The organism is Methanomassiliicoccus sp., assembly GCA_033485155.1.
GTDB lineage: Archaea > Thermoplasmatota > Thermoplasmata > Methanomassiliicoccales > Methanomassiliicoccaceae > UBA6.
This window is the reverse complement of record JAWQJJ010000009.1, coordinates 1-55,322: the sequence shown is the minus strand read 5'-3', so window position 1 is coordinate 55,322 and position 55,322 is coordinate 1. Positions and strand designations below refer to the sequence as shown.

At 57.5% G+C, this 55,322-nt stretch carries 63 protein-coding genes and 4 tRNA genes (1 of these 67 running past the window's edge); 32 read left to right on the top strand and 35 right to left on the bottom strand.

Going from position 1 to position 55,322, the window contains the following annotated elements; translation table 11 throughout:
• From SA339_12315 to trxA, 3 genes are all read left to right on the top strand, one after another.
• Window positions 1-5,743, top strand: partial view of an STT3 domain-containing protein gene (locus SA339_12315; protein ID MDW5563997.1) — the 3' portion only. Its footprint begins 713 nt before the window's first position; only the last 5,743 of its 6,456 coding nucleotides appear in the window; its start codon lies beyond the left edge, outside the window; the stop codon is at window positions 5,741-5,743.
• Complete coding sequence (locus SA339_12310) at window positions 5,740-6,474, top strand: CARDB domain-containing protein (protein ID MDW5563996.1); 735 nt, start codon at window positions 5,740-5,742, stop codon at window positions 6,472-6,474. Before SA339_12315 ends, SA339_12310 begins: the two co-directional genes overlap by 4 nt.
• A 94-nt stretch (window positions 6,475-6,568) precedes the next feature.
• On the top strand, window positions 6,569-6,892 hold the full coding sequence (gene trxA, locus SA339_12305) for a thioredoxin (GenBank protein ID MDW5563995.1): 324 nt from the start codon (window positions 6,569-6,571) through the stop codon (window positions 6,890-6,892).
• Here the strand turns inward: trxA and SA339_12300 are convergent, their stop codons facing one another.
• Genes SA339_12300 through hypB form a run of 3 tightly spaced genes read right to left on the bottom strand, consistent with a single transcriptional unit; the run spans window position 6,893 to window position 9,567 of the window.
• Window positions 6,893-7,516 carry a hypothetical protein gene (locus SA339_12300; GenBank protein ID MDW5563994.1) on the bottom strand — a complete coding sequence of 208 codons (624 nt, stop codon included), beginning with the start codon at window positions 7,514-7,516 and terminating at the stop codon, window positions 6,893-6,895.
• Window positions 7,517-7,538: 22 nt separating this feature from the next.
• A complete protein-coding gene (gene purD, locus SA339_12295) occupies window positions 7,539-8,861 on the bottom strand; it encodes a phosphoribosylamine--glycine ligase (GenBank protein ID MDW5563993.1) in 1,323 nt (440 codons plus the stop codon).
• A gap of 49 nt (window positions 8,862-8,910) precedes the next feature.
• Entirely contained in the window at window positions 8,911-9,567 is a 657-nt protein-coding gene (gene hypB / locus SA339_12290) for a hydrogenase nickel incorporation protein HypB (GenBank protein MDW5563992.1), read from the bottom strand.
• 650 nt (window positions 9,568-10,217) lie between these two features.
• Here hypB and gatD point away from each other — a divergent pair.
• The 3 genes from gatD to SA339_12275 all read left to right on the top strand — a co-directional run bounded on the left by gatD (window position 10,218) and on the right by SA339_12275 (window position 13,890).
• Window positions 10,218-11,513, top strand: coding sequence for a Glu-tRNA(Gln) amidotransferase subunit GatD (gene gatD, locus SA339_12285; protein MDW5563991.1), 1,296 nt, complete (start codon window positions 10,218-10,220; stop codon window positions 11,511-11,513).
• Window positions 11,510-13,375: a Glu-tRNA(Gln) amidotransferase subunit GatE gene (gene gatE, locus SA339_12280; protein ID MDW5563990.1), complete on the top strand. Its 1,866-nt coding sequence runs from the start codon at window positions 11,510-11,512 to the stop codon at window positions 13,373-13,375. Before gatD ends, gatE begins: the two co-directional genes overlap by 4 nt.
• A gap of 137 nt (window positions 13,376-13,512) precedes the next feature.
• On the top strand, window positions 13,513-13,890 hold the full coding sequence (locus SA339_12275) for a hypothetical protein (GenBank protein ID MDW5563989.1): 378 nt from the start codon (window positions 13,513-13,515) through the stop codon (window positions 13,888-13,890).
• Window positions 13,891-13,914: 24 nt separating this feature from the next.
• Here SA339_12275 and SA339_12270 read toward each other — a convergent pair whose 3' ends face one another.
• The gene (locus tag SA339_12270) at window positions 13,915-14,484 is read right to left on the bottom strand and encodes a HemK2/MTQ2 family protein methyltransferase (GenBank protein MDW5563988.1); all 570 of its coding nucleotides are present in this window, start codon (window positions 14,482-14,484) and stop codon (window positions 13,915-13,917) included.
• A gap of 108 nt (window positions 14,485-14,592) precedes the next feature.
• Here SA339_12270 and SA339_12265 point away from each other — a divergent pair, with 108 nt between their 5' ends.
• The 4 genes from SA339_12265 to SA339_12250 are packed head-to-tail and all read left to right on the top strand — an operon-like array spanning window position 14,593 to window position 17,368.
• The gene (locus SA339_12265; GenBank protein MDW5563987.1) at window positions 14,593-15,483 is read left to right on the top strand and encodes a rhomboid family intramembrane serine protease; all 891 of its coding nucleotides are present in this window, start codon (window positions 14,593-14,595) and stop codon (window positions 15,481-15,483) included.
• Window positions 15,477-16,067, top strand: coding sequence for an MBL fold metallo-hydrolase (locus SA339_12260; GenBank protein ID MDW5563986.1), 591 nt, complete (start codon window positions 15,477-15,479; stop codon window positions 16,065-16,067). The genes SA339_12265 and SA339_12260 overlap by 7 nt, the downstream gene beginning before the upstream one ends.
• Before the next feature lie 40 nt (window positions 16,068-16,107).
• Complete coding sequence (locus SA339_12255) at window positions 16,108-16,707, top strand: HVO_0476 family zinc finger protein (protein ID MDW5563985.1); 600 nt, start codon at window positions 16,108-16,110, stop codon at window positions 16,705-16,707.
• Between the two features lie 7 nt (window positions 16,708-16,714).
• Window positions 16,715-17,368: a protein-L-isoaspartate(D-aspartate) O-methyltransferase gene (locus SA339_12250; GenBank protein ID MDW5563984.1), complete on the top strand. Its 654-nt coding sequence runs from the start codon at window positions 16,715-16,717 to the stop codon at window positions 17,366-17,368.
• Here SA339_12250 and SA339_12245 read toward each other — a convergent pair.
• Complete coding sequence (locus tag SA339_12245; GenBank protein ID MDW5563983.1) at window positions 17,353-18,015, bottom strand: HAD-IB family phosphatase; 663 nt, start codon at window positions 18,013-18,015, stop codon at window positions 17,353-17,355. The two genes, SA339_12250 and SA339_12245, sit on opposite strands and share 16 nt — an antisense overlap.
• 52 nt (window positions 18,016-18,067) lie before the next feature.
• On the opposite strand from SA339_12245, the gene SA339_12240 reads away from it, so the two are divergent.
• A complete protein-coding gene (locus tag SA339_12240) occupies window positions 18,068-18,784 on the top strand; it encodes a TraB/GumN family protein (protein ID MDW5563982.1) in 717 nt (238 codons plus the stop codon).
• Window positions 18,785-18,818: 34 nt separating this feature from the next.
• The gene (gene thyX / locus SA339_12235) at window positions 18,819-19,496 is read left to right on the top strand and encodes an FAD-dependent thymidylate synthase (GenBank protein ID MDW5563981.1); all 678 of its coding nucleotides are present in this window, start codon (window positions 18,819-18,821) and stop codon (window positions 19,494-19,496) included.
• A gap of 3 nt (window positions 19,497-19,499) precedes the next feature.
• On the opposite strand, the gene SA339_12230 is transcribed toward thyX, so the two are convergent.
• Window positions 19,500-20,351 carry a hypothetical protein gene (locus SA339_12230; protein ID MDW5563980.1) on the bottom strand — a complete coding sequence of 284 codons (852 nt, stop codon included), beginning with the start codon at window positions 20,349-20,351 and terminating at the stop codon, window positions 19,500-19,502.
• A gap of 132 nt (window positions 20,352-20,483) precedes the next feature.
• Here SA339_12230 and SA339_12225 point away from each other — a divergent pair, with 132 nt between their 5' ends.
• The 4 genes from SA339_12225 (at window position 20,484) to SA339_12210 (ending at window position 23,478) form a co-directional block, all read left to right on the top strand.
• Entirely contained in the window at window positions 20,484-20,675 is a 192-nt protein-coding gene (locus tag SA339_12225; GenBank protein MDW5563979.1) for a 30S ribosomal protein S17e, read from the top strand.
• Between the two features lie 189 nt (window positions 20,676-20,864).
• Window positions 20,865-21,818, top strand: a complete 954-nt coding sequence (locus SA339_12220) for an ABC transporter ATP-binding protein (GenBank protein MDW5563978.1) — start codon at window positions 20,865-20,867, stop codon at window positions 21,816-21,818.
• The gene (locus SA339_12215) at window positions 21,818-22,627 is read left to right on the top strand and encodes an ABC transporter permease (GenBank protein ID MDW5563977.1); all 810 of its coding nucleotides are present in this window, start codon (window positions 21,818-21,820) and stop codon (window positions 22,625-22,627) included. Before SA339_12220 ends, SA339_12215 begins: the two co-directional genes overlap by 1 nt.
• Window positions 22,618-23,478 (top strand): ABC transporter permease, encoded by an 861-nt coding sequence (locus tag SA339_12210; GenBank protein MDW5563976.1) that lies wholly within the window; start codon window positions 22,618-22,620, stop codon window positions 23,476-23,478. The genes SA339_12215 and SA339_12210 overlap by 10 nt, the downstream gene beginning before the upstream one ends.
• Before the next feature lie 29 nt (window positions 23,479-23,507).
• Here SA339_12210 and SA339_12205 read toward each other — a convergent pair whose 3' ends face one another.
• From SA339_12205 to SA339_12180, 6 genes are all read right to left on the bottom strand, one after another.
• Entirely contained in the window at window positions 23,508-23,819 is a 312-nt protein-coding gene (locus tag SA339_12205) for a hypothetical protein (protein MDW5563975.1), read from the bottom strand.
• A 163-nt stretch (window positions 23,820-23,982) separates the two neighbouring features.
• Window positions 23,983-24,561, bottom strand: a complete 579-nt coding sequence (locus SA339_12200; protein MDW5563974.1) for a site-specific integrase — start codon at window positions 24,559-24,561, stop codon at window positions 23,983-23,985.
• Window positions 24,562-24,864: 303 nt separating this feature from the next.
• Window positions 24,865-25,095 (bottom strand): hypothetical protein, encoded by a 231-nt coding sequence (locus SA339_12195; protein MDW5563973.1) that lies wholly within the window; start codon window positions 25,093-25,095, stop codon window positions 24,865-24,867.
• A 2-nt stretch (window positions 25,096-25,097) separates the two neighbouring features.
• Complete coding sequence (locus SA339_12190; protein ID MDW5563972.1) at window positions 25,098-25,277, bottom strand: hypothetical protein; 180 nt, start codon at window positions 25,275-25,277, stop codon at window positions 25,098-25,100.
• Window positions 25,278-25,280: 3 nt separating this feature from the next.
• Complete coding sequence (locus tag SA339_12185; protein ID MDW5563971.1) at window positions 25,281-25,448, bottom strand: hypothetical protein; 168 nt, start codon at window positions 25,446-25,448, stop codon at window positions 25,281-25,283.
• Window positions 25,449-25,748, bottom strand: coding sequence for a hypothetical protein (locus SA339_12180; GenBank protein ID MDW5563970.1), 300 nt, complete (start codon window positions 25,746-25,748; stop codon window positions 25,449-25,451). It abuts the gene before it with no gap.
• A 345-nt stretch (window positions 25,749-26,093) separates the two neighbouring features.
• Here SA339_12180 and SA339_12175 point away from each other — a divergent pair, with 345 nt between their 5' ends.
• On the top strand, window positions 26,094-26,384 hold the full coding sequence (locus tag SA339_12175; protein MDW5563969.1) for a hypothetical protein: 291 nt from the start codon (window positions 26,094-26,096) through the stop codon (window positions 26,382-26,384).
• On the opposite strand, the gene SA339_12170 is transcribed toward SA339_12175, so the two are convergent.
• Complete coding sequence (locus tag SA339_12170; GenBank protein ID MDW5563968.1) at window positions 26,385-26,588, bottom strand: hypothetical protein; 204 nt, start codon at window positions 26,586-26,588, stop codon at window positions 26,385-26,387.
• A 7-nt stretch (window positions 26,589-26,595) separates the two neighbouring features.
• Window positions 26,596-26,865, bottom strand: coding sequence for a hypothetical protein (locus SA339_12165; GenBank protein ID MDW5563967.1), 270 nt, complete (start codon window positions 26,863-26,865; stop codon window positions 26,596-26,598).
• 367 nt (window positions 26,866-27,232) lie between these two features.
• Between SA339_12165 and SA339_12160 the strand changes: the two genes are divergently transcribed.
• Both SA339_12160 and SA339_12155 read left to right on the top strand, forming a co-directional pair.
• Window positions 27,233-28,990 (top strand): DGQHR domain-containing protein, encoded by a 1,758-nt coding sequence (locus SA339_12160; protein ID MDW5563966.1) that lies wholly within the window; start codon window positions 27,233-27,235, stop codon window positions 28,988-28,990.
• Window positions 28,991-29,038: 48 nt separating this feature from the next.
• Window positions 29,039-30,445 carry a site-specific DNA-methyltransferase gene (locus SA339_12155; protein MDW5563965.1) on the top strand — a complete coding sequence of 469 codons (1,407 nt, stop codon included), beginning with the start codon at window positions 29,039-29,041 and terminating at the stop codon, window positions 30,443-30,445.
• A gap of 719 nt (window positions 30,446-31,164) precedes the next feature.
• Here SA339_12155 and SA339_12150 read toward each other — a convergent pair.
• The 10 genes from SA339_12150 to SA339_12105 form a co-directional block, all read right to left on the bottom strand.
• A complete protein-coding gene (locus SA339_12150) occupies window positions 31,165-31,386 on the bottom strand; it encodes a hypothetical protein (GenBank protein MDW5563964.1) in 222 nt (73 codons plus the stop codon).
• Window positions 31,383-31,577: a hypothetical protein gene (locus tag SA339_12145; protein MDW5563963.1), complete on the bottom strand. Its 195-nt coding sequence runs from the start codon at window positions 31,575-31,577 to the stop codon at window positions 31,383-31,385. Before SA339_12145 ends, SA339_12150 begins: the two co-directional genes overlap by 4 nt.
• Before the next feature lie 109 nt (window positions 31,578-31,686).
• Entirely contained in the window at window positions 31,687-32,436 is a 750-nt protein-coding gene (locus SA339_12140) for a recombinase family protein (protein MDW5563962.1), read from the bottom strand.
• Window positions 32,433-32,699: a hypothetical protein gene (locus tag SA339_12135; GenBank protein ID MDW5563961.1), complete on the bottom strand. Its 267-nt coding sequence runs from the start codon at window positions 32,697-32,699 to the stop codon at window positions 32,433-32,435. The genes SA339_12140 and SA339_12135 overlap by 4 nt, the downstream gene beginning before the upstream one ends.
• Window positions 32,700-32,850: 151 nt before the next feature.
• Entirely contained in the window at window positions 32,851-33,756 is a 906-nt protein-coding gene (locus SA339_12130; protein MDW5563960.1) for a hypothetical protein, read from the bottom strand.
• 504 nt (window positions 33,757-34,260) lie between these two features.
• The gene (locus SA339_12125; protein ID MDW5563959.1) at window positions 34,261-34,437 is read right to left on the bottom strand and encodes a hypothetical protein; all 177 of its coding nucleotides are present in this window, start codon (window positions 34,435-34,437) and stop codon (window positions 34,261-34,263) included.
• Window positions 34,434-34,910 (bottom strand): hypothetical protein, encoded by a 477-nt coding sequence (locus SA339_12120; GenBank protein ID MDW5563958.1) that lies wholly within the window; start codon window positions 34,908-34,910, stop codon window positions 34,434-34,436. Before SA339_12120 ends, SA339_12125 begins: the two co-directional genes overlap by 4 nt.
• 112 nt (window positions 34,911-35,022) lie before the next feature.
• Window positions 35,023-35,265, bottom strand: coding sequence for a hypothetical protein (locus tag SA339_12115; GenBank protein ID MDW5563957.1), 243 nt, complete (start codon window positions 35,263-35,265; stop codon window positions 35,023-35,025).
• The gene (locus tag SA339_12110) at window positions 35,262-35,531 is read right to left on the bottom strand and encodes a hypothetical protein (GenBank protein ID MDW5563956.1); all 270 of its coding nucleotides are present in this window, start codon (window positions 35,529-35,531) and stop codon (window positions 35,262-35,264) included. Before SA339_12110 ends, SA339_12115 begins: the two co-directional genes overlap by 4 nt.
• Before the next feature lie 65 nt (window positions 35,532-35,596).
• Complete coding sequence (locus SA339_12105; GenBank protein ID MDW5563955.1) at window positions 35,597-35,845, bottom strand: hypothetical protein; 249 nt, start codon at window positions 35,843-35,845, stop codon at window positions 35,597-35,599.
• Window positions 35,846-36,032: 187 nt separating this feature from the next.
• Here SA339_12105 and SA339_12100 point away from each other — a divergent pair.
• Window positions 36,033-36,106: transfer RNA gene (locus tag SA339_12100), tRNA-Arg, on the top strand.
• A gap of 51 nt (window positions 36,107-36,157) precedes the next feature.
• On the top strand, window positions 36,158-37,117 hold the full coding sequence (locus SA339_12095; protein ID MDW5563954.1) for a prenyltransferase/squalene oxidase repeat-containing protein: 960 nt from the start codon (window positions 36,158-36,160) through the stop codon (window positions 37,115-37,117).
• Here the strand turns inward: SA339_12095 and rqcH are convergent.
• Window positions 37,105-39,054 (bottom strand): ribosome rescue protein RqcH, encoded by a 1,950-nt coding sequence (rqcH, locus tag SA339_12090; protein ID MDW5563953.1) that lies wholly within the window; start codon window positions 39,052-39,054, stop codon window positions 37,105-37,107. The two genes, SA339_12095 and rqcH, sit on opposite strands and share 13 nt — an antisense overlap.
• Window positions 39,055-39,147: 93 nt before the next feature.
• Between rqcH and SA339_12085 the strand changes: the two genes are divergently transcribed.
• From SA339_12085 to SA339_12070, 4 genes are all read left to right on the top strand, one after another.
• Window positions 39,148-39,639, top strand: a complete 492-nt coding sequence (locus SA339_12085; protein ID MDW5563952.1) for a GNAT family N-acetyltransferase — start codon at window positions 39,148-39,150, stop codon at window positions 39,637-39,639.
• 29 nt (window positions 39,640-39,668) lie between these two features.
• On the top strand, window positions 39,669-40,022 hold the full coding sequence (locus SA339_12080) for a hypothetical protein (protein MDW5563951.1): 354 nt from the start codon (window positions 39,669-39,671) through the stop codon (window positions 40,020-40,022).
• A 69-nt stretch (window positions 40,023-40,091) separates the two neighbouring features.
• A tRNA-Thr gene (locus tag SA339_12075) sits at window positions 40,092-40,166 on the top strand.
• A gap of 84 nt (window positions 40,167-40,250) precedes the next feature.
• Window positions 40,251-41,864 (top strand): Ig-like domain-containing protein, encoded by a 1,614-nt coding sequence (locus SA339_12070; protein ID MDW5563950.1) that lies wholly within the window; start codon window positions 40,251-40,253, stop codon window positions 41,862-41,864.
• A 40-nt stretch (window positions 41,865-41,904) separates the two neighbouring features.
• Here the strand turns inward: SA339_12070 and SA339_12065 are convergent, their stop codons facing one another.
• Window positions 41,905-43,110 (bottom strand): DUF1015 domain-containing protein, encoded by a 1,206-nt coding sequence (locus SA339_12065; GenBank protein MDW5563949.1) that lies wholly within the window; start codon window positions 43,108-43,110, stop codon window positions 41,905-41,907.
• 122 nt (window positions 43,111-43,232) lie between these two features.
• Here SA339_12065 and SA339_12060 point away from each other — a divergent pair, with 122 nt between their 5' ends.
• Window positions 43,233-43,862, top strand: coding sequence for a DedA family protein (locus tag SA339_12060; protein MDW5563948.1), 630 nt, complete (start codon window positions 43,233-43,235; stop codon window positions 43,860-43,862).
• Between the two features lie 52 nt (window positions 43,863-43,914).
• On the opposite strand, the gene SA339_12055 is transcribed toward SA339_12060, so the two are convergent.
• Window positions 43,915-44,562 carry a hypothetical protein gene (locus SA339_12055; protein MDW5563947.1) on the bottom strand — a complete coding sequence of 216 codons (648 nt, stop codon included), beginning with the start codon at window positions 44,560-44,562 and terminating at the stop codon, window positions 43,915-43,917.
• A 390-nt stretch (window positions 44,563-44,952) separates the two neighbouring features.
• Between SA339_12055 and SA339_12050 the strand changes: the two genes are divergently transcribed.
• Window positions 44,953-45,186 carry a DUF2164 domain-containing protein gene (locus tag SA339_12050; GenBank protein MDW5563946.1) on the top strand — a complete coding sequence of 78 codons (234 nt, stop codon included), beginning with the start codon at window positions 44,953-44,955 and terminating at the stop codon, window positions 45,184-45,186.
• 122 nt (window positions 45,187-45,308) lie between these two features.
• Here the strand turns inward: SA339_12050 and SA339_12045 are convergent, their stop codons facing one another.
• From SA339_12045 to SA339_12035, 3 genes are read right to left on the bottom strand one after another with little or no spacing between them, the layout of a single operon-like run.
• Entirely contained in the window at window positions 45,309-46,403 is a 1,095-nt protein-coding gene (locus SA339_12045; GenBank protein ID MDW5563945.1) for an iron ABC transporter permease, read from the bottom strand.
• A complete protein-coding gene (locus SA339_12040) occupies window positions 46,388-47,170 on the bottom strand; it encodes a class I SAM-dependent methyltransferase (GenBank protein ID MDW5563944.1) in 783 nt (260 codons plus the stop codon). Before SA339_12040 ends, SA339_12045 begins: the two co-directional genes overlap by 16 nt.
• 39 nt (window positions 47,171-47,209) lie before the next feature.
• The gene (locus SA339_12035) at window positions 47,210-48,643 is read right to left on the bottom strand and encodes a dockerin type I domain-containing protein (GenBank protein MDW5563943.1); all 1,434 of its coding nucleotides are present in this window, start codon (window positions 48,641-48,643) and stop codon (window positions 47,210-47,212) included.
• A 289-nt stretch (window positions 48,644-48,932) separates the two neighbouring features.
• Here SA339_12035 and SA339_12030 point away from each other — a divergent pair, with 289 nt between their 5' ends.
• Complete coding sequence (locus SA339_12030; protein MDW5563942.1) at window positions 48,933-49,694, top strand: ABC transporter ATP-binding protein; 762 nt, start codon at window positions 48,933-48,935, stop codon at window positions 49,692-49,694.
• 111 nt (window positions 49,695-49,805) lie between these two features.
• Window positions 49,806-50,630 (top strand): methyltransferase domain-containing protein, encoded by an 825-nt coding sequence (locus SA339_12025; protein ID MDW5563941.1) that lies wholly within the window; start codon window positions 49,806-49,808, stop codon window positions 50,628-50,630.
• Between the two features lie 228 nt (window positions 50,631-50,858).
• Here the strand turns inward: SA339_12025 and SA339_12020 are convergent, their stop codons facing one another.
• Window positions 50,859-51,110 carry a hypothetical protein gene (locus SA339_12020; GenBank protein ID MDW5563940.1) on the bottom strand — a complete coding sequence of 84 codons (252 nt, stop codon included), beginning with the start codon at window positions 51,108-51,110 and terminating at the stop codon, window positions 50,859-50,861.
• Window positions 51,111-51,248: 138 nt separating this feature from the next.
• Between SA339_12020 and SA339_12015 the strand changes: the two genes are divergently transcribed.
• Window positions 51,249-51,539 (top strand): hypothetical protein, encoded by a 291-nt coding sequence (locus SA339_12015; protein ID MDW5563939.1) that lies wholly within the window; start codon window positions 51,249-51,251, stop codon window positions 51,537-51,539.
• Window positions 51,540-51,871: 332 nt separating this feature from the next.
• On the opposite strand, the gene SA339_12010 is transcribed toward SA339_12015, so the two are convergent.
• A tRNA-Val gene (locus SA339_12010) sits at window positions 51,872-51,944 on the bottom strand.
• Between the two features lie 191 nt (window positions 51,945-52,135).
• On the opposite strand from SA339_12010, the gene SA339_12005 reads away from it, so the two are divergent.
• On the top strand, window positions 52,136-52,726 hold the full coding sequence (locus tag SA339_12005; protein ID MDW5563938.1) for a VIT1/CCC1 transporter family protein: 591 nt from the start codon (window positions 52,136-52,138) through the stop codon (window positions 52,724-52,726).
• On the opposite strand, the gene hypE is transcribed toward SA339_12005, so the two are convergent.
• Both hypE and SA339_11995 read right to left on the bottom strand, forming a co-directional pair.
• Window positions 52,727-53,773, bottom strand: coding sequence for a hydrogenase expression/formation protein HypE (hypE, locus tag SA339_12000; GenBank protein ID MDW5563937.1), 1,047 nt, complete (start codon window positions 53,771-53,773; stop codon window positions 52,727-52,729). It lies immediately after the preceding gene.
• Window positions 53,774-53,903: 130 nt separating this feature from the next.
• A complete protein-coding gene (locus SA339_11995; GenBank protein MDW5563936.1) occupies window positions 53,904-54,233 on the bottom strand; it encodes an HNH endonuclease in 330 nt (109 codons plus the stop codon).
• Window positions 54,234-54,424: 191 nt separating this feature from the next.
• Here SA339_11995 and SA339_11990 point away from each other — a divergent pair.
• Window positions 54,425-54,499: transfer RNA gene (locus SA339_11990), tRNA-Arg, on the top strand.
• 3 nt (window positions 54,500-54,502) lie between these two features.
• On the opposite strand, the gene SA339_11985 is transcribed toward SA339_11990, so the two are convergent.
• The gene (locus SA339_11985) at window positions 54,503-54,751 is read right to left on the bottom strand and encodes a hypothetical protein (protein ID MDW5563935.1); all 249 of its coding nucleotides are present in this window, start codon (window positions 54,749-54,751) and stop codon (window positions 54,503-54,505) included.
• Between the last annotated feature and the right edge of the window lie 571 nt (window positions 54,752-55,322).

The window sequence follows — 55,322 nt, the reverse complement described above, 5'->3', positions numbered from 1 at the left end:
CAAAAGATCGCTGATATATGCGATGTTGGGAGGAGTGTGCTTGGCCGCTATCGCCATGACCTGGACTGGTTATACCTACCTCCTCATCATCGTCCTGGTTTACTTCCTGGTGCAGGTGCTCATAAACCGCTTCCGCAACGTCGACTCCATGGGCGAGTTCTTCATCGTCTTCGCGATGCTGATGACTGCCTTCGTGGTCATGGCTCCTCTCTACTGGCAGATGAACTACTGGAGCCAGTGGTTCGATGTGCCGTTCTATCTGTTCCTCGGGTCGATGATCGTGGGTAGCCTCTTCGTGGTCTCCCGGGACTATCCCTGGACCCTGGTCATCCCGGCCGTCATCGGCCTGATAGCCATTGCCCTGGTGGCGATCTTCTTCGTCGCCCCTAACATCTTCGAGGCCATAGTCACCGGCCAGGGTTACCTGGTCAAGAGCAAGCTGTACTCCACCATATCGGAAGCGCAGGCGCCGACGTTCTCGTACTTGGTCCTGTCTTTCGGCGCGGTCACCTTCTGGCTCGCGATCATAGGTCTGGTGTGGGCAGCGGTCAAGATCCCCAAGAACCCCTCTCCGTACCTGGTGTTCGTGGTCGTATGGATGGGCGTGAGCATTTACATGGCGGCCTCCGCCAGCAGGTTCATGTTCAACGCCTCGCCGGTCTTCGCCATGTCTGCGGGATGGATCCTTGCGCTGATCATCGGCCTGCTCAAGTTCGAGGAGGTCCCCCGGGCCCTCAGCGGGTTCCGGGCCAACCCCTGGACCACGATCAAGAAGGCGATCAAAGTCCGCCACGTCGTCGTGGCGCTGTTCCTCGCCTTCCTGATCATCCTGCCTAACGTCTGGACCTCCCTGGACGCCGGCATACCGTCGGAGACCAAGAAGGACTACGACAAGGAGATCTATAACGCCCTGTCCTGGGCCCTGCACCCCCCCGGTTACGATACCACCAACGGTTCGAACTGGTACCTGGGAGCGTTCACTTATGACCTGCCTCTGCCCACGAGTGCCTACCCGTCGGCATGGTCATGGTTCGCCACCCAGGATAATGATCTGCCGATAGAGGACAGGCCGGCCTACCTGTCATGGTGGGACTACGGTTTCGAGGCGGTCCAGGAGGGTAAGCACCCCACCGTCGCGGACAACTTCCAGGATGGCTACGAGTTCTCTGGTTCATTCCTCATGTCAGAGAACGAGAGCGACGCCGTAGCCTTATTCATAGCCCGGATGCTGGAGGCATCGGACTTCAACGATTCGGTCAAGAGCACCCTCACCGCTCACGGGGTCGATGCGGCGAAGGTCCAGGACATCATGGAGCACCCCGACAACTACATCCAAACAGTCCTCGACAACCCTGAGGTCTACGGTAACTTCACCAGCGACCTCAGTGCGGGTAACGCCAAGTACGCGGCGGCCCGCATCGAGATCAGCAAGATCGGGCTAGACCAGATGGCCAGCCTGTACCATGACCTGAGGGCGGTCACCGGCTATGACATCGGTTACGTCGCCGTGGACTACAGGCTGTTCCCCTTCAACGCCCAGAGCAATAACATCTTCTATGCTCCGGCCAAGCTGAACGACCGCGTCATCGACTCGAAGAGCAACTCTCCGACCGACTACTTCACCATCAAGGCGGTCCTCAGCGACTATTCGGTGAAGGATGTGGCGAACGTGACCTCCAGTGACACGGTCCTGGGATACCAGATCTATTACACCGATCTGTTCTACCAGACCATGCTCTACCGGTCGTTCATGGGCCTGAGTCCCAGCGACGTCGGGGCCACCAGCCAAGGCATCCCCGGCATCTCCGGCTCGATGACCAGCTATGACGCCGAGCCCGGGTACAACCTCACCCATTTCAAGCAGGTGTACCGGACCGCGTACTACAACCCCTACAACTCCGACGAGGTAGCTAACCACTCTAGCGACTGGAAGGCGATCTCGTACGATCAGGCGCTGTACTATCAGGAGCAGATCGACGCCGGCAAGATGAACGGCACGGTGGACAAGTCCGCCTACAGCCTGGAGTCCGGAGTCACCTTCCTGCAGTACTACGACGGCGCGCCCCTTAGCGGTAAGGCCACCTCTAGCGACGGGACCCCGCTTTCGGGCATCCACGTCACCGTGGTGGACGAGTACGGCATACCCCACCAGACGGTGGAGACCGCCGCCGACGGGTCCTACAGCGTCCTGCTGCCGTTCGGCAACTGCAGTGTGGTCTTCTCCGCCGGAGACCTCAACGGGGCAACGCTCATCGGTTCTGAACTGGACCGCATGAACTACACCGTCTCCTACGGCCAGGCCATGCGGCTGGAGAGCTTCAGCGCGGACGGCAACGTCGTCCTGCCCGCCTCGATTGTCTCCGGCAAGGTGTTCTGGGACGTCAACGGGGACGGCCGCTTCGGCACCGGGGACGAGGCGATCTCGGGAGCCCAGGTCATCCTGAAGAACAACGGAACCGGGTTCACCGCGACCGAGACCAGTGATGCCAACGGCTCTTACAGCATCATCGCCATCGCCGGCGAGTCCAACGACATGTACGCCACCTACGACGGCCACACCATCGGGCAGACCTCCCTGACCACGGTCGGGGGCCAGAACGCCAACCGCAACATCGCGGTGGAGCCTGCGACGGTCACCGGCACCCTTAGCTTTGTAAGCGGAGGGGCGGCCCAGGGGGTCGGCGTCAGCATCACCGACAGTGCGACCAATAAGGTCACCAATACCACCACCGGATCGGGAGGCACCTTCAGCTTCGACCGCCTTCTGCCCGGCAACTACACTGTCGACACCACCGACTCCAACATCAGCGCTGGGTCGGTGTCGGTAAGCGTGACCGCCGGAAGCACGAAGAGCGTAAGCCTCAACGTGCAGTCGGCGACCCAGGTGAACGGAACGGTCACCCTCGGGGGCGTGGCCCAGGCCAACGTCGCGGTGGGTTTCATATCCGCCTCCAGGGAGCAGTTCACCACCACCGATTCCTCGGGCAAGTATTCCATAACCTTGCCTCAGGACACCTACACTGTGTATGCGCTGACCAGCGTGAGCGGCACGGACCAGGTGGCGATGGTGCCTCTTACCGCCAACAGCAATACTGCGACCGTGGACCTCGCCCTCTCGGCCGGCTCGGTGATCACCGGAACGGTCAAGAACGGAGGCACTGCGATCGGTTCGGCCGATGTAGTGTATACTCGTCAGTCGGACGGCGCCTTCGTCACCGCGACCACCAACTCGTCGGGCGCCTACCGCCTGGTGCTGCCCACCGGGGACTACTTCGTCTACGCCTCAGGGGCCAGCAAGGCCTTCTGGAACACCGTGTCGGTCACCGGCACGGCGACCCAGGACCTGTCCCTGGCCGATTCCGTGTATGTCTCCGGCAAGACCTGGTACGACACCAACGGCAACGGGGTGATGGATTCCAGCGAAGGCATCTCCGGCGTCGTGCTCAACGTCCGCTCGACTACCACGTCCAGCCAGACCGTGAGCTTTGTGTCCGGGAGCTCGGGCAGCTATAACCTCACCCTGCCCAAGGGCAACAACTACCAGGTGAGCGCCTCGCTGACCGGCTACCAGTCATGGTCGAAGAGCTACGAGCCGCTGAACTCGGCAACCACCGAGAATATCGAGATGGTGGCCGACAGCCGCACCGTCACCGGAACCGTGACTTCCGGCGGCACCGCCCTGAGCGGTGTCACCGTTAAGTTCACGCCCAATGGCGGCGGGGCCGTGGCCGCGACCGCCACCACCGACGGGTCAGGCGGGTTCAGCGTAAGCCTCAGCCCCGGCACTTACTCGATGATCATCGACCAGAACATAACCTCCGGCGACGACTCGAGGAAGTACCAGGCCTCGCAATCCCTGACCGTGGAGGTCGGCAAGAACCCCCAGGCCCAGTCGATCGCGGTCACCGAGCGGGTGAAGGCGACCATCAGCATCAGCATGGGCTCGGCGACCAGCGGGTCGGTGCGCTTCATCGGTCCGCAGAACCTGACCGCTGACGCGGCTTCCACCATCACCGAGTACCTGGTGCCCGGGACCTATACGATATATACCTCGTTGACGGACGGCAGCGCACACTACGCCGACCTGAGGTCCGCGGCCATCGCCGCCGGGTCCCCGATCAGCATATCGCCCCAGTACGCTCCGGCCTTCACCGGGCAGCTGCAATACAGCGGCAGCGACCTGAGCATCCCGGCCAACATCACCGTGAGCTCGGGTGCGGCTAGCATGACCTTGAACGCCAACAGCCAGGGTTCGTTCACCACCTATCTGCCCAATGGCACCTATGCCATAGGTGCAAACTATCACACCAAGACCACGGTGGACGACAAGGCCAGGTATGTGGTGTACACCGCGTCCCAGAATGTGACGGTCGGCGGGACCACCGAGGCCAACATCGGCCTCAATCGGGCGCTGGACAACGCCACCGTCAGCGGAACGCTGACCGGGGCGTCGGGCAGCGTCACCTGGACCCTCGTCGGCTTGTCTGGCACGGCCATAAGCACCAATGCCACCTCGGCCGCGGGTTCCTATTCCTTCACCCTGGCGCCTGGCAGCTACAGCGCCTATGGGGTGTCCGGTTCCAGCGTGTATCTCGGAGTCATCACCGTCAACGCCAACCAGGCCACCACCGCCAACCTGACCTTCGAGACCGGCTACACGGTCACGGGGACCGTCAGGTACAACGGCAACGGGGTCAGCGGGGCGAAGGTGACTTTCTCCGACAACGCGCAGGCCACCGCCACCACCGGTGCGGGAGGCAGCTACAGCATCGTGCTTCCCGCCGGCAGCTACAGCGGCTCGGCCTCCTGGGTCAACCAGGAGGTCGCAGGAGTGAATGTTTCCCACACCGGCAGCTTCGAGATCACCGTGCCCTCGGCCACCTCCCAGAACATCGATCTGGTGCGGCAGCTGACCGGCGCGGTGGAGCTGACCTGGGACTCCAGCCAGAAGAAGACCGTGGACGCCGGGCAGACCGTCACCTACGATGTCACCATAACCAACCGGGGCAATGTGGACGACGTCTACCGGCTGAGCACCAACTCCAGCTGGGGCGTGACCTTCTCGGACAATAACATCTCCCTGCCGTGGGGCGCTGGAAGCTCGAAGACTGTGCAGGTGACCATCACCGTGCCCGAGGACGCCAAGGTGACCCACTCGCCGATCGAGATCACGGCGACGTCCCTCAACCACACCGCGGCGGAGGACAGCGTGAGCCTGGATGTCAACGTCAACCCGACCTACAAGGTGTCAGTGTCCCTGGGTTCGGCCCAGGCGGTGGCCAACACGACCATCACCTATCCGTTCCTCGTCAAGAATGAGGGAAATGCCCAGGACACCTACAACTTCACCATCGCCAACCTTGATCAGCTGGCGGTGCAGGGTTGGACCGCCAAGATATCTGGCGTAGATACCGACTATCGGTCGCTCACCGTCTCCGCTGGCAGCAGCCAGACGGTGACCGTCATCCTGACCCGGTCCTCGGATTCGCCCGACCTCAACGCCTCGGTGCGGGTCAACGTGGCCTCTACCAACGCCACCGCCTCGAGCGAGCAGTCGATCCAGAAGACCTCGCTCGGGGTCGGTGACGGCGATCTCACGGCCAGCGGTGACAACATATCCATGGGTACCCCGCAGGTACCGGCGGGCACCTGGGCCCTGGTGGTCCTGGTGGCTGTGCTTGGTGTCGTGTTCGTGGTCCTCAGGGTCAACAAGGGGGTGTTCGGACGCCGAAGAAAGAGATGATCGCGATCGCAGCGGCCACGGCGCTGCTGCTGGTGTCCTGCCTCGCCGCCTTCCCGGCGGCGGTGGCGGCGGAGACGAACAGCTATAGCGTGAGCTTCGACGGGAGCGTCCAATACCTCGCGCCCAACGAGACCGGGACGGTCCTCGTCCATGTGTCGACCGACCGACCGGCCGGTAACTACACCTGGAACGCCTCGATGAGCGCGGGCTCGGTCACCCCTTCCAAGGGCACTACCGATGCGGAGAGCCTCACCCTTAAGGTGACCGCGGGGACCACCACCGGCGACGCCGTGCTGTCGGTCGGTCTGACCAACGGGACTGTCAGCCAGACGGTGAAGTACACGGTCCACGTGATCAGCCCGGTGGTCATCACCGCCGATGTGAGGAACAACGGCAACGTCACGCTGACCAGCGTCCCGGTGCAGTTCATGGCTGATGGAACGGTGATCAATACGACCACCTTCACCATCCCCGCGAACTCCACCAAGACGCTGACCTACAATTGGACGGCCGGCGGCCTCAGCGACGGTGATCACACCTTGCAGATCGTCCTGGATCCCAATAGCCAGTACGTCAGCTTCCTCGACGGCAGCACCACCTTCTCGTCCACCTTCCACAAGGGCGGGACTCTCTTCGGGATGCTGAACATCCTGCTGGTGATCATCGCTGTGCTCCTGATGGTGGTCATCTTCTTCACCTACATGAACCGGGGGAAGAAGAGGAAGAAGTGAAACCCTTTCCCTATCCTCTTATTTTTTAGCAGCATCCTGTCAACTTTGGGAATATCGTCATATACCCTATGCTCGATAAATCGCCTTGATACACATGGCCGAGAACGTCATCGAGATCGACCAGTCCAATTTTGACTCTACCGTGAAGGCCAACCCCAAGCTAGTGGTGGACTGCTGGGCGGAGTGGTGCGGACCATGCCGGATGATGGGACCGATAATCGACCGGCTGGCCAAAGAGCATGCCGGGAAATACGCGTTCGCCAAGCTCAACGTGGACGAGAGTCCTCAGCTATCGCAGGCTCACCGCATCATGGCGATACCGACGCTGCTGTTCTTCAAGGACGGCCAGGTGGTCGATCAGATAGTCGGCCTGGTCCCGAAGGAAGAGATCGAAGAGGTCATGCGCAAGAAGCTATGATCATAGCTTCCGGGACAGCTCGTCGAGCTTGCTCTGCAGGCGGGACGAGTACACCGCCACGGCGATGTCCCCGCGGGTCTTTTCCACCAGCGAGCGGGCGATGTCCTGCTTCCTCCTGATCGGAATGAGGGCATCGGGGAAGTCGAAGCGCATGATGACCAGGAACATCTCCTCCATCATGTCCAGGAAGATGGTGGCCCGTTCGACGTCCCCCTCCCTGAGCATCTCCAGGGCGAACCGGCGGAGTTCGCCGATGGCGTCAGCCATGCCCAGCATGTAGGCGTTGCCGGTGATGCCCATGTCGTCGGGGTCCGGCAGCTCCTCGTCGCGGACCAGCGCCAGTAGGATCGCGGCCTCCGCCAGCTCCTGCAACGCACCCTCTACCAGCCCGGACTCCCAGATCTCTGGATAGTCCTCGAGCAGCGAGCGGAGGCGATGGGCCTCGTCGATGGCCTCGTGCATCAGGGGCTTCACCTCCTCGCCCTTGTGGATGAGGTGGACGATGCTGCCCGAGAGGCGGTTCACGGCCCGCGAGGACTTGATGGCTACTTCCCGCACCTGGTCCTTCTCCTCCAGTCTGGATTCGATGCGCTCGGCGATCTCTTCCAGGTTCTTCATGGTCATATCAAGGCCTCCGTCCTTACATCTATCTTCGCACCTGCTGCATATGCTCGACCCGCTTGCGGACGACCTCCGGCCGCCCGATGTCGTGGCGGACGAACAGCGCGTCCCCGGTGACGTGGGCGAGCGCTTTCTCGCAGGTCCGCTCCGCCGCCTCGATGGTATCATCGATGCCCACCACGCCGACAGCACGGGAAGTCGTCGTCAGGACCTGGCCGTTCTCCTCGCTGACCATGGCATAGTATGCTTTCGCCCCGATCTTGGCGATGGCCTTTTCGTCCACATTCACCACCTTGCCGGCCGCCGGGTCGGTACCGTAACCCCGGGGGACGACATACTTGCACACCGTAGCCTTCCTCAGGAACGAGACCCTGTTCGCCGGTAGGTGCCCGTCGGCGATGCCGGTGCAGATGTCGGTGAACGAGGAAGCGATGATCGACAGCACGTTCATGGCTTCGGGGTCCCCGAACCTCGCGTTGTACTCGATGACCCGCGGCCCGTCCCGGGTGTTCATGAACTGCCCGTAGAGGATGCCTCGGTACTCGCACCCTTCGGCCCTCATGGCCGCCACCGTGCACCGCATGATGTCCAGTGCGCTCTCCCGCTCCCGGGCGGTGACGAACGGGAGGAGGTGGTCTTCCTGAGAATATGCCCCCATTCCCCCGGTGTTCGGTCCTACATCGCCCTCGTAAGCGCGCTTATGGTCCTGAACCAAGGGCATGGGAATGACATCATGGCCGTCACAGAATACTTGCAGGGTGAACTCCTCGCCCACCAGCTTCTCCTCGAGGACGACCCCTCCTCCGCCGATGCGGTGCTCGAATATCTCTTCGAGGTAGCGGATGGTGTCCTGCTTGCTCAGGAGGTGCTCGCCCATGACCTTGACGCCCTTCCCTCCGGTCAGGCCCACGGGCTTCACGACCATCTCCCGGTCGTTTTCCAGGACGAACTTCCTTGCCGAGGCGAGGTCGTCGAAGACCGCGAAATCGATGTTACCCGGCACCTGGTGCCTGCGCATCAGCGCGCGGGTGAAGGACTTGGAGATCTCCAGGCGGGCGGCGGCTTTGCTCGGCCCCACGCATCTTATCCCCTTTGCCTCCAGTGAGTCCACCAGGCCGACCTCCAACGGAGCCTCGGGGCCGATGACCGCCATCTCAACTCCCTTAGACAGGGCGAAATCCACCACCACGGGGACGTCGGTCTCCTTGACCAGCTTAGATTCCTTGGCCAATCTCGCGATGCCAGGGTTGTGGTTCTTCATCGCGGAATAGATGGTCGAGCCGCTGGCAGCTAGGGCTGAGGCGATGGCGTGCTCTCGGCCGCCCCCGCCTACTACAAGGACCTTCATGGACATGCCTCGCAAGGGTAAGGGACGGAGCTAATAATAACTGGTGGTCTCACACCTGGATGTTCAGGGCGCGGAACAGCTCGTCAATGCCATCTCCGGTCTTGGCGCTGGTGCGGTAGAGCTTGGCTCCTTTCTTCACCTTGGCGTAGTCCCGGTCCATGAGCGACGCGTCGATGTCCATGAACGGCAGGAGGTCGACCTTGTTGAGCACGGCGATGTCCGATTCGACAAAGATGCCCGGTTGTTTCCTTACCATGTCATCACCCTCGGTCACGGAGATGACGACCATACGCTGGTCGGTCCCCAGAGGGAAGTCGGCCGGACAGACCAGGTTGCCGACGTTCTCGATGAACAGGAAGTCCAGGCCGTCGAGGTCCAATTTGTCCAGAGCATGGTCGACGAGGTGAGCATCAAGGTGGCACTCCTTGCCGGTGTTGACGTTGACCGCGGCTATGCCTGCTGTCTGGAAGCGGTCGAAGTCGTCCTGGCCAGTGAGGTCGCCGGCGAGGACCGCGACCTTCATGCCTTTCTCCATCATGCGCATCGCCATCTTCTGGATGAGCAGCGTTTTCCCGGATCCGATGGCGCCCATGACGTCCAGGGAGCGGATCCCGTGGTTCCGGAGCCGGTGATGGTTCTCATGCCCGAGCTTACGGTTCTCGGCCAGCACGTCGGCCTCGATGGAGATGTCGGATACCTTATGCACGAGGCGCGAAGAAAGATAGGAAGTAATAACGATTGCCCCGATGCCCATCGCAGGGGGCGAAGGGCCCGGCGCTACAATGTCTGATAGCCTCAAGGTCACGAAGGCAAAGAGAACGGCCCAGGCCCGACTTTGATATGTGATAATAACGAATGATGAAAAGCTCGATAGACCCCTTCATTTCCACTGAAATCATTGGAGATAGATAAAATACTGGCTACGATATTATTTATAGTATCTTTATTGATAACAATAATATCAAATTAAAAATACTTATTATCAATCATGAAAATAATTGGATAAATAGAGGAGGTCATTCCTTGAAATGATCCCGAGGCACGTCTCAAAATCGCTGCAATATGAATAGTGAGTGGATTTACAAACGTCATCTCGGGCGATTGCTTCATGTCGACCATCGCCTGGGAAGAAACGATCGGGCGGCCAGCCAGCGATCTTTGTTGTGTGATAAACTTACATCAATGGTACAGGCCAGATGCCTGATGCTCGCGTCCGATTTGGTGTCTCCAGGACACATGTAGACGATTCCTCATGATCATGGATCAAGCGTGATTTGCGACCCCGTTCAACACCTATGCTAGCCTGCGCCATCTATTATAAATTAAAAGTTGCATCCTGGCCTCGGTGTCTTTACAATGAGCTATTCATCGCGCGTGCGCGATATTCTGGATAAGGTCGGCGCGGCCGAGGGCGACACGCTCCTGGTGAGGAGCGAGGGCCGCGACAGCACCGGCGTCCTCATGCCCCATCACGAGTTCAGTCATCCCGACGTCGTAGTGCTCAAGCTGAAGAACGGGTACAATGTCGGCGTCATGATCACCCCCGCCGCAGAGATCGCGGTAGCAAGCAAGGCGGAGACGCGCGAGAAGCACCCTAAGGCCGCCGCCAACGGCAAGGGGAGGAAGAAGGTCGCCGTGCTGGGCACCGGCGGAACGATCGCCAGCTACGTCGATTACCGCACCGGTGCCGTGCACCCAGCGCTGTCGGCCGGCGACCTCGTGGCCACCGTGCCGGAGATCGCCGACGTGTGCGACGTGCGGTCCGAGGTGCTCTTCTCCATCTTTTCGGAGAACATGAACATGGAGCACTGGCAGCGCATCGCCGAGGTTGCCGCAGACCGTATCAACGATGGTGTGGAGGGATGCATCATTCCTCATGGCACGGATACCATGGGCTATACCGCCGCGGCCCTGTCGTTCATGCTCGACGGTCTCACGAGGCCGGTGGTACTGGTCGGAGCCCAACGTTCCTCGGACCGCCCGTCGTCGGATGCCTACACCAACTTACTCTCCGCCGCCCGGTTCATCATCAACTCCGATGCCGCCGAGGTTGTGGTGCTCATGCACCAGACCTCCTCGGACACCACTGCCGCGGTGCATCGCGGCACGAAGGTGCGCAAGATGCACACTTCCCGCCGGGACGCCTTCCAGAGCATCAATTCCTCGCCCATCGCCCGAGTGGACTTCGAGGGAGGCATAGAATTCTTGGAGCAATACCGCAGGCGGTTGCAGGGAAAGGTCACCCCGCGCACCGAGATGGAGCGAAACGTCGCCCTGCTGTACTTCTACCCGGGCATGAGCCCGACCACCTTCGAGCACGTCTTGAACGATAGTAGGGGAGTGGTGTTCGCCGGCACCGGCCTCGGGCATGTGTCCTCGGACATGGTCAAGGCAATCGGAAAAGCGGTGACAAACGGGACCGCAGTGGTGATGACCTCGCAATGCTTGAACGGAATGGTGAACCTTAACGTGTACGACAACGGCCGGGACCTCGTGACCGCCGGGGTCATCCCGGGCGGGGACATGCTGCCGGAGACGGCCTACATCAAGCTCATGTGGGCTCTGGGGCAGGAGAGCGACGATGCGAAGATCAGGAAGATGATGACCACGGACCTTCGGGGCGAGCTGACCGCAAGGAGGGAGATGGCATGAGCGAGCACGAGCTGACCTGCGGGCTGGAGATCCACCAGCAGCTGGACACCCGGAAGCTGTTCTGCGACTGCCAGACCCTGCTGGTGGAGGACGAGGGCGGGAGCCTGCTTCGCCGCCTGCGGCCGACCCAGTCGGAGCTCGGCGAGATCGACCGCGCTGCCCTGGCGCAGGCAGAGAAGAAGCTCCGGTTCCGGTACCAGGCGCCACACGGATCCTCGTGCCTGGTGGACGCTGACGAAGAGCCTCCGCATGCCGCCAACGCCGACGCGCTGGACATCGTGCTCACCTTCGCCGCGATGCTCGAGGCGAGACCGGTGGACGAGGTCCACTTCATGCGCAAATTGGTCATTGACGGCTCGAACACGACGGGTTTCCAGCGTACCGCCATGATCGCCATGGACGGCAAGCTGGAGGTCAACGGCCGCATGATCTCGGTACCCACTTTCTGTCTGGAGGAGGACGCCGCGCGCAAGGTCGACACCAAGGCCGGTGAGGTCACCTACCGCCTGGACCGCCTGGGCATCCCGCTCATAGAGGTGGCCACGGGACCGGAGCTGCACACCCCCGAGGAAGTGAAGGAGGCGGCCCAGCGCCTGGGCTCTATGATGCGGGCCACCCGCAAGGTCAAGCGGGGCATCGGTACCATCAGGGAGGACGTCAACATCTCTATCCCTGGAGGCGCCAGGGTCGAGATCAAGGGAGTGCAGGAGCTCCGCCTTCTGCCGCTGTACGTGGAGAAGGAGGTCGAGCGCCAGCGCTCGCTACTGCGTATTCGTGACGTCCTCAGGGAGAGGAACGTTACGAAGAAGGAGCCGGAGATCAGGGACTTTTCCGAGATCTTTGCCTCCTGCCCGTCCAAAGTCATCTCCGGGGCGCTCAAGAAGGGCGGCAAGGTCCTGGGGGCTCCCCTGCCTGGCTTTGCCGGACTGCTCCGCTCGCCGGACACCAAGCTACGCCTGGGGGCGGAGATGGCGCAGTACGCGCGGACCAGGGGCGTCGCCGGGATCTTCCACGCCGACGAGCTGCCGGCCTACGGTATCGACCATGGATACGTGGACAAGCTCCGGCAGGCCATGGCTCTAGGCCCCCAGGACGCCTTCGTGCTGTGCGCCGACGAGCCACGACGGGCGGAGGCCGCCCTCAACGCCGCCATCGGCCGGGCATACAACGCGCTGAACGGCGTGCCGGAGGAGACCCGGGACCCGCTGCCCGACGGGTCTACTGCCTACTCCCGTCCCCTGCCGGGGGCGGAGAGGATGTACCCCGAGACCGACGTACCGCCCATCACCATCGAGGCGGCGCGCATGGGCCGCATCAGGTCCAACCTGCCCGAGCTGACCGACGTGCGCATCGCCCGCATCGCGGCGACCTATGGCATCCATCAGCAGCAGGCCCGTCAGATAGTCCACGACGGTTGGGACGATCTGTTCGAGGAGGTCGCGGCCAACCGAGAGCTGGCCGGCACCGCCGCACGAACGCTCCTCTCGACGCTGCCGGAGTTGGAGCGCCAGGGAGTGGACATGGCCAAGCTTGACGAGGCGGCGCTGCGCGAGGTCTTCACCGCCCTGTCGGCAGGGCGCTTCGCTAAGGAGGCGGTCCCCGATCTCCTCGCCCTGAGGGCCAAGGGGAAGAGCGTCGACCAAGCGGTCGAGGAACTGGGCCTGTCCATGGTCTCCTCGGACGAGGCCGCGGCCATCGTCGCCAAGGTGGTCAAGGAACGGGAGGCCTTCGTCCGGGAGAAAGGAAAGGGAGCGGTGGGCCCCCTCATGGGAGTGGTCATGGCCGAGCTCAAGGGAAAGCTGGACGGAAAGGCCGCCAGCGATCTGCTCAGGAAGGAGATCGACAAGCTCCTCTCCTCATGAGGTCCAAACCTTTTTCCGTCCCTTTCTCGAACCTGTTTTTACCTGGCCGCCGTGGTTGTGCCAAACGTTCATCAATGCCCGGTTTTCCTCTTTTTACATCCGCTTGACGCGGTCAGGCGGACGGAAGGTGATAGCTTATGACAAGGGATGTTGCAACGCCACCGGAATACGCGCCCACGACCGTCCATTCGTCCTGGCCCTACGTACTGGCCATGATCGGAGGGATCCTAGTGCTCGTCGAGGGGGTGATCATCGCCGTCGCCGGGCCGCTTATCATGATCATCGGCGGCACCTTCGGGCTGGGAGCCCTTCTATACGGGATCTTCGTGGCGATCCTCGGGCTGATCATGATGGGGCTGGCGGTGGGTCTAAGCCGAACCCCTAACAGTCACGTGGGCTACGGCGCGGGCATAATCATCATCTCGGTGATCGCCCTGGTGCTCGCTGGCGGAGGTTTCGTCATCGGGTCCATCCTGGGCATCATCGGGGGGGCGTGGGCCATAATGAGGCCTTAGGCGAAAGAGCGCCCTCAACGAAGCTCAGAGGGGCACCAGCTCCTCGACCCATAGCTCCTCGTAGAAATACCGGCGAGAGCCCAGGCGGCGCCGCGTGAACGAGTTAAGGGTCTTATCAAGCGCCGGCCTTTCCATTTCCGAAGACAGCAGGAGAACGATCCTTCCTCCCGGCCTCAGGCGAGGTCTGGCCCCTTCCAGGAAGGGTACGAGGACATCCACCCCCTCTTTCCCCCCGGCCCACGCCCTCTCCAGCAACCCCTCCTCCTCCACCGAAAGGTACGGCGGATTGAACACCATGAGGTCGAACGTCCCCGCCACCTCCGAGAAGAGATCGCTCTCCACCACCTCTCCGGGCAAGTTGTTCCTTCCGAGGTTGGCCCGGGTGCACTCCACCGCCCGGGGGTTCACATCCGCCGCGGTCAGGACAGCGCCCTCGGCGGCAAGATGACAGCTGATGAGCCCGGTGCCGCACCCCATCTCCAGCGCTCTCGTGCCAGGAGCGATCTCGACCTCGCCGAGCAGCAGGAAAGTGTCCTCCATGGGAGGATACACGTCCTCGCACTCCTCGATGTCGATCTCCTTCTGATAGCGCACCTTCGACCGCCGCCCCCTTGACGCCTTCCTTCCGCTTAAATCTGAGCCATGGCCTCGGCGATTTATATCGAAACGGTATTAACTCAATTCAGTATACGCCGTCCCCTGATGGAACCCGCGTCCCTGCTGGTCATCGCCATCATCGCCGTCACCCTCGGCCTTGCACTGCTAAAGCGATTCGAGCTTACTCCCCTGCTGGTGCTGGGCAACCTGGGCATATTCTTCGTAACCCTGTTCGCCAACCAGTGGCTCATCTTTCATGAGCTCGCCTTCCAGCCGGCGGACCTGGAAAACGGGACGGCCCTTTACACCCTGTTCACCAGCATGTTCATCCACTTTAACTTCGCCCATGTCATCGGCAACATGCTGTTCCTGTTCTTCCTCGGCTCTCCCCTGGAGGCGCGCATCGGGAAGCGGAGGTTCGCGTTGGTGTACTTCTCCGCGGGCATCGTCGGCTCGCTCCTCGCGGCCATATACTTCATCGTGCTGGGGACCAACCTTTACGTCCTGATGATGGGGGCCTCGGGGGCGATCTCCGGACTGGTCGGAACGCTCCTGGTGCTGTACCCGCGGGATGAGATCCCCATGTTCGTGGGGCCGCTCTTCCTTCCCAAGGTGCCGGTATGGATAGCGGCGTTCAGCTGGTTCATCATCGACGTGCTGCTCGTGTTCGTCACCTCCTCCGAGGTCTCCTGGCAGGCTCACGTGGGCGGGTTCATGGCTGGACTAGTCGTGGGCCTGCTGCTCGGGCGCCAGGTGGAGGAGGCCAAGAGGAAAGAGGAAGCTCCCCGGGACTACTCCAAGCTGGAGGCCCTGGCTACCACCCCTCAGCTGAGAAGTGCCCTCGATCGAATCAAGGATGAGAGCAACGCCGACGTACGCAAGGTGTGGTTGGAATATTTCGCTGAACATTCCCTCTGCCCCGTTTGCGGAGGAAAGATGAAGTACCGAAAAGACCGCTTTGTGTGCCAATGTGGGAAGGAGGTCGAGATATGGTGATGACAGTGGAGGTGGTGTGCGAAGGCTATCTCCGGCGCGAGAACGGCGTGCTCCTGGAAGCACATTCTACTTCCTCGCTCATCGTGGGGGGGTCCCACAACATCCTGGTGGACACCTCGTCCCTCCACCTCCGCAACCGTCTGATCTCCGGCCTGAGGTCCCTAAATCTGGGCCCGCAAGACATTGACATCCTGATCAGCACTCATCTGCACCACGATCACGTGGGCAATAACGATCTCTTCCCCAACGCCATATGGTTCGCCCGGGCCGAGGAGGATCCGGAGCCCTTCTACCGCAAGGTGAGGACCGACCTCGAGCTCATACCCGGGGTCCGGCTGCTCCACACCCCCGGGCATACCAGAGGGTCGATGAGCGTGGAGGTCGAGACCACCGACGGACGGTACGTGATCGCCGGGGACGCCTTCCCGACAAAGGACAACTTCGACAAGTGGGTCGCGCCCCTCATCAAGTACGATGAGGGGGCCGCGTTGAGGAGCATGAAGCGCATCGCCTACCTCGCCGATCATATCGTTCCGGGGCACGGGGCGCCGTTCGCCGCCGACCTCAACGGCCGGCAGCGATAGTTATATTCTACCGTACGGTACATGGTTCCGGTTGGATAAGATGACCGTACCTAACGCGCTCTACCTGGACTGCCCCTCGTGCGGCGAGCATGCCGTCCACGAGGTCCTGAAGGGAAAGATGAGCAAGAAGCAGGACAGTATGGAAGCGACCGTGAAATGCCAGGAGTGCGGCCACACCTACGCCACAGTGGTCCGCGAACCGGAGGTGATCAAGGTGCCCATCATCGTCTCCGAGCAGGGGAACTCCAAGAAGGAGGAGATCGAGCTGGAGGCCGGCGAGCTGCTGAGCCTAAACGACGAGCTGTATCTCGGGGACACCCACCTCCTAGTCACGGGCATCGAATGCGGCGAGAGGCGGGTGGAGAAGTGCGACACCAAGGACATCTCCACCATCTGGGCCAAGAAATTCGATAAAGTCATCGTGAAGATTTCCATCAACAAGCACACGAGGACAATCCCGACGCAGATGGAGGCGATGCCCGACGAGGAGTTCTACGTCGGGGACATGATGACCGTAGGCAAGGAGAAGGTGGTCATCCACAACATCAAATCGAAGGAGGGGACGGTGCGCCGGGGCGGGGTCCCGGCGCGGGACATCGTGAGGATCTACACCAAGGCGGTGCGGACCACAACATACTGAGGGCAGGATGCGCGAGAACGAGCGGAGGGAGCTGGTCTGGAGGCTGAAGGGCAGCGGTTACGTGACCAGCGAGGCCGTTCTCCAGGCGATGGAGAGGGTCCCCCGCCACGAGTTCCTTCCCCCAGGCATGGCCCCTCACGCCTACGAAGATACTCCTCTGCCCATCGGCCAGGGGCAGACCATCTCCGCCCCCCACATGGTGGGCATGATGCTCGAGGCGCTTGACCTCGGGCCGGGCATGAGGGTGCTGGAGATCGGTACCGGTTCGGGGTACCATGCCGCGCTGGTGGCTGAGCTGGTCGGCCCCGAAGGAAGGGTCTACACCATCGAACGAATCGAGGCTTTGGGGAGGAAGGCCCGGGAGACGTTGGAGCGTCTAGGATACGGGGACCGCATCGAGGTCATCATCGCCGACGGCACCAATGGCCTCGAGGAGCACGCACCGTACGACCGCATCTTCGTGGCCGCGGCCGGGCCCAAGGTGCCCGAGCCGCTGAAAGAGCAGCTGGCGGACCATGGCATCCTCATGGTACCAGTGGGCGGGCGCATGGTCCAGGACCTGGTACTGGTCTCAAGATCGGGCGGTAGGTTCTACGAGCGATCGCTCGGCTCGGTGGTATTCGTGCCCCTGATCGGGGAGCATGGCTACGAGGGCAATTGACCGAGGATGGGCCGGAGGACATCACGCAGGTCCTTGGAGCGCAGCACCACATCGGCGCTCCTTTCCACCGTCTCGTCAATGGGGTTGAAGGCGATGGATAAGCCGGAGGCGGAGAACATCGACACGTCGACGTAGCTGTTCCCAATGGCCACGGTTCGCTCTGCCGGCACACCGTACTTCTCCTGGAACCGTTCGAGGGCGAGGCGCTTATTGGTCAGCTCGACCCTCAGAACCCCCTCCCCGGTCAGCCGGCCGCGGTCGTCGCAGGCCAGGGAGTTGGCGATGTGGTCGTCGAACCCGTTCTCCTCGGCGATGCGGCGGGCGGCCATGTCCAGCCCTCCGCTGACGATGACACATCTCATGCCCCGGGAGCGGAGCGTGGAGACGGTCTCCCTGATCCCGGGGATCACCGGCACCGGGCGGAGTATCTCATCGATGTCTCCCAGGCAAAGATCGGTGCGGACGCTCAGCCACTTGCTGATGTCCCGACGCATGAACTCCCGGTCGTCGATCCTCCCTTCGATGTACGCCACCAGCGACGCTTCGTTGTCGACCTTGAAGTGCTCATGCACCCAGGTCCAGGAGCTGGCGTGGTCGACGAGGACGCCATCCATATCGAAAGCGACCAGCCCGTAAGTGGGTTCCATGGTCAGGAGCAGAATCAAAAGGTTATTAATGCCCTTCGGGCATGGTTTCGGCGTGATCGTGATACTGGGCGTGGGGCACGTCTTTGACATCGCGCCCCAGGTGACAAGGATCATCGAGGAGGAGCGGCCCGACGCGGTGGGTGTGGAGCTGGATCAGGGAAGGTACCAGGCGTTGCTGAACCCCGGCGGACGTTCTGACGCCCGCCTCACCTATCGTATGCTGGCCAGGATGCAGAAGCGGTTGGCCCACCAGTACGGCGGGGAGGTCGGGGCGGAGATGCTGGCAGCTACCAAGGCAGCCCAGGGCATCGGGGCGGACGTGTTGCTCATCGACACCGACGCCACCCAGATGTTCCACCGCCTGGGGACGGAGATGCCCCTGCGGGAGAAGGTAAAACTCGGCCTGTCCGCCATAACCTCCCTGTTCATCCGACAAAGCACCGTCGAGCGAGAGTTGGAAAACCTCCAGGAGAACGGGGACCAGTATATGGAGGAGATGGGCGATCAGTTCCCCACCCTCAAGCGGGTGCTGGTAGACGAGCGCAACGCGATCATGGCCAAGCGCATCGACAACGCCGCCTCCCGCTATCCGACCGTCCTGGCTGTGATCGGTGACGGTCATGTCGAGGGCATCATGCGTCTGCTGGACCGCGACGATGTCAGGGTTTATCGCCTCAGGGACATCCGCAAGGGGGGCAAGCCGAGCACCGGCCGGCAGGTCCAATCCAATACCCAGATAGGCTTCCACTTCGACCTGATGCTCCAATAGCATCCTTTTTACCCCGCCCGGGCATTGTGGTCCCGTGCGCGTCACCCTTCTTTCGTACACCCAGGATGCCGAAAGGCTGTGCGCCGCGGCCGCCCACTCCTGCTACTCGGACAAGGGCGCCAGCGAGCTCATGGAGGAGTGGGACGAGGGCAAGAACAAGAGGTGGCTGGGAAGTCCTCTGGCCAGCGGGCACCACTCGGTCATCGAGCATGCGTCCTATTCCTTCTCCATCGAAGGAGCATCCCGAGCTCTCACCCATCAGCTGGTCCGCCATCGTCTGGCGTCCTTCAGCCAGATGTCGCAGCGATATGTGGACATGAAGGATGCCGACTACGTCGTCCCCGCCTCCATAGCTGCCGATCCTGAGCTGGCGGCCCGCTATCGGGCCCTCATGCAGAGCATATGGGAAGAGTACCGCTTCCTTTCAGAGAAGGTCCCGGTGGAGGACGCCCGGTACGTGCTGCCGAACGCCTGCGCCACCAACATCACCGTGACCATGAACGCAAGGGAGCTGTGGCACTTCTTCGAGCTGCGAACCTGTCGCAGGGCCCAAGATGAGATCCGCCAGATGGCCGACGAGATGCTGCGCCTGGTCCGGGAAGCATCCCCCTTTATATTCAAGGACGCCGGCCCGCCCTGCGTCTCTCGGGGGAAGTGCACGGAGGGCAAGATGTCCTGCGGCCGGCCGCGTACCGAACTTAAGCAAGAGTAGTCGCTATCTGTACCGGCGTCGCTCCAGGGTCTGGGCCGATACCCACAGCACGGCGGGAAGGGCGGCGAGGGCCCCCACCGTCGCCAGCAGCAGGATGACGGAATTGGCCGGCATGTAGGGTGGGGCGGTGCCGGTCATCCACAGTCGGATGGTACCGATCCAGGGTACCTCCCCCACCACCTTGCCGATGACCCAGCTCCAGCGGATTGGTTCCTGGACCAGGCTGCCCTGGTCGACGATCCCGTACCTCTGGTCGTTGATCTCCTTCCAGTTATTATCGCCCATGGTGATGAGTCCGCCATGGGGGTCGTCCTGCATGGACACGTAGAGCGAGTGCAGGTCGATGTGGACGGTCACATTGGCATAGCCGATGTCGAAGAGTTCGATCCACTCGGAGAGGCCGTGCCATTCCCGGTCCCCGGCGGGCACCGACCACATCGAGGCCGGCACCTTGGCCAGCTCGGGGATGTCGAACCCCTCAGCAGTGGAGTTGTAGACAAGCTCGCAGATGGCCCGATGAACGATCGGGATATCATCTTCGGGAGCCTGGTAGATCACCACGTCCCCGTACTCTCCGAAGCTCCTATAGTCGTCCTGCAGCGAGCCAAGGTAGGTTCTCACCTTCCCGTTCACGAGGGAGGAGCTAACCACCACCACATCCCCGGTGTCCACGACCCCGATGGCCGAGCTGTTGTCGCTGTGTTGCATGCTCTTCGACTCCACGGCCATGAACGGGGGCCATGTTCCCAGGAGCAGGGCCAGGGTCCCTACGGAGAGCATGAATGCCAGGAAGGTGCAGCCCACCACCAGCAGGGGACGGCGCAGCCCGTCCCAGAACTCCTTGCGCCAGGTCATCCCTCGACCATTGGGAGCGAGCAAGAGATAAAGACTGACTGTCGGCGTTGCGGATTCGATGGGTCGCTCATGCCAGAAAAAGCGTTATATACGGTCTCGACTTAACCCGCTTGTTACTCACAGGTGACTTTCATGGGAAACATTCGCCCTAACTACATCAAGAGGATCGCCCTCGAGCTCGTCCAGAAGTACCCCACGGTTTTCAACGACGACTTCGAGAACAACAAGTTGCTGGTATCCAAGCTCACCAACGTGGAGAGCATCGTCATGCGCAACCGCATTGCCGGCTACGTGACCACCTACTGGCAGCACATGGAGCAGTAAGCTCCTGGTCCTGAGCCTCCTCGCGACCCTTCGCGGGGAGCGCCTAATCATCGCATGCGACCACATGCGATAGCAGCTCATTTTCTTTGAGCAGTTCGGGAGCGCTGTGCGGCCATCGTGTCGGCCGCACTGTTCCGGCTCCGTCGGCAGCTCGATAGATTTTTCTAGCGACAAGTTCTGGCTGGGCCCATGGCCTACGCCCTGGAGGTCTCCTCGCTGTCCCGCACCTTCGCCGGGAAGCATCCCATCGTCGCCCTCGAGAACGTCGATCTGAGGGTCGAGGAGGGGGAACTCTTCGGCCTGCTGGGGCCCAACGGGGCGGGAAAGACCACCTTGATCAAGATCCTGTCCACGCTCCTGCTGCCCACCAAGGGCACGGCCAAAGTGCTGGGGTACGACGTGGCCAGGGATGCAGCGAGGATCCGCCCCCTCATCAACATGGTATCCGGGGGGGAAACCTCTGGCTACGGCCTTCTCACCGTCCGCGAGAACCTGTGGATGTTCTCCCAGTTCTACGGCGTCCCCGGAAACATCGCCACGCGCAGGATCGACGACCTGCTGAAGGCGTTCGGGCTGGAAGATAAGGCCGATGCCAAGGTGCGCACGGTGTCCACCGGCCAGAGGCAGAGGATGAACATCATCAGAGGGTTCGTCACCGATCCCCGGCTGATCTTCCTGGACGAGCCGACGCTGGGCCTCGATGTCACCACCAGCCGGGCCATCCGGGGATATATCCACCAATGGGTCCGCGCCGGCAACAGGCGCACCCTGCTCCTCACCACCCACTACATGCGGGAGGCCGAGGAACTCTGCGACCGAGTGGCCATCATCGACCGGGGCACCATCCTGGCCTGCGATACTCCGGCCGGGCTCAAGCGGAAGATGAACCACGCCTCCACCTTCGTGCTGGACACTACCCCGTTCGACTCCGCTGCGTTCCCATCGATCCGCGGGGTGAAGGGGGTCAGCGCCGAGGATGTCGAGGGCGGGAAGAGGGTCCGCCTGGTGCTGGAGGACGAGTCAGCGATTTCCGACGTGATCTCGGCGGTGGTCGTTCGGGGCGGTAAGATAGTCTCCCTCAACAAGGTCGAGGCCACCTTGGAGGACGTGTTCATCGAGATGGTGGGGAGAGGATTGGGATAGTGAACATCTCGCTGAACCTGCGGGCGGCGGTGGGACGGGCGTACCCCCGGATCATCGGCGCACTCCGAGAGCCGTCCTGGACCTTCTTCGACGTCCTGCTGCCTCTGCTGGGGATAGCTGCCTATATCTTTTACTACCGCGCGTTGGGGGCGGACCCCTCCTTCGAGGGCTTCGTGGTGCTGGGGGGAGCCATGACTGCCTTCTGGCTCAACGTGCTGTGGGGGATGGCCTCGCAGTTCTACTGGGAGAAGGAGACCGGCAATCTGCAGCTGTTCCTCGTCTCCCCGATGTCCCGCATGGCGCTCCTCGCGGGCATGGCCATGGGGGGCATGTTCTCGGCGGGAGTCAGGGCGCTCTCCACGCTGCTGCTGGGAATCATCATCTTCAACGTCCACATGATGATCGCCGACCCCCTGCTCCTGGTGGCGGTGTTCCTGGTGACCCTCGCGGCCATCTACGGCATGGGGATGATGTTCGCCTCCCTCTTCATGCTGTACGGCCGGGACGCCTGGAATATATCCAACCTGCTGCAGGAGCCGATCTATCTGGTCTCAGGATTCTACTTCCCGGTGCGCTCCCTGGGCCCCTGGGTCAGCGCCATCGCCTCCATCATCCCCATTACCTTGGGCCTCGATGCCATGCGTCAGCTGCTGTTCGGAGCTCAGGCCCAGGGCTTCCTGCCGGTGACCACCGAGCTGATGGTCCTGTGCGTGCTGGCCGTGGTCTTCCTGGTCCTGGCCCGCTACGCCCTTAGGTACATGGAGGAGCTGGGGCGGAAGGAGGGGAGGTTGACCCTGAGATGGCAGTGAGCGATCACCTCCGCACCCTCCGCCACGCCACCTGGCTGGGATGGCAGATGGAGTCCAACTGGACCCGGCCGTGGTTGTTCCTCATCTACTCCATCGCCCGCCCCATTGCCGCCACCCTCATCCTGGTGGTGATGTTCCTGGTGGTCAAGCAGGGGGTGGCCACCGACCCCCTGCTGTTCAGCTACACCTACCTGGGCTCGGCGTTCTTCATGTTCGTGGCCCAGGTGATGATGGGTGCCACGATGGTCATCATGGAAGACCGGGAGCACTACCAGACCCTGAGGCAGCTGTACATCGCTCCCATCTCCCTGCGGGTGTACATCATCGGCCGGGCGATGAGCAAGCTCGTCCTTACCTCGATGTCGGTGGTGATCTCCATCGGCTTCGGGATCGTCGTGCTCGGGCTGCCCCTTGACCTCGCGGCGGTCGACTGGCCCCTCTTTACCGCCGCCATGGTCCTGGGGATCGGATGCATCCTAGCCATAGGCATCGCCCTCGCCGGAATCACTTTCCTCACGGCCAAGCACAGCTCGGGTATCAACGAGGGGATCGGCGGGGCCTTCTACCTGTTCTGCGGCACCCTGTTCCCCATCACCGTCCTGCCGGCATGGGGGCAGGCGATCGGGATGGCCATCCCCCTGACCTACTGGCTTGAGCTCGTGCGCCGCTCGCTGTATCCGGGCGGGGGCATGGAGAGCATCGGCGGGCTGGGGCAGTTCTCCTCCCCTACTCTGCTGCTCTTCCTACTGGTCTCCTCGCTGGCGTTTCTGGCAGCGTCCACCCTCATCTTCCGCTTCGCCGACCGACGGGCCCGTCAGGCCGGCAAGGTGGACATGACCACCAGCTACTGACCCGTGGCGAGCATGGCGCGATGCCCAGGCTATCTGTACGCTTCACGCGCGCACCGGCACCGCTCTGGAGGAAGGCCGCAGCTGAAGCACTTCGGTCCGATCTCCAGCGCCTGCTCCACCTCCGCGGTCGGATGGGCGATGGCCTTCATGCCATTGTATTCATCGGAAAGATCGCTCATCACCGTCTCGAAGCAGGTGGCGCACATGCATGCCGCTCCCTTGACCTTATCCCGGTTGCCCATGCGGACGAACATCACGCCCTTGCCGATGTCACCAGTGCAGCGGGAGCACCGCCGCTTCTTGGAGGCGAGCTCTACCCAGATACGAAAATTTTTGTCCATTTACCCATCTTTCCGGTGGACGTTTCTCACGTTTAAGGACGTTGCGACCTGATTTCAGAACGTGGAATATGCAGCCGACAGGCGCGCCAGGAATAGGCCTCCGATGCAAAAAGAATTACACCGGTCTCTTTCACTGGCTCAGTGTCAAGGGGCATGAATTTGCCTACCCTAGCCGATCTTGCGCGCGTCTTAGCTCGTCGGCGTCGATTCCGATGTACGACCGGAAGGATTGATCGATCGTCTCGTGACGCATGAGTCGCGCTATGGTCTCGATCGGAACCCCGGCGAGGTGTAGTCGATGACCGTAGGTCCTCCGGAGATCGTGAGCGCGGAAATGAATTCCCGATGCCTCCGATAGAGCTTCGATCTTCTCCGAAACGTAATCCTTGCTTACTGGACGAAGACCCAACTTCGTTCGAGTGACTAGGAGTCTGTCGGAATCCCGTACTGCTATAGCGCTCCATCCCTGGCGCATGAGCAAGTAATCCGCAAGGGGCTTCTCGGACATCCTCGATAGTTCCAGATGTCCCGGTTTTCCGTCTCCCCGTCCCTTGCCCAGAATAGTGGACTTCTTTACCCGCGACAGCTCCACGCCATTCGTGAGAGTCAGTCGCCGCATGTCGATAATTCTTAATCCATTGTCCACGCCCAGGGAGAATAGCAATTCGACTATGGTCCCCATCGACCTGGCATATTGTCGGACCGTGGCTACGTCCACCTCGGAAAGAAATACTCCATCCACCTTCGGTCGCACCCGATAAGGAAATTTCCACTCCCTCGCCGCCTGGCATCCTGAATATACCAGCATCGCCCGAAGGACAGAGAATGGAACGGCTTTTGATGCCTCGCCCCCTGGATATTCTTTTTCCAGTTGTCTTAACCGGGCTAGTGTTACGGTCTTGGGAGTCGGATAGTTCATGATCTTCCCGATTCGCTCCAGCCAAAAGGTGTAGTGATGCCTTGACGTCGGCCCTATCGAGGCCGTCGCCATGAACAATCTCATTTCGTTGTGCCAGGGGTCTCGATGCTTGTACGGCATCCACGGTCAGGCCCCCCTTATTGAATTCTCAATGTCGTCGATGGCACTATCCAGATTATCAAGGGCTTTCGAAAGATAATCCAACTCTAGTTCGATCGCCTCCCTATCCACCCTCAACGATTCTTGATCATCGTCGACATTCTCTTTGATCTCATCTCTGATCAGCTCAATGCGATCTTTAAGCTCCGAAAGTTCCTCACTGATTTCGCTCAAAACGGCCCCATGCTCCAACTTCACGGTCAGGCCCCCTTGACAACAATGTTGACCCCAAGTCCAGGCAAGTGATACTTTACCTCGCCTTCTCGAACTTCAACCTCTCCGGACGACCATTCAATGATGTCAGCGTAACGGAGCTTGGGTTTTCCGGTGACGCTCCTGGCCTCTTTTTGGAAGGCTCTTCTAAAATCCGTAAGAGGCATGTTTCACGCCCCCTGGCTTGTCTTCAACGACTTGTCCTCAGCTCGAACATGCCACTTGTTAGCGGTTCCCACTTCCCTTCCGAGGCTTACCTTGCATCCCTGTTCCTTCTGATGGCAAGCCTCTTCGAAAGCCTTGGAGAAGTCGTTGAAGATGAAAGTCCGGACGGCCATTCAAGCCGCCCCCAGGTGCCTGGGCATGATCTTTATGCCCTGAGCGGTCAGGTATTCCTTGAGGCGGTCTAGCGGTGCCTCGTCGCCGTCCCAAGCGGAGAGGCCGAGACGGTAGCCAATCAAGTAACCAAGAATAACGCCGTCCTCCACTTGCTTTGATTCGTTCGCCTCTGAGCGGTTCAATCGAGTTATCGAGTCAAGCCAGGTGTTGACGTCTCCGGCGTCTCTCTTGAATCTACGATCTCGTATTGCGGTCCTAAGCCCTAGCTCCATGCCAATGATGTGGTTTGTGTCTCTCATATTATCGATACTCCTCTGAGTTGACAGTTAGCCTGGCCGGGGGAGTTGGTGGAACTCCGGGGGATTATCGAGGAAAAGAAGCGCTAGGTCCCGGCCAGGGTCAGAGTGATTTTGTTCGTTTCAGCTTCTTTCATCCTCGGTTCAAAGGGTAGCTGGTCCACCACGACGCTACCGAGTCCACCGATATATCCGATTTAACATTCTAAATCGGCAAGGAGACATTGCAGGAGCATGTTATATAGTTTTGCTGATTTATCATTTTAAATCGTAATTCTTACGTTTCATAATTTCATATCGTGAAAATAAATATAAATGCACAAGTCACATTAAATGTCATGTTCTAAAATGGTAGAAGTTAAAACGGACGGGCTTGCTGGGATATTGGGAGAGGCGTATGTGGCAGATATCATTCTTTTTCTAGATGAGCATGGTAAAGTACCTGGATCTAGAATCAAGAACGACCTGTACAGCAATTACAGAAAAATCGTTGATATCGCCGAAGTTCTAGAAGGAATGAGAATAATTGAGATTGAGTTCACACAGGCTCCTCGCCGTACTTTTGAATACGAACTTACCGAAAAAGGAAAAAGACTGGCAAAGGCCATCAGAGCGGCAGTTGCCATTGCGAAAGAATAATCAACCCTTTCGCTTGCGATGTAGGCAGTTGGGATCGCATGGTTCCTTTGCTATAGCACCGATCTGCTCCATGATCTCCTGATTGTTCGCATGCCTAATGTTCTCGATAATCTGATATCCCTGCCTCTTCTTGGGGCAGTCCTCCACATCATCGAATAAGGCATCCATCACCGCAATCAGAACCCGCTCAGTCTGAATGTCCACCAAGCTTTCAGGCCCCCGATCGATTTTCCTTACTCTCAGCCTCGGCCATCACCTTGGCTACGAACGCATCTAGTCTCTCTGACCTTCCCCCCCTAGCCTCTTGGATCATGTCTACAACATCCTTGATTGGGTCGGTGCATAAGCAGCTACCATCAGCGTTCCTGAGGTTACAATCCATTTGTTTGCAGTTCTTGCTGGCCTTGAGTCCTCTATCATACACCATTCCGAAGAAGCTGGCCATCTCGTCCAATGAGTATTGGTCCATTTTTATCTCCATGAATGGATTGATTGAGAGGTAGTCGTTGATTGCGGAGGGGGTGGAGCGAAAACCGTTGAAATCGATTTATGAAAAAGTTTGAGCATACAATGGCGGCTGGCCATCGCGTTTTTAAAATGTATCATTTTCGATAAGGTTAGTGAGTAATTCCGAAAGTGGCCGTGTTTAATAGAATCGAATATCTCACAACAGATTCTGGAAGTGATTTTTTACTTGCTCAAGACGCTACATATTTTAGAATATTATAGCAATATTTTTAGTCTAACAATATATGTCAATTTTGGGGAAGCCAGATAATTTTTGGCTAACTAGATGCGGAGTAATCAGTCGTAACTGAGGTGGTCCGTTGCCAAATACTAATGAATTGTTGCTAGAGGCTGAGCGTAGGAAGGTGGAAAAAACATTCATCGAAACATTTGTAGCTATGGGTTTTAAAAACCTAGCAACAAAAGGAAAGCATTTTGTAATTGGATCTCAACGTGGAGAGATCGATCTCACATTCATTTTTCAAAACATTATTCTGGTCTGTGAAGAAACCCAACAATCAGACCTTGACAATATTAAGGACCATCTTAGGACCAAGGTTGTATTTTGGAAAGAGATTAAAGCGAATAAGCCTGCATTCATCCATTGGATAAAAACAACCTTTACAAACGATTTCAGAGACATGACAAATTATCCCACCGATCGCTACCGCATCATTTTTCTTTACTACACTCGCAAAGAATTGCCAGATGAGATCCAGAGTCATGAGCAATTTAATTTTATACAATATATCGATGAAAAGACAATTAGCTATCTTGAAAAGATGTCGGCCGTCATCCATCATTCAGCGAGGAATGAGCTATTCAAATTTTTAAAACTCAACTTTTCCGATATCGGTGCTCCAGTTTCGAACAGAGTAAGCATTCATCCAATTGAAGCGGCAGTAATTCTTCCAGAAGGCGCTTCGGGATTTCCGGACGGAGTGAAAATTGTAACCTTCCTGATGAGCGCAGAGGACATTATGCATTGTGCATACGTGATGAGGAAGGGAAGCTGGTATGATCAAATGCGAGTCTATCAGCGACTCCTTGTGCCAAAAAAAATCAGGGAGATGAGAACTTTTATCTTAACAAATGAAAGATCATTCATAGATAACATAATAGTCGCTCTTCCAGAAGGCGTAGAGTTTCATAATTCGAACACCAATGAACTTGTTCGGTTAGAACAATTACATGATATTGATACAGTAACAATTCATATTCCAAAGCAAATAAATTCGATCGCAATTGTGGATGGACAGCATAGAATCTACGCCCACTATGAAGGCGATCCATCCGATCCAGATGAGAGGAAAATTGCAGAGATTAGGCATACAAGACAAGTGTTAGTTACGGGTTTGGTTTTTGCCACTGGCATATCTAGTTCAAAAAAGTTTGAAATTCAAAGCGATCTATTCCTTCAGATAAATTCAACACAAAAGAAAGCAGAAAAATCTCACCTCGATTTTATCAATGCTATGAGAGAGCCTTTTTCGCGTGTTGGTGTAGCAAGAAGAGTGTTAACTAACTTAAATTCAAAAGGCCTTTTTGCTGATAAATTCGCGTTGGATACCGATGACCACGGAATTAAAACTGCAATGATCATCGAACACGGTTTGAAGGATCTTGCTGAAATCAAAGATGCAAGTGACTCTCTATATCATTATTGGGATTTCGAAAATAAACAAATATTGATGGGAGTAGATTCGAACGAGAAAGATGAAGTCCTAGAAAAATACACAGCTTTTTGTTCGAAACAAATTGAGAACTATTTTAGGGCAATTAAGGCAGTCTTTGATGATGAATGGAAGTTTGATGGCAGTACAAAACTTTTAAGAGTGACCGAGATTGTTGGTTTTCTGAAGGCCTTTAGAACATTTTTGAGGGAATATCAGAAGGTGGAGGAATTCGCATTCTATAAAGAGAGGCTAGAGAGGCTACGTGACACTGACTTAGATTTCACTCAGCAATACCCCCGATATCCATACGCATCATCTCAATGGACGAAATTCGGCGATTTCGTATCTGAGAATTGTTGGTATGACTCGCCAAGAAACAGATCGGATTTAACACAGCCATCCACTGAGGAAATGAGAGAATGACCGAAATGTTGATCGCTCAATTTGTTATGCACCTAATGAGAGATCTAAATGGTTGAATTAAGGCAGATAAGCGAGTCTGACGATCCCCTATATCTAGTTGGAGATTCAAGGTTTATTAAGGATATTTTTCCAGTAGAGTCCATTGGAAAACCAAACCTCGTCATCACCTCGCCTCCATACTTTACATTAAAAAATTATGAAGACAACGGTAAACAAATTGGACATGGACAGAGCTATAAAACATACCTTGACGACCTCGCCAAGATATTCGAAGCATGTTGTCAGTTGACAACAGAGAGCGCTACCCTTTGGATGGTCGTTGACACATTTAAGGCTAAAGACAAGTCCACGGTTACTTTACCTTTCGACATTGTCAACAAGCTGAAGGATAATCAGTGTAGATGGAGCCTTAGAGATATTATCATCTGGAATAAAACGAAAAATATTCCTTATGCCGCAAAAGGTTATTTTAAAAACCATTTTGAGTATATATTATTCTTCACAAAAAACGATGAATTTGTTTTCAACATTGATGAGACGAGAGAAATCTCAGACTTAAAAAAATGGTGGGTCAAGTATCCAGAGAGATACTCCCCTAATGGTGTCTCACCCTCAAATATATGGGAAATAACTACAAGAATGAAGGGCTGGGGTCACGATGATACGAAGCATGTGTGTCCCTTTCCTCTCTCGCTTGCAGAGAGAATTATCTCAATAGCCTCGAACCCAGGAGATCTCGTTTTTGATCCATTTGCAGGTTCGGGGTCAGTCCTTGCTATGTCAAAAGTAATGGGGCGAAGATCAATCGGCATCGATGTGAATAACACCTATCGTGAGGAATTCTCAAGCGTTCTGAGAGAGGCAAAAAGGCATTGGGATCTGAAACAAAAAGAACTAATAGCCATCAAGGCAAGACTCTCTGATTTCCGAATCATTAACATGCGGTTACGAAAGCTTAAGGTTGCAGCTAGATGGTTGAAGGAATACCGCCTGGGGGAAAACGGGTTAGGTCAGGTCGCATCGAGGATAGTCTGCCTTGGTGGCAGGGATCAGGACCATTCTATTGAAATGATTATCGTAAATGATGATCTCATCCAAGCATCACAGGTTGATGCTACTGAAAAGGTCGATGCGTTGATCAGTCAAGCAGGAATTAACGTATTGATAAATCGCGTGGATTTAGAAGAGTTAGTACGGATGATCAAAGGTAAGCAGATTTACACGTATCAACTAGACCGTCCATCCCAATACAATGATGTCATAGTGCTATCAAATAATATTGAACGTCTAGATGCGAATGGAACACTATTTTCAGACATCGGGATTAACATTTCAAAGCCAACAGATATTGAAAAAAAGAGCCTTGATAGCCTCCTCCCCGATCGTGTGAAAGCTACCCCACCTAGAACTGTTAAAAAGGGTCATCAGGAAAAGCTACATGATGGGAGCAGATAGTTTGGATGAACGATCGTGACAGGAGGAAATGAGGATCAAATTATAGGATTATCGAGGAGTGCTACATCAAAGAGAGGAAAAATCATTCGACGAGTATTCATTCTCCAAGTATGAATTAGGATGGCCAGACAGAATGTGTATCGAATTATGCAACGAGTATGCAAAGCTACATGCAAACAAGAGGTAGCCAGTAGTTTTCACCGCTTTAGTTTTCCAATTTCCTCGAATTTCTGATTTGCATACTTTTTCATGGCCATCACCACGGCTAGAGATCATAATCCTTGAAAATAGCCAGACTGTCGAACTTTACATAATTCGTTGCATACTATGGTACTATAGGCTTGCATTATGCAACGCTTTATGCAACGGAGGGAATGGAGCGCGAGGAGAACAATTTTCAATCGAAAACAATGTCCGTAGATCACCGTTTTTAGGGCTAGAATAATGTATTCAAATGGTATTCATCTCTGTTTGTAGAAAACTTATCCAGATGTTTTCTCTGTTTCTGTTCTCGCTAACCGTAGAAAATCAAATTTGAATAATTTTCATGCACGTCTATGTCAAACCTATATGAAAAAGTGGTATCGAGCCAGATGAACGACCGTTGAATAATTTCACCTTCCTATAGGTACTATAGAGCTGCATTATTCAAGGAATTATTCTGAGTAGGGAAGAAAGCTCGAAGGAAACAAAATGTAATGAAAACCGGGGTAAAGGGTTTACTTTCCCGCTCGTTTGTTGTATCTCCCCGGCGGCCGTTTAGCTACTCTCTTCATGATCTCCTCCTGCCCGATCTTGAAGAACTCTTCAAGCGCGGCGTCGGTGACGTCCGATTTCGTCAGGCCGAACACAAGGTACAACTTCTCCAGCCTCGCCGCTTGCTTTGGACTGAGCCTAAGCTGGATAGATACAAACTTCCTCTCTTCCGCTCCGGAGATCATCGAGCCCCCCTCCTCTGACGGACCATCATAACGATCTCGTCCGCCGGTCTCGCTAGGAAGAGGTCGACGGCTAGAGCGACAACTTCCGATTTACCACAACCTTTGATGCGGTCCAGCTTGGTCAAGGCGACCTCTTGAGCCACAGGCAATCTGACCTTGACGACCGTATCCTTCTTGGTCTCAGCCATCACGTCGACCGCCTCCTTCTCCTCAACCTCTCGGCGAGAATGATCACTACCGAGAAGGTCAGCATCACCAGGACGGTGAACACCAAGGAGAACCACACATGCTCCCAAGTGTTCATGTCGAACCTCCGGAAGCCTCGTTAGAGCATGTCGGCGGAGACCTCTCCGCCGTCACCTCCTCGCCCCCCTCGGAAGTATATGAACCCCCCTCCCTTTTTCGAGGGAGGGTATTCCGACAGGGGAGGTATGTCTGATAGTCGACGCCCTCCATGACGAAGTGGTCTCGGAGGGTGTTCCTGGGAACGCCTAGCTCCTTAGCCGTCGCGGCGAGAGAACCGCGAACCTTTAGAAGCTCGATCGCTAGGCCGGTGTTGATATCTTTCCGGACCTTCTGACCCCAACCCTTGCCCTCATGGATTCTCCGAGCGATTCCTTCCTTGACGCGCTCGGCCGTTTGCTTCCGTTCCAGCTCTCCGAGAGCCAGGACGATACGGACGAAGAACTCACCGATCGGCGTCGAGGTGTCCACGTTGCCGCAGACAGTGTCCTTGACCAGGATGAGAGCAACGTTAGCTCGTTCGAGCTTCTTGATGAGGACCATGCCCTCCTCGGCGTTCCTGATGAACCTGTCCAGTCGAAGGATAACAACCGCGTCGATAGGATGGCTCCTGTCCGTAGCCATCTCCATGAGCTTCCTGAAGCCCGGGCGATTGGTGTCCTTCCCGCTTCTGTGATCTACGAAAGCATGAACGATCTCCAGGTCATGCTCCCTGGCGTACTTGCGGAGGATAAGGAACTGGGTCTTAGGGTTCTGCATCTCCGCTTCCTCGGAGGTGGAAACCCGAGCGTAGAGAGCAACCTTCACCGGGATCCCTCCGGTATACTCTCTCCTGCAGGAGCCGGTATACTCTTTACTCGAGGACGGAGTATACTCGGATGATCAGCGCAGTATACTTCATGCTCCTTGATTAGAATCCCAATTATCTCGTCGTAGGTGTGGACCTTGCGGCGATAGCCCGGCCAGTATTCTTTTTCCTCGAACATCCAAGCTTCTAGCTTTTCTTTCACCTCGTTCGAAATCTTGATGGTCTTCTCCATCGGCTCAGATTTCTTTTCATACCATGTCACCGGCCATCCCTCCTGGAGAGCGGAGGAAGAAGAGCAAGCGGAGTAGGCAGAGGCGTAGGTTCCTTCATCCTGTGCCAGATGGCCAGAACTAGGAACAGAGGCGAAGCAACCAGGACCAGGAGAACCGTAACGACTCGAACCGGGGGAGAGATCATCCGAACATCACCTCCTCATCTAGCGAAGCGATAGCAGGGTCTCTGGGAGCTTGCGGTTGGCCCTTGCGTTGCATCTCCAACCTCTGATACTCCATCGTTCGAGCCTGGAACTCGGTGAAGTTATCGAGCGCTTTCCAAGTCTCTTTCAGACGACCGAGTACCCGCAAACGAAGAGCATCCAGCTCTTCCTCTTCCGCTTGAATCCTGGCCTGGATGTCGGCCAGTTCTTCCTCCATCGCGTCGTGGCTTTCTTTCGCCGTCAGCAAGAACCGAGCGTTGGAGATGTTGGCCTGAGCGAACTCTATCTCCGTATCTCCCTTGGAGTGATCGATGATGACTCCAGGATGATCTGCGAACCCTGCCAGGTTCTTAGGCAGGTGCTTGAGCAGTTCAGGATTGCTGTAGGCGAAATACACTTGCCCCACCATCTTCCCGACTCTACAGCCGCGTATCCGGTCGAACTTCCAGCCGCCGTGTCGCTCCAGGAAGTCCAACACGCCGAACACTTCCTTATCGAAGAAGTGAACCGGGTAGTCCTTCCCGGCGTCGATGTCAGCGGCCGTGAGATGAATCCTAGGAGGGTAGACGTGCAAGTTCCTGAGATTCGGAGTGATCCTGAGCTGAAGAACAACGGAGTAATCCCATCCAGGTATCCTAAGCTCGGTCGTCCACCTCCAATTGTTATGGTACCCTTCCTCGCCTCCCAGGTCGCAAGGGTCAGTGAAGAGAGGAATCTCTATTGCGTCCTTCCCCGGCTCGGCTACGGAGATTACTTTCTGCTCTCCGAGCTTGGTGATAGGAAAGACGATGTGCCCATGCATGTGCGCTTCTAACGTCTCGATGTCGTACTGTTCGAGGCGAACCGAGGCCGGAGGAGAGGTTGAGGCGATCGAGGAAGGCATGACAGGGGGTCTGTCAACCGGTTGAGCCGTAGGTTGAGCCTCTAAGCCAGCTACGTCGTCTTCAATGATTTTGGCGGAGATCGGCCTTGCCTCCTCGAAGAACCTTGCTTTCGGCCCTCGTTCGTAAAGTCCGGTTCCCTCGATCGCCTTCAAAATCTTCTCGTCGAGAAGCTTATTCTTCTGCCGCCGTACCGCTTCCTCGGAGATGTCCAGTATCCTAGCGACATCTGCCTGTATGTGCCCCTCGATGAACAGCTCGTATATCTGTCGGCGGCGGGGGGTGGTTTTGACGGTGATGATGCTAATTCACCCCCCTAACATCAACGGCTTCCTCAAGGGGTTGAGTTGAGGGTTGAGCCGTGAAAAAAAGAGGTTGAGTTTGCTGGCTCATCAAAATGACAGCCTTTTCGGGGGTTGAGCCGTGCGGTTGAGTGTCATGGTTGAGACCATGACGGCCAGCGTAGTTGAGAACAGGTTGAGCCGAGGTTGAGGAGAGGTTGAGCCTCATTCCCATCCCTCCCGGTGAAAGCCTTGACGCACTAGCCTAGCGGCGTATGCCTTTGGAGGCCATAGCGGCCGGTCCTCCTTGACCACATGACCGTTAGGCTCGGTCCAGGTGGCCACGTCCTTACTCAGTGTGACCTGGGTCCCGTCCGAGTGCGTGAGAATGATCTCTTTCATTCCTTCGCCTCCGCTATGGCGGCTCTTACGGTCTCAGGAGTCAGTAGGTAAGCGACCGAGCCGTTGAGAGTCCCGGCACGACGGACGAACGGACAACAGCGCACGATCTGGAGCGCACCCCTCCGCTCGAAGTACCTTGAATGTTCGTCCCGAACTTGTCTGAAGACATCGACGGCGGTGAACTTGCTCAGTCGAATGCACGCGTCCAGGAGCAATCTCTCTTTGAGGTCGAGACCATCGAACATGGCCGGTCTCTGGACCTTCGGCTTGTGGTCGAGCAACGCCTCGGCCTCGATGTTCTTCCTGGACAACATAACGAGGAAGTTAACCACCTTGCCGACCTCCATCGCGTCCAGGCCCTCGCGCCTCAGGCTGTTGAAGACCTCCATCGCTTCCTGATAGCAAGGGTCTTTCATGGGGTCCTTGTTGAGCGAGGGGAAGGCTACTGGCATTTCGCTAACGGTCTCGTCCATCAAGCATCACGCCCCTTGAATCGGCGCTGGACCGCTCGAATCGTAAGCCTGGCGGGCAGGACGAAAAAGAGTTCAAACCGCCACACGATCTTGTTGAGGAAGTGAGCGGTCATCATTCATCCTCCGAAGGATTGAACGTCTGGCCGTCCGGTCTCCGGATGAAATCCGGACAGGGAACTTTCGTTTCCTCCCGACCGGCGAACCGGCGCTTGGTGCATCGGTCCCAGAGTCCATTGTATCTGGAGCAATGGCACTTCCTCGCCTCGTCGTGACAGAAAGCGCAATGCATCTTCCGTATGCGGACCTTATGAACGCCGACTGCCTCGATTACGCTGGCCAGCTTGGAGAGCTTCATATCGAACACCTCCCCCGGCATTCGTCCTTCGCTCCCTGTGCTGGCCTGGGAGCGTAGACCGTTCCAGGCGAAGGCTTGGAAAACTCTCTCTGATTCAGCCTCGCCCGCTCGATGATCTCCCGTTGATGCGATGGAAGCTCACAGAACTTGAGAGCCTTCTTGGTCGGGTTCGCTTGGTATTCCCTTAGAGACTCCTCGCCCTCATGTTCGAGGATGAAAAGCTCAAGCGCTATCTGGTCCTCCTCGGCCTCGGTCCTCGGCTTCATGGGAACGGGCGGTCGCACCATCGCTTCGAGCCGGAGGTATGCAGCCGCGTGTGCTGAGGTGTCGCCTATGCTAACACCTCCTGTCGCGTGTTCTTAGGGCGGTTTAGACCACTCTCGGACCTCGGCCGCATCTTCCCTAGCGACCGACCGTCAACGAAGCCGATAGAGGCGGCGTAACGTTTACAGGGTGGGCAAGAGTCGCAACTGTCACCCTTACAGCGTTTCGTCATCTCCTTGCACGCCTCGATCTCCTTGCCGTCGCCGTCGATGAATTGACAGCCCTCGCAACAATCGTTGAAGGGTAGATCGCTCAAGAGATCACCCCCGCGCGAAGGGGATTAAGGGTACTTCGGCAGGGCTCGTCGTAAGGGGTGCCACAGAAGGTACCTTCGGTCAAACGAGCGGCTTGATTGGCTAATGCAAAAAACGCGTCCCTGAAGTCCGAACCAGTGAATTCAGACAAGCGAAAAAGAATTAAAGGGGGAACTATTACAGGGGAATGCCCGAGTGGGGTAGCTTGGATATCCTAAGAGATTGCGGATCTTTAGACCCGGGTTCGAATCCCGGCTCGGGCGCTTCTCGTCCCCCTCAAAGCCCTTATCTTTTCTCGTGACGCTATCGGACCTATGTCCCGATTCGGCCTGATGTACGATCCCCTTCCATGGTTGCTCAGGTCCAGCAACCTCGCCGTCAGGCTGCGGGCGGCCCATGAGCTGGATGGCCAGCCTGCCGATTACCGTTCGATCCTGGAGATGCCGGCGGTCAAGCGCATCCTCCGCCAGCAGCAGGGGGACGGCTCGTGGCGCTACCCCGGCCGAAGGGCCGACGAATGGATGAACTACGAGTACCTGGAGACATACAGGCAGCTGGGGGAGCTGGTGGAGATGTACGGCCTCCGGTCCGGCCACCCCGCCATCGCCCGGGGAACTGAGTTCATGTTCTCCCTGCAGACCGGCGAGGGCGATTTCCGGGGGATCTATGGGACGGAATACTCGCCCAACTACACCGCGGGGGTCCTGGAACTCATGGTCCGGGCCGGACTGGAGGACGATCCCAGGGTTGGCAAAGGTTTCGATTGGCTGCTCTCGATGCGGCAGGACGACGGGGGATGGGCGGTGCCCCTGCGTACGGTGGGGTGGAAGTTCTACGCCCCCCGGCCATCCGGCCCCGGCCCGGTGCAGCCAGATCGGACCAAACCATCGTCCCACATGGTCACCGGGGTCGTCATGCGGGCCCTGGCCGCCAGCGAGCGTCACCGTCATAGGGACGATGTCCAGGAGGCCGGGTACTGGCTGGCCTCCCGCTTCTTCCGCCCAGATCGATACCCCGACCGCCGGGCCGCTGACTACTGGACCAAGTTCACGTACCCCTTCTGGTTCACCGACCTGGCCTCCTCCCTAGATGCTCTCTCCGCCATGGGCGTTCCCGCGGACCATCCTCCGGTGGCCGAGGCCATCGAGTGGTTCCGCTCCCGGCAGCGGGAAGACGGCTCCTGGAGGCTGACCTACCTGAAGAACATCGGCAAGGATGTCGACCTGTGGGTGCATTTCGGCCTATGCCGGTCGCTAAAGCGTTACTCGGTCTGATCGAGCCTCTCCGGCTCCTCCTCGATGCCTTCGGTCCTGGTGATATCCACCTCTCCGGGTGGAAGGATGCGGGCGATCTCCTCCTCGGGGACGTCGAACATCTTGGCCAGGACCGCCGATGCCCTCGTTCTCACCTTCTTGCCGGGCTCGATGACCACGTATTTGGATGAGGTCGCTTCCACCGCTCCCAGGGGGCCGCACATGATCTTGCGTTCCCCCTCGTAGGCAATCTCGCCCACTGCCAGCATGAGGGGCAGGTGGTACTCGTAGTTGCGCTTTCCGCGGATGACGAATGCCCCCCGGGGCACGAACTCCCCCGCCTGGGCCATCTTGCTGACCTGGTCCGGAAGCACCCAGTACGCCGTGCCCTCCGATGCGCCAGCCATCCATGCCTTGGAGTGGGCCAGGGCGAAGGTGCAGGCCTCGATCATCTCCTCCTCGCCGGCGCTGGCGCCGTCGAAGACCACCACGCTGGGGGCCCCGTGGACATCGGCGTGGGCGAAGCGCTCGGTGGTCTTCAGGTGCTTCTTGACCAGCTGGTCGTTGCTGTGAGCATCGCGGCCCCCCAGCACGAGGTGCCCGCCGGAGGTCACGAACCACTTATATCGCTCGAACCAGAACTCCTTGGTCTTGCGGGCGGTGTGCTTCTCCTCGCGCTTGCGGCTCTCGCCCTCCTTGACCTTCTGGGAAAGTCGTTTCTCTGTCTCCTTGAGCGCCTCCTGCGCCCCCTGCATCTTGTCCTTGGCTTCCTTGCCCCTCTGATACAGGGCATTGGCGTTGCCCTCGACCCCCAGAGTGTAGTCCAGGGCGACATCCTTGCCGGCGATGACGGCAGTGACCCCATGCTCCTCGGGAATGACCTTGGTGATGCCCGGGATGGAAGAGAGGGCCTCCCGGGTCCGCTCCCAGTTGAGGCCCTCGGCCGCTGTCCGCAGGCGCTTCAGCAGCACGTCGGTGCCCATGTAGTCGGAGTATATGGCCTCGGCCTGCTCCGCAAACCCCCTGGCCTCGGCCAGCTGCGATTCCACGGCCGCCCGCTGCTGGGCCAGCTGGCGCTCCAGGCGCTGGACCTCGGGGTCCGCCTTCTCCCCGGCCACCGGGACGCGCTCCAGCACGTAGTTATGGATCGCGTCCGAGAAGGTGGGGTGCTCCCGGACCTCGCGGTCGGCATACTGGATGAGGGGCACCGGGGTGACGTCGATCGGCTTGCCGTTCTCCAGCACCTCCCTCGCCCGCGGCGAACCGGCCGCTTCCTTGAGCAGCAGGGACAGCGCCTCGTACAGCTTGGTGACCTCCTCCGGCGAGAGGCTCTTGGCCTTGCGGTCCTTGTCCACGCCCGCTCTGATGCAAGTTTCCTCCGCATACTGGCCTCCGATGTTGATGGCCGTGGCCAGCGTCCTCACGGCGTCCGAGGTGGAGCCCAGGAACGCCTTGCGGAAGGAACCCTCGTCCATGTCCAGGGGGTTGAACCGAGAGGGGGGGAAGGCATACTCCAGACCGGGACGCACCTCGCGGTGGCGCCACTTCCTGGAGTGCACAGCATTGAGGATCTTGCCGCCCGAGACCAGCACCAGATTGCCGTCGCCGAAGAGCTCGATCACCAGCTGATACTGGTTCGGGCCCTTCTCCAGGTCCAGCACCACGATGCGGTCGAACTCCCTCAAGCGGACCGCTGCGATGCGGGTGTTGGTGAGGTACTTGCGGAGGTTTACGGCGAACTGGGATGGCATGTCCGGGGTCTCCGGCTTCTCCGGGGCAATGTACAGCCAGCACATGTCCTGGAGCACCAGCTCCTTCTTGCCCTGTCCCGGGGTATTGATCCTCAGGAGGACGTTCTTGACGTCCCAGTGGAAGACCTTGTCGAGGTAACCGCCCACCAGGGCCTGCATCTCCCCAACCATGGCCAGGACGTCGAACGTGCTCATTTCATCCTTCATCGCACCCCCTCTACCATTGTGAAAAGATAAGCTTTGCTCACTGCCCCGGACCCATCGACAACCTTTTTCGGACCGGAACCATACCTCCTTGATATGATTTCCCGGGCCACCGCTGAGGATCTTCCCGCCATACTCAGGCTGCAGCGCCAGGCCTTCCGGGGGGAGGCGGAGCGCGTGGGGGATATGAACATCAAACCGATGGCCCAGACCTTGGACGAGCTCCGGGAAGAGTTCGAGGGTTCGGTCTTCCTGAAATATGTCCAGGACGGGGAGATCCTAGGCTCGGTACGGGGCAGGATGGAGGGTGAGGTATGCCACATCGGCCGTCTGGTGGTGCGCCCGGACCGATGGAGGCAGGGCATCGGTCGGGAGCTGATCGACGGCATCGAGCGCACCTTCGCCCAGGCCGCCCGATTCGAGCTTTTCACCCGCATAGACCACGAACGGACCAGGCCGTTCTATCGTAGCCTGGGCTACGAGCCCTACCGGAGCGAGCGGTATAGCGATACCCTTACCTTCGTGCACCTCTTCAAGCCCGGTCATGGGCCCGCCGTGGGTGGGTCTAGGGACGAGCTAAAAGGTTAGTTATATCCCGGAATCCGTGACGTCACAAGTTGATCGACGTCGAGGATGTCATACTGCAGCGCATAGATCAGCTGGAGGAGGACGAGCCGAACCTGGAGACAGACTATGAGCTCATCGCCCCGGACAACTATGGAGTCATCACCGTGCTGACCGAGGAAGGGGCCATCGGAGCGGAGTTCGTAGAGTCTGACCTCAGTTGGGCCAGGAACGATGCCGTCGAAGAATACAACGAAGCGGCCAAGGACGGACTGTATGTGGCAGTCATCGTCCCCAACGAGGCGTACTTCGAAATGGTCCACCGCATCACCAGGCGGGGCAAGGGCAACATCGAGGTCTACAGCTACGAGTCCCTGGGCATCCTCTCCACCCCCATGGCCGGTTGACCTCCAGCCCACTGAGGCCAGCCATGACGAAACCCTTATAAACGAAAAGCGAATTGATGGTCTCCATCCGCCACTGTGGCTTAGTGGTATAGCGACGCCTTGGTAAGGCGTAGGTCGAGGGTTCAATTCCCTCCAGTGGCTCCACTTCACTTTTCTATTCTTAGCGGATTAAATATATAACTCGGTACCATGATTCACGCCCGTCAAATCATTTAGGATGGGATCGGGATGGGACGTTCGTTAGCGATACTTGTAGCGGTGCTTGTAATCTTATGCGGATCGGTGGCGCTCGCTCCGTCGACAGGGACGGTAGCGGCGACCGGGACACTGACCCTGGATATAACCTCCCCGCAGCAGAACACGTACGTCCAGACACCATACGTCGTCATCACCTGGGACGCGACCGATACGGCGAACAAAATCAACCCATTCGAGATCTACGTCGACTCTCAGCCCACCGCGCTAACTACAACATCCTACCAGATGAACCTGACCGCCCTGTCCGATGGGAGGCACACGGTGTCCGTGCGGGCCACCAACGATGTGGGCGATTGGGCCGAGGATTCGGTGATGTTCTATATCGACACCACCGCTCCAGTGCTGAGGATCCTGACGCCCTCGTCCAACAGTTGGCTCAACACCTCGGACGTCACCGTGACCTGGCAGGCCTCGAGCAGCGTGGGAATCGTGTCCTTCGATGCTCGCCTGGATTCCAATCCCTGGACGATGTCCATCCCCTCCAGCCAAACCTCGACGACGTTCCAGAACGTGACCAACGGGGCTCACAACGTGACCGTGGTAGCTCATGCCTGGGGTGGCAAGACCTCGACCGCTGTCGTCGCGTTCAGCGTTGACACCACCGTGCCGGAGGTCAGCATCACCTACCCCGGGGACGATGCCGGGTTCAACCATGGGGATATCACCGTGGTGTGGAGCGGCCATGACGCGGGCAACAACATCGTCGGCTATCAGATCTGGACGGATGGGGCCAGGGTCACAACGGCGGTGCCGGGGGAGAACCACTTCAACACCAACTTCGCAGACGGTACCCACACCGTGAGGATCGTGGCCGTGGACATGGCCAACAACACCGCTATCGACGAGGTCACCTTCCTCATCGACACGGTAAGGCCGGCCATAGTGAGCAAGACCCCCACCGGCGATCAGGAGCCGGTCGGCACCACCGTGGAGGTCAACTTCTCCAAGGTCATGAGCGTCCAGGAGACCAGTCTATCCATCGATGGCATTCCCGGGTCCATGAGCTGGAACGGCACCCTCCTCACCTTCACGCCGACCAGCGCCCTGGCTTACGGGACCGCCTATCACGTGACCCTCAACGCCACCGACAGGGTCGGGAACGTGATCCAGGAGAGCTGGAGCTTCACCACAACGGATATGGGCACGATCTCCGGCGTGGTCCTGGACAACAACGGCAACCCAATGTCAGGGGTCAAGGTGGCCCTGGAGGACGGCAGTTACGTGGTCACCGCCAGCGACGGCGGATTCAGTCTGGAGGCTCACGCGGGACCGCACAACGTGACTCTCAGCAAACTGGGCTACGACGCCAAGACCGTGACCGTCAGCCTGCAGCCCGGGCAGATCCTGCCCCTGGGCTCGGTGGCGGTCAATCCGACCAACCCCCTGGCCATCTATGGCATCTTGGCGGCCATCGGGGCGGTGGTCATCGTAGGCATCCTGTACTACTTCGGCCGACGGGGGAAGAAGCTGAGCAGGCCCCAGTACCGCTCGATGAGGGGCATGGAGGACCTGCAGAAGCGCGCCTCCAAAAAGGGCCGGGGGAGGAAGAACGAGGACGAGGACGACGATGAAGAGGTCCTCTAATCCCCTTTTCAAGTGAGGGCCGTGGAGGACGCCCGGCGCCTCACTTCATGCGGTAGAGCACGAACCCCGACCAGATCTTGGGCCAGAAATAGGTGGTCTTCTTCGGCATCTTCCGGCCGCTCTGGGCCACCTTCCAGGTCATGTCCAGGGTCGGGGCGCGGACCAGGATGGCGAGGTCGCCCTTCCCCGACTTTATCTTGCGTTCCACCGAGGAGGCGTCGTGATCGTACTCGATCTCCAGTTCATTGCCCTTGGGCATGGCGTACAGGATGCCCTTGAGGATAACCTCCTGGCAGACGTAGGTGTCGACGGACCACAGGATGTCCCCGGCGGGGGCCGAGAACTCCGCCACCAGCGCCCGGCCGCTGGGAAACAGCAGCCCGAAGGTCGGTGCGGTGGCTTTATCCATGATGTCCTCGGCGGCCTTGGCATCCTTCACCTGTCGTACCGAGAAGTGCTTGGCCATGGCGTCCAGGAACTCGTTCTCCTTGAACTTGAGGTTCCGGATCAGGCGGTGAGTGGGGCGGACGAACATGCCGGTATCCTGGGAGGAGACCATAGTGCATAGCACGTATCCCTTGCGCCCGTCCCCGGGGTTCTCCTGTGCATACTTGTAGGAGGTCTCGTAGCGGTGATGGCCGTCGGCGATGAGCACCTTCTTGCCAGACATCATGCCGCGTATGCTGTCCACTGCTTCACGGTCGGAAATGCGGTACAGCTGATGCCTCGTCCCCGAGGCGTCGTTGCACTCGAACAGCTTGGTCGCGCCTTTCTCCACCGCATCCAGGTCGACCTCCGAACGGTCATACAATCCGAAGATCGACTCGCAGTGGGTGCTCGTTGCCCGCAGCAGGTTGAGGCGGTCCTCCTTGACCTTGGGGAAGGTCTCCTCGTGGGGAATGATATTCCCCGCCTCGTATCCCTCCGAGCGGAGGACTCCGATGATGCCGTTGCGGGTGAGCCACCGCTCGCCGTCCTTGAACCCCTGGCGGTAGAGGTAGTAACAATCCTCCTTGTCCTGGGCTAGCTTGCCGGACGAGAGCCACGAATCGAGCAGCTCGGCGGCGGGGCCGTACCCGCCGTCCATCGCTCCCAGCGTGATGCGGGTGATGTTGTATGGCTTGGCCTGCAGCTTGGCCTGCTCCTCGGTGGAGATGATATCGTACGGCGGGGACACGCGGTCGGCGATGTCCTCGTTCTTGCTCAAATGCGGCAGGACGCCGCGGAAGGGACGGAAATCGACCATAGAAACAATGGTGTAAGGAGCCCACGGTTCAAGAGGGTTGCGACCGCTTGCCCCCCGTGGAGGTCCACGGCGAAACCTCTTTATGTGCTACCATTCTAAAGAAGGCATACCGAGCGTGACCGATGAACCTGATAGAGACAATCAACCAATGGATGCTCACCTTGATCTCCACGTCCGATTACCTCGGCATCTTCCTGGCCATGTTCATAGAGGGGATCTTCACTCCCATACCCAGCGAGCTCATAATGCCCTTCGCTGGCTACCTGGCCTCGACCGGGGAGCTCAGCTTCGTCCTGGTGATAGTGGTCGGCTCCCTGGGCGCGACAGCGGGTTCGATCATCGCCTACATGCTGGGTAGACAGCTGGGACGGCCGTTCCTGGACCGGTACGGCCGATACCTGGGGTTCGGGAAGGACAGCCTGACGAAGGCGGACGCCTGGTTCGTCAAGTGGGGTAACTATGGCATCCTCATCGGCCATGCCCTTCCCGGGATCCGGTCGATTATTTCTTTCCCCGCGGGCATCGCCCGTATGGACATCAGGCGTTTCGCTCTCTTCACCTTCATTGGGGCGTCGATCTGGAACACCGTGCTGGTCACCGCCGGCTTCTTCCTCGGCGAGTACTGGATCCGGTTCTCCGAGACCCTTGACGGGTGGGACGTGGCCATCCTAGTGGGCGTGGTCGGTGCGGTCGTGGGCTACCTTCTATACAGTCGGTGGAAGCAGCGATCGGAGTCGGCATGCGAGGAATAAGATTTAACGCAAATGGGCCGGCACATCAGAAAAAGGAAGGGAAGAGTTTGGCTTAAGCGCTGAAGCCCTCAGGAAACTGCGCCACCAGGCCGTTGGCCATTGTGTTGGCGATAACCTGGGCGTGCTCCACCGCCATGTCCAGAGCGTTCTGCGCAGCCACGTAGTTGCCGTCCATCACCAACTGGGTGAGGTCGGCCGCGTCGGCAAGGTGCTCCTGGAGCAGGGCGCTCACGGCCTCGTACGGCCAGTTGGGGTTAAGCGAGCTCAGGCACTGTGCGACCTGGCCGATCACCTGAGTGCTGTTGGCCATCGCCGCCTGCATCGCCGCCCGGTCCCCGCTCTCGGCTGCAACGATATAGCTGTAAAGCCCCATCTCGTGCATCCTCAGCAGATTGTCCACGGCGGCAGCGTTCTGCTGGCCGTAGAACGGCTCCAGGGCGGCGGCGGTCATGTCCACATGCTCCAGGGACTTATTGAGGATCGCCTGCACCTGCGCCTGCTCACCGTTGGCCACGGCGAAGATGAGATCGTTCAGATCACGCACGTGGGTCTCCCACAGGTGCTGCATGGCCAGCCTCAACTCGACCTCGCTGGCGGTCTGAGGGCCCTGCTGCGATGGCGCCTGAGAGGCCGCCATCCCGGCCACGGCCACCACGGCCAAGGCCACCATCACCGTTGTTACGATCATTGTCTTTCTCATGGTCCTATCCTGCCCGTTGGGCAGGCGATGTTGGGAGCAGCTTGCGTATAATTTTATTTAGTTGATAGAAATAAAATAATCCATGTTTGAATATTGCCCCATGAATGGACATCGTCGGCGGGGGCCTCAGGCAATAAGCTTCCATCACTTCCCTGAGCTGCCGCGCGTTTCCGCGAAGTCCGAACTGAGGACGAGGACCTCGCCGCTGAGGCCGGTGCCCACGCAAGAAGGAACCCCGGCACCTTGCCGTCGGTACCGTTCCGTAACTCCGCGGGGCCCTCCTCATCTCGAGATTTACTACTCCATCACCACTTATTGGGCCATTGTGGTCGAGACATCTCCTTTGCCGTGCCGCTTCCATATAAGAACCAAGAGGGGAATGCAGAGCTGATGAAGAAGGACGAGAAACTTACACTGAGCAAGGAGAAGAGGGATGTCATGGTCTCGGAGATCAAAAGATACTTCCTGAAGGAACGGGAGGAGGAGATCGGAGACCTGGCCGCCGGTCTGTTGCTGAATTTCATTGCCGATAAGATCGCCCCTGAGTTCTACAACAAAGGCGTTAACGACGCATACGGTTACATGAGCGAAAGGCTCGAGGAGATGCTGGAAATCCAGAGATAGTGCCCTCGGCCACTGCGTACGGACTTCGTTCAGGGTACGGATGGGATGATCCAGGACCTCGGGACGAGCAACACCCGTCAGTTTGGCGGGCAGCGCCATCTCATTAGGCGGAGGTCGGGCCATCAGATTACCATAGCGTCCCGTTTAGTTAATAGCAGATAGATCAGCAAAGGACCTCCGATAAGCGCCGTTATCGCCCCTACTGGCAGCATGACGGGGTTGATGAGATCCTTGGCGATGACATCTGCGGATGACAGGAGCAGCGCACCAGTGATGGCGGAGGCCGGGAACAGGTACTTGAGGTCGCTGCCCACAAGCATCCTGGAGATATGAGGGGCTAAAAGGCAGACGAATCCGATGGCGCCGGTGAAACTGACCACCACTGCCGTGGAGAAGCAGGCGATGAGAATGGAGGCCAATCTCACGTTCCTCACACTCACGCCAAGAGAGAGGGCAGTGTCATCGCCCATCCTCATGATGTTGATGTCCTTCACAAACCACATCATTCCTACAAGCACCGCGATGAGCATGACCAGAACGTACGGCACCTGCCAAAGCGAGGCGTTGTTGAGGTCTCCCACCGACCAGAACAGGGCGGACTTGACCGCGTCCGCCGCACCGAAATACTGCATAATCGTGGTTGCCGCGGTGAAGATGTAGGATATCGATATGCCCACTAGTATCAAGGTGCTGGGCATGACGTTCCGTCGTGCAGAGGTGGCCAGAATGACTCCTGCCGGTATGAGGGAGAACAGGAACGCATTGATTATGGTCCCCAACGTCCCCACTGCCGCAGATATGCCCATGATGATTGATAGGGATGCCCCAAAGGCCGCGCTCCCGGAAACCCCAAGGGTGTAAGGGGTCGCCAGCGGGTTCTTCATGATAGTCTGGATAAGACATCCGGCGATGGCTAGGATCGCCCCGACGAAGGTGGCCATGAGGACCCGGGGAGCATACACCTGAAGGACGATCTGTTCGGTCTTGTAGGGAATGTTGAACAAGCCAGGTATGGCCTGGTTTAAAAGAACCTCGTATACCTGCAAAGGAGTGATCGTTGTCGAACCTATGGTGACCGAGTATGCCATAAGGCCCGTCATCAGTACTGCCAGAGCTGCGATGATAGCGATTCTCTTGACGTTGACCTTTCTGATCCTGTCCTTGTCGAGGTCCACCTCGGCAGAACCGAACAATCTTACCTTCAGCTGTTCTGCCACCATATGACCCCAACATTCCGAGAGCCGTTCGTTGTAAATTGCCCACCCTTCTGAAGGATGGTCGATCTCAGATTTTCAGCCACCAGCTCCTTCTTCTCATCGGGGACGCCATAGAAATCGAAGTAATGCTCCATGGCGACCTCGAGGTTATCGAAGCAGGCCCTTTCAGGATAATCCATGGTGAATGTGATCGGCTTGAGTCCAAGGTCCTCAGCGATGTTGGAGAGGATTTCAAAATCGGTGTGTTCGACCACGATCCGGCCAAACAGGATCTCCTGGACGGCGAATGGTATCCTGAGATCCGCAGGGACGAACAGGTACACCTTGTCGGCGATCGAGTCCATTCTCCTTATCTGCTCTTCAATATCGAGCATGAATATGGAGAAAGAGGACACGATCTTGTCGAACCTTCCCATCCCAGCCACATCCACGTTCTCCCAGCAGTCGTTGATCAGCCTCAGGTTGGTCAGGCCCTCCTCCCTTGCCCTCTCACTCAATGATCGCAGCATAAGCGGAGAAGGGTCGATCGAAGTCACGCTCGCCGATAGCTGGGCCAGAGGAATGGTCAGTCTTCCGTTTCCAGGGCCGATCTCCAAAATATTATGATGCGGGGATGGCGCTATGATCTTGATCTGATCGGAGGTCATCGCCCTCAAGAACGGGCTGGGTCCGGTGATGTTGACACGGCGGTCCCAAAACAAGCCCGAATTAAGCCTCTCGCGTGAGGTCGCTCTGATCGACGTTGCCCATCTCCCAGCCCAGTCCATATCTTCGCCTCCATGATAAAAATAAAAAGGGGGACCCCCTCACGCGACCGGATGGTACATGAACACACCATCGGTCGAAACGTCGTAGTCTGCGATCCCCAGGAAGTGGTTTATGTAGTAGTTATGGAGGGCGATCGGGTCGATACTGGTGTAGTGGCTCGGATTGATGATCTTGCCGATGTACGCCCCGAGCAGCACCGCCCCGGTCGGCCCATTCCTGAAGTCCCCTGCTATTAGGTAGAGGTCATTAGGGTCTGTGTCCACCAGCAGAGTGTGGCTGCTTGAGGTCGCACTCTCCCAGGATGCCGCCACCTCCGATTCGTTCTGAGCCAGATATCCATGTTCAGGAACGCCAGCCACAACCGTTCCTGCATATGTGTACTTCACCATGTGCAGGAAGATGTAATCGATGGTGGTGGAATTGTCATCGTTGAACAGCGCGTCCACCTGGGACACCTTGGAGAGGCTGTTATTGTACTCGCCCCCGTACAACGATGCACCGACGTTCTTACCTCCTCCCAGGAGACAAGCCTGTCCCAGCGGATCGGTGAAGCAGTACACTGTCGCGGTCTTGGTGTCAGGGTTGATGAAGTAGGAGTTAGGGTAATTGCTCATGAGGACCGTGGGCTTCTCATCCTCTGGGATGGAGTTGGCAATATCGGCCAACTTATTGCGCGTCTCAAGGATCCAGGCCGCATACTCCTCCGCGCGATCTACGGCGCCGAAGATGTACCCTGCCTTCAGAATGCCCTGGATGAAGTTCGATCCCTCGGCGTTGGCCATGTCAGGGTTGTAGAGGCCGAGATAGATTACATCAGTCCCGATGAGCTTGGTCTGCTTGACATCGTAGCTGTTGGTATAGAATGTGAGCAGGACGTCAAGGTCCAGATCGTTAACGAAGGCGTAGTCGGGTGTGTTCATATTCACGAGATTCGTGATGTTAGCCTGCTGTGTTGCGGTGAAGTAGAAGTCCTTGTAAACATAGGGAGCGTTATCCACCGCCACGATCTTGTCCGCCAGTCCAAGAATGAGGCACAGCTCGGTGTTAGCATAGTACTCGGCGCCAATTCTGGAGATGTTCAAACTGACGCTCCTGTCAGCACCAGCCCCGTCCACGAACCAGAGCGTATCAGCGTCCTTGTTAACCACCGCTCGTATCTGGGTAGCATCTGCCCCATCGATCTTACCATCCTTATTGGCATCGGCCAGTTTGGAATTGAAATGGTTATCTGCCTCAAATTTCGCCATCTCCGTGCTGTTGCTGGTCGACGAGGCGCTGATGTAGTTCTCCACCAGCTTCGCGTCGGCCTCATCAATGTTCGAATCGCCGTCCGCGTTCCCATATATGTCCAGCGCGACAGATGTCAGGTTCACCTCAGCCTTTGCGTTGTTCTGTGTCAGTAATAATGCACCGACCACCCCGGCAATGACAATGATGCCCGCGATAGTGAGCGCAATGACCTTCTGATTCATGTGTAGCACGAATTCATAGTTCGTATTAATATTTAACCTGCAACAAATGGATAATATTGCTCTGATTATCAGTTTTCGAAATACCTTTATTAAAGTTGAAAATGATTGCCCGAATGCGCTTTGTGCATATGGAAATGCTAAGCCAGATATTTATTAATCATCATTGATGATTGAAATTATTATGGAATGATAGGGTGCTCATTATGCATATGATATCAATATATAGAATCAGATTTAGAAATAAAAATGAGAAATAGTTATATACTATAAAAAGCGTTTTTCGGTGTGTATGCGACTGAGGATCGACCACGTGGTTTTTAATTATGGCAGCACCGAGGTACTGAGGGATGTATGCTTGGATGCTTATCCAGGAGAGATCCTTGGCATCCTCGGTCCCAACGGTTCAGGGAAGACGACCCTACTGAGATGCATCAATGGTTTTCTGACCCCTAAGCAAGGCACCATGGCCATGGATGGGGAGGAAATCCAGAAGATGAGCAGGATCGAACTATCGAAGAGGCTAGGGTACGTTCCACAGCACCTGACGAAAGAGACGTGCACCCCAACCGTGTATGAGGTCGTTCTGATGGGCAGACGGCCACATGTGACATGGGAGTTCGGCGAGAAGGACAAGGAGATGGCGTGGCAGGCCATGGAGGAGATGGATGTCAAACATCTTTCGTCACAGAGGTTCGATCGGCTGAGCAGCGGCCAGGCACAAAGGGTGTTGATGGCTCGGGCAATAGCGCAGGAGGTCAGAATGCTCCTCCTGGATGAGCCAACGAGCAATCTGGATGTAAAATACCAGATCGATGTCATGCGAACCATTCATGAGCAGGTTAGGACCAAGAACATCGGAGCTTGCGCGGTGGTGCATGATCTTGACCTGGCAATGCGATTCTGCGATAAGATTGTCCTTCTGCATGAAGGCAAGGTTTTGGCTGCTGGGAGGAAGGAAGAAGTCCTCAATCCCGGCAATATCAAGGTTGCTTACGGTGTCGATTCGGTGGTGGACACCATTCATGGCAGGGAGAGAATATTGATAATGTGACCATCGCACCTTGCTCATCTAGGACCAACAAGATCCCCTAGTTGAATTTCGAGAGAATCATGATCCGTCATCTCATCGTATAAAAATCTGCATATTCGGTCAGGTGAGGTAATGTCGTGGAAGGAAGAATGGGCCAGGGCGCATCGGCTATCGCCCTTAAAGGTCACGCCAGAGAACGAAAGCAGATGGGAGCGATACTGGAGCATTTGTGCGGCCCAGTATGGTCGGGATTCAGAGGCCGATACCCGCCTGTACCAGGCGGTCATTGACCACCTGGTCCGAGAGGGGAGATTGCGTTCGACCGATTCTGTTCTCGACATCGGGTGCGGCCCGGGCACCTACACAATTCCTCTGGCACGACATTCCCGTCATGTGCTTGGTCTGGACTCAGCCCATGGCATGATCGTCGAAATGACTAGGAAATCTTCCGCCCAGCGTATGACGAACGTCGAAGGGATTGTGGGCAGATGGGAGGACCTTAGCACGGGTGAGTTCGATTTAGTGCTCAGCGCCCTTTCCCCTGCGGTGCGTAATGCTGAAGGCTTGATGAAAATGGGTGCCGCATCCAAGAGGGATTGCTGCTATATCACCGCTGCACTGGGGGACGAGATGAAGACGAGGAACGACCTCTGGGAACGAGTGGTCGGTGAATTCCGTCCATCACACGCATATGATATCAAGTACCCGTTTAACATCCTCCTGGAGGATGGTCAGCGACCAGATCTGAAACACATTTCCGCATCCTTCGACATGGTCGCCGATGCCAACGTCGTCATTGCCAATTTCCAGGCCTACTTCGAGATATTTACGATGATGACCGAGGAGAAAAAAGCCATCATCAATGATTATATCCTCGATCAAAGCCACAATGGCATCTTTCACATGCATGGAAGAAAGATCCTGGCGGTCATGACCTGGGCTCCAGTGAACACATAGGTCTGGGCACCAAACGTCAAGCGACAGGCATCCTTCGACCAATCGTCATGAGCATGATGAGGAGGCCAACGGCGTTGGTACTGAGTGGTTGAGATTGCCGTGAACATATCCACCAAATCATGGGCACATGAGCGGAGCAACTGGGCTCCGAATCCCATCACCGCCGTCAGAGCTCAGGGACAGGAGCGCGCTCCTCTTCGTTCTTGACCGGCCTGCCTGAGATCCGGTCTACAGTAGGGGCCGTTCAACGAGGGCCGATACCTCCTCGAAGGTCTCCTGCCACTTCCGGTCCAGGACCTCGTCCAGCTTCTTCTGGTCAATCTTGACGTTCTTCGACTTCCGCACGATGATCTCGCAGGACAGCAGCCCCGGCTTGCTCTTCAGCCTGGGGTCACGGGCGCTAGCATGTCCCTTCTTCTTGGACATCCGCATCTTCTCTCCTAGCCTGGGGTTCTCAATCTTCCTTACACCGTTTGTCATGGTACCGCTCCTTCCAGACGCTTGGCGTCAGGGACTAATCAAAAGAATAACGAAGTAGGATAAATATCCTTTGTCCTGTTAGATATGAAATAGGAAATAGAATAGCTAATATGCCCTGTTTGCTTTATCCTGTTTAAAATGAAAGAGGATAAAGGTTCCAAAAACTACGAATCGATCATGAACCGGGAGGGCGTCTCTGGCGTGCTCCGGTATCTTCACGACCACGGCGAGGCTAAAAACGTCGACCTGAAGACGGTAATCGGGAACCACTATCGCCTCCACGATACCATGGCCGCCCTCGAACAGGCCGGGTTGGTAAAGGTCGAATACCAGACCACACCCAAGCGTATCTACCGCTACTGGCTGACCGCCAAGGGTAAGACGGTCTCTAAGAAGCTCTTGGAGATCGAGCGGATACTAGCGACCTGAAAGCTGTCGACCTGGAAAAAAAGTCTTCGAATTCTCCTAGCTACATTCCGACATCAAAGCTAGTATTTATAACGAACTTCGACATTTTTTACAAATGCCAGATGGTGCTTCTGAATGCATGACGACGCATCTGTTGAGCCTGATAGTGTAAAAGTTGATTTTTGACTCATAACTGCCGCAAGCCCTGGATGGCAATATTTTTCGAACCTCTGGTAGAACGCCGTCCCCAGCCTACTTTTTAATCCTGGGATAAGCGTTCGAGCCTGAGGCACGATCTCTTTCCCCCAGATAACTTCACGTCCGCATTTCTGAAAAAAACCAGATAGTTGGAGTGGGCTCAGCCGGATTTGAACCGGCGACCTTCGCCGTGTAAGGGCAACGTCATAACCGCTAGACCATGAGCCCGTGCTTGGCTCTGAATGAAGAGAGGGTATTAAAAGATAGCTTCTGACGCAAGGGCAGATAAGCAGCCTTCAAGGCTCCTATCGAGGTTCTAGCTCCCGGCCGGAGCCCTAATTCGTATCCCGTGGATGAAAATGGGACACATACGAAACGGTGATATGCCTCCACCTCATTGGTAGGCTCGGTAATCTCAATTGGTAACTCAAAGCCTGGCCACGAAGATCAGAGCGGTGTTGGATGAGCCGGAGACCGGCCCCACCATGCGCCGGTTCTTCGTCAACACGATGTTCGATTCCACATTCGTCATATTAGGTATCCTGATAGCTTCCGCGTTCTCCAGCGAGCCTAACCTTAGGACGGTCATCGTGACCATCATCACCAGCAGCGTGGCGCTCGGGATCTCCACGGGCATCAGTGTGTTCGAGGCGGAGAGCATGGAGCAATCGATCAAAATGCGGGAGATGGAGCGCGCCATGCTGACCTCCCTTGAGGACACCCACCTTCACAGCATCTCCAAGCTGACGATCATGATCGTGGCGGTGGTCAACTTCACCGCCCCAATAATCTCCGGAGCCATCACCCTGACCCCTTTCCTGATGGTCGGAGAGAAAGACATCCAGCTGGCAGCGTATGTCAGCCTGGGACTGGCAATCACGATACTATTCGTGGTGGGGGCGGCCATGGGCCGGGCGGGGGAGCGCAACCCGTGGATCCAGGGCACCCGAATGGCCGTGGCCGGCCTCGGGGCGTTCCTGCTGTGCTACTTCATCGAGTCGATGCTGTGATCAGCAGATGCGGGGCACTGGGTCGCCAACCGGAGGTTCGAGGATGCGCCTTCCGCCGACCTCGGTGCGGAGCACGACCCGCTCGTACTTCTTGGTGGCCTTCCCCACGATGGCGGCGTTCTTGCCCAGGGGATTCTTCCGGAGCACTTTGACGATGTCCTCGGCCATCTCCGGCACGCAGCCGATGACGACCTTCCCCTCGTTCCCTATGGTCATGGGATCGAGGCCCAGGAGTTCGCAGGCGTTCCTGACCGGCTCAGATATGGGCACGGCCGCCTCCTCGATCTCTACTCCGACCCCGGACTTGGAGGACCACTCGTTGATGGCATTGGCGAACCCTCCGCGAGTGGGGTCTTTCATGCTCACCGCCCCACCGACCTTCAGCACCTCTTCGATAATGCGGTTCAGGGGCGCGGTGTCGCTCTTGACCTCGGTCTCGAAACCATAGCCCTCGCGGAACGACAGCAGGGCGATACCGTGGTCACCGAGCGTCCCGGAGACGATGATAGTGTCGCCGTCGCGAATGTTGTCGTCGGTGAGCCAGTTAGAGGTCACTGCCCGGTAGTCCCGGGCGACCTTGAGATTATGGTCCATGTACGCGCTCCGCTTCCCTACGGCTGAGGTAGTGACCACCATGCCATCGACGGCGCCCGATTCGACGACCTTGGTGTCCCCGGTGACCACCGGGACGTTGGCCAGTTCGGAGTACTGGCCGATCGACTTAACAACCTTCTCTAGGGTTTCGACCTCCAATCCCTCCTCAAGGATCATCGAGAGGGCCATGGCGAGGGGCGTAGCGCCCATGACTGAGATGTCGTTGACCGTGCCGCACACAGCCAGGGATCCGATGTCCCCGCCTGGGAAGAACAGCGGCTTCACGGTGTGGCCATCGGTGGTAAAGACCACGTCGTCCACGACCGCCGAATCGTCGAAGGACCGCAGTGGAACCTCGGTAGGGAACTGTGGCAGGAACGGAATGATGTGGAGCGACAGGAGCTCGTGCATAAGCTCTCCTCCGGCCCCGTCGCCCATGGTAACCCTCTTCATGGCCCGGTGATTCTCGATATCCAGTTTAAAACCTTGCTAGCGGTGCCCTCGTCCGACGGAACGATGCCGGGTCGAGCGAAGATGACCTGGAACGGTCGGGAAGGGAATTGCTGGTCCGTCGTCCCTCATCTCACTGCAGCATGTTCAGTGGCAATTGCTTGGCGTGGATCTGCCTATGGCAGTTTTCACAGACCACCATCAGGTTCTTGGGATGGTCTGAGCCATTATGGCTTTTCCATACAATGTGGTGCACCTGGACCTCATGGGCATCATCCCCGCATATCTGGCAGGTGTGTCCGTCACGCTGCAGGACATAATTGCGGATATGTCGCCACATCCAGCTCCTGATCCATTCGTCGACGCCCATGTAAGGGTCCACCCGGCTGCCTCTCGGAGACCAGGTGGGATTGCTCTCCAGTATCCTATCCAGAAGCACCATCCCCTCGTGCTCTGCCTCCATGGTACAGCTTCCCTCTTATACCACGTACGAGGGCACATAGCGGTGCCTGGATAAATAATATCATATTGGAGTGATAATTGGCTGGACGGAGATCGTCACCTTCAAGGGAAAAAAGGGGCCGGACAGGGGGATAGAATTATATCTCTGGATTCCCTGGTCCAGACCAGGTGAGGCCACGGAGGCCTGACCAAGGGCTCGTGGGGTAGCCTGGATTATCCTTTCGGCCTTCGAAGCCGATGACGGGGGTTCGAATCCCCCCGGGCCCGCTCCTATCTATGGCCAGATAGGTTCCATTTATTTTCAATAACGGGCTTCCGTGTTGCTATTACCGGGCTCTCTTTCCATGAGTCCCGGAGCTGCTTACCGGCGACGCCCTGCTGCATCCTGTAGTAGGGCCGCTGCGTCGTGGCTAGGCTGTTGTGCCTCAACTGCGCGGACATGGCGGGAAGACGGCTCATGTCCTCGTTCACGGTGATCGATGTCAGTGTCGGCCTAAAGTCCTTGATTTTGAACTCCACACCAGAGAGCTCCTCGACCTTCTTTTTGACCTTTTTTAGGCCATCCGGCTCAGAAAATTGCGATAACCCTTAATCTAGAACCACTGAGGGCTGAGTTGATCGACCTCTTCTCCGCTTCCTTAGTGGATTGAGTCTGGTCTTCCAGCTGTGCACAGCGCCGGGCTTGCAGGCATTTTGTCGGCCAGCGCTGTGAGCTTCTTATAGGCTGCTACCAGTCCATACTTGAAATTCTTCTTGAACTCCTCGAGCGCCGCTTTGATCTCCTTATGCCCATGTCTATAATTGTCACCGTGGACCACACTCGGATTGTCCTCACTAGTTTGAAGAGCGGACTAGTCCATGATAAACGACTGGTTATTATGAAGAGTTAGAATTAATGGCCGTTTTTCGGCAATGAGATCACAAAAGGCGCCAGAATTTATATCGATTCGGCGATCCCGCTCGTAACTCACCACTATAGTTTTTAACACTGTTAAAGTTGGACAAGCCTTATCGTTGCGGGTCCTGTGAGTAGGCCGTGAACAAAATGGAGACAACCGCATCTATTCACAAGGACGCATGGATCAAGGAT

What these genes read in the sequence shown, in the direction of transcription:
- SA339_12310 (MDW5563996.1), top strand. Translation starts at nt 5,740, where the DNA reads ATGATCGCGATCGCAGCGGCCACGGCGCTGCTGCTGGTGTCCTGCCTC.
- trxA (MDW5563995.1), top strand. Translation starts at nt 6,569, where the DNA reads ATGGCCGAGAACGTCATCGAGATCGACCAGTCCAATTTTGACTCTACC.
- SA339_12300 (MDW5563994.1), bottom strand. Translation starts at nt 7,516, where the DNA reads ATGACCATGAAGAACCTGGAAGAGATCGCCGAGCGCATCGAATCCAGA.
- purD (MDW5563993.1), bottom strand. Translation starts at nt 8,861, where the DNA reads ATGAAGGTCCTTGTAGTAGGCGGGGGCGGCCGAGAGCACGCCATCGCC.
- gatD (MDW5563991.1), top strand. Translation starts at nt 10,218, where the DNA reads ATGAGCTATTCATCGCGCGTGCGCGATATTCTGGATAAGGTCGGCGCG.
- gatE (MDW5563990.1), top strand. Translation starts at nt 11,510, where the DNA reads ATGAGCGAGCACGAGCTGACCTGCGGGCTGGAGATCCACCAGCAGCTG.
- SA339_12275 (MDW5563989.1), top strand. Translation starts at nt 13,513, where the DNA reads ATGACAAGGGATGTTGCAACGCCACCGGAATACGCGCCCACGACCGTC.
- SA339_12265 (MDW5563987.1), top strand. Translation starts at nt 14,593, where the DNA reads ATGGAACCCGCGTCCCTGCTGGTCATCGCCATCATCGCCGTCACCCTC.
- SA339_12260 (MDW5563986.1), top strand. Translation starts at nt 15,477, where the DNA reads ATGGTGATGACAGTGGAGGTGGTGTGCGAAGGCTATCTCCGGCGCGAG.
- SA339_12255 (MDW5563985.1), top strand. Translation starts at nt 16,108, where the DNA reads ATGACCGTACCTAACGCGCTCTACCTGGACTGCCCCTCGTGCGGCGAG.
- SA339_12250 (MDW5563984.1), top strand. Translation starts at nt 16,715, where the DNA reads ATGCGCGAGAACGAGCGGAGGGAGCTGGTCTGGAGGCTGAAGGGCAGC.
- SA339_12245 (MDW5563983.1), bottom strand. Translation starts at nt 18,015, where the DNA reads ATGGAACCCACTTACGGGCTGGTCGCTTTCGATATGGATGGCGTCCTC.
- SA339_12230 (MDW5563980.1), bottom strand. Translation starts at nt 20,351, where the DNA reads ATGACCTGGCGCAAGGAGTTCTGGGACGGGCTGCGCCGTCCCCTGCTG.
- SA339_12225 (MDW5563979.1), top strand. Translation starts at nt 20,484, where the DNA reads ATGGGAAACATTCGCCCTAACTACATCAAGAGGATCGCCCTCGAGCTC.
- SA339_12220 (MDW5563978.1), top strand. Translation starts at nt 20,865, where the DNA reads ATGGCCTACGCCCTGGAGGTCTCCTCGCTGTCCCGCACCTTCGCCGGG.
- SA339_12210 (MDW5563976.1), top strand. Translation starts at nt 22,618, where the DNA reads ATGGCAGTGAGCGATCACCTCCGCACCCTCCGCCACGCCACCTGGCTG.
- SA339_12205 (MDW5563975.1), bottom strand. Translation starts at nt 23,819, where the DNA reads ATGGACAAAAATTTTCGTATCTGGGTAGAGCTCGCCTCCAAGAAGCGG.
- SA339_12190 (MDW5563972.1), bottom strand. Translation starts at nt 25,277, where the DNA reads ATGCCTCTTACGGATTTTAGAAGAGCCTTCCAAAAAGAGGCCAGGAGC.
- SA339_12185 (MDW5563971.1), bottom strand. Translation starts at nt 25,448, where the DNA reads ATGGCCGTCCGGACTTTCATCTTCAACGACTTCTCCAAGGCTTTCGAA.
- SA339_12180 (MDW5563970.1), bottom strand. Translation starts at nt 25,748, where the DNA reads ATGAGAGACACAAACCACATCATTGGCATGGAGCTAGGGCTTAGGACC.
- SA339_12175 (MDW5563969.1), top strand. Translation starts at nt 26,094, where the DNA reads ATGGTAGAAGTTAAAACGGACGGGCTTGCTGGGATATTGGGAGAGGCG.
- SA339_12165 (MDW5563967.1), bottom strand. Translation starts at nt 26,865, where the DNA reads ATGGAGATAAAAATGGACCAATACTCATTGGACGAGATGGCCAGCTTC.
- SA339_12155 (MDW5563965.1), top strand. Translation starts at nt 29,039, where the DNA reads ATGGTTGAATTAAGGCAGATAAGCGAGTCTGACGATCCCCTATATCTA.
- SA339_12150 (MDW5563964.1), bottom strand. Translation starts at nt 31,386, where the DNA reads ATGATCTCCGGAGCGGAAGAGAGGAAGTTTGTATCTATCCAGCTTAGG.
- SA339_12130 (MDW5563960.1), bottom strand. Translation starts at nt 33,756, where the DNA reads ATGCCTTCCTCGATCGCCTCAACCTCTCCTCCGGCCTCGGTTCGCCTC.
- SA339_12125 (MDW5563959.1), bottom strand. Translation starts at nt 34,437, where the DNA reads ATGAAAGAGATCATTCTCACGCACTCGGACGGGACCCAGGTCACACTG.
- SA339_12120 (MDW5563958.1), bottom strand. Translation starts at nt 34,910, where the DNA reads ATGGACGAGACCGTTAGCGAAATGCCAGTAGCCTTCCCCTCGCTCAAC.
- SA339_12115 (MDW5563957.1), bottom strand. Translation starts at nt 35,265, where the DNA reads ATGAAGCTCTCCAAGCTGGCCAGCGTAATCGAGGCAGTCGGCGTTCAT.
- SA339_12110 (MDW5563956.1), bottom strand. Translation starts at nt 35,531, where the DNA reads ATGAAGCCGAGGACCGAGGCCGAGGAGGACCAGATAGCGCTTGAGCTT.
- SA339_12095 (MDW5563954.1), top strand. Translation starts at nt 36,158, where the DNA reads ATGTCCCGATTCGGCCTGATGTACGATCCCCTTCCATGGTTGCTCAGG.
- rqcH (MDW5563953.1), bottom strand. Translation starts at nt 39,054, where the DNA reads ATGAAGGATGAAATGAGCACGTTCGACGTCCTGGCCATGGTTGGGGAG.
- SA339_12085 (MDW5563952.1), top strand. Translation starts at nt 39,148, where the DNA reads ATGATTTCCCGGGCCACCGCTGAGGATCTTCCCGCCATACTCAGGCTG.
- SA339_12070 (MDW5563950.1), top strand. Translation starts at nt 40,251, where the DNA reads ATGGGACGTTCGTTAGCGATACTTGTAGCGGTGCTTGTAATCTTATGC.
- SA339_12065 (MDW5563949.1), bottom strand. Translation starts at nt 43,110, where the DNA reads ATGGTCGATTTCCGTCCCTTCCGCGGCGTCCTGCCGCATTTGAGCAAG.
- SA339_12060 (MDW5563948.1), top strand. Translation starts at nt 43,233, where the DNA reads ATGAACCTGATAGAGACAATCAACCAATGGATGCTCACCTTGATCTCC.
- SA339_12055 (MDW5563947.1), bottom strand. Translation starts at nt 44,562, where the DNA reads ATGAGAAAGACAATGATCGTAACAACGGTGATGGTGGCCTTGGCCGTG.
- SA339_12050 (MDW5563946.1), top strand. Translation starts at nt 44,953, where the DNA reads ATGAAGAAGGACGAGAAACTTACACTGAGCAAGGAGAAGAGGGATGTC.
- SA339_12040 (MDW5563944.1), bottom strand. Translation starts at nt 47,170, where the DNA reads ATGGACTGGGCTGGGAGATGGGCAACGTCGATCAGAGCGACCTCACGC.
- SA339_12035 (MDW5563943.1), bottom strand. Translation starts at nt 48,643, where the DNA reads ATGAATCAGAAGGTCATTGCGCTCACTATCGCGGGCATCATTGTCATT.
- SA339_12030 (MDW5563942.1), top strand. Translation starts at nt 48,933, where the DNA reads ATGCGACTGAGGATCGACCACGTGGTTTTTAATTATGGCAGCACCGAG.
- SA339_12025 (MDW5563941.1), top strand. Translation starts at nt 49,806, where the DNA reads ATGTCGTGGAAGGAAGAATGGGCCAGGGCGCATCGGCTATCGCCCTTA.
- SA339_12020 (MDW5563940.1), bottom strand. Translation starts at nt 51,110, where the DNA reads ATGACAAACGGTGTAAGGAAGATTGAGAACCCCAGGCTAGGAGAGAAG.
- SA339_12015 (MDW5563939.1), top strand. Translation starts at nt 51,249, where the DNA reads ATGAAAGAGGATAAAGGTTCCAAAAACTACGAATCGATCATGAACCGG.
- hypE (MDW5563937.1), bottom strand. Translation starts at nt 53,773, where the DNA reads ATGAAGAGGGTTACCATGGGCGACGGGGCCGGAGGAGAGCTTATGCAC.
- SA339_11995 (MDW5563936.1), bottom strand. Translation starts at nt 54,233, where the DNA reads ATGGAGGCAGAGCACGAGGGGATGGTGCTTCTGGATAGGATACTGGAG.